The organism is Mesorhizobium sp., from assembly GCF_005063415.1.
In the GTDB taxonomy this organism is placed as follows: Bacteria; Pseudomonadota; Alphaproteobacteria; order Rhizobiales; family Rhizobiaceae; genus Mesorhizobium.
This window is the reverse complement of sequence record NZ_SUEG01000009.1, coordinates 22,551-76,154: the sequence shown is the minus strand read 5'-3', so window position 1 is coordinate 76,154 and position 53,604 is coordinate 22,551. Positions and strand designations below refer to the sequence as shown.

Here is a 53,604-nt window from a genome sequence, read left to right as displayed (position 1 = left end):
GATCGGCCCCGCCGTACTTATGTGCGGCGGGCTTTTTTTATCCACTCGCGGAACCTTCGTTGCTGAAGCCGCGCGGAATCACGTTCCGTTCACTCTGGCTAATATAAGCTTTGTACCTAGTGTTGACTGGGTGCGTAAAATTGTAAGTACCGGCGCCGGCCGCCTCGAGTTCATTCCGCCGATGGAGCCCAAGCTGGTCTCAAAGCCGCCCGAGGGTGAGCACTGGATTCACGAGATCAAGCTCGACGGCTACCGCACCCAGATCGTCATCAACAGCCCCGACGATATTCGCGCCTTCACCAAGTCCGGCGCGGACTGGACGAGCAAGTATACCGGCCTCATCGAAGCCGCGCGCGAACTCGAGGTCAAGAACGCGATTTTCGAGGGTGAGGCGGTGGTCACCAACGACGCCGGCCTGCCCGACTTCGACGCGCTGCAGAAGGCCGTCCACAGCGATCCCTACGCCATGATCCTCGGCGCCTTCGACATCATGTATCTCGACGGCCACGATCTGCGCGACGTCGGCTGCAAGGCGCCGCGAGATCCTGTTCGGGATCATCAAGCCGAACAGCAGGATCTATTTCAGCGAATCGCTTGCGATCTTCTATCTCGCCGGCCAGGCGGGGCTCGAGGGGATCGTTTCCAAGCGCGCCGACAGCCCGTATCGCAGCGGCCCGACGTCGAACTGGCTGAAGACAAAGAGCTCACAGTCGAGGAATACGGTCTGCTTGGCGTCGAACGGGAGCCTGGCAAGGCCGCATTCGCCTGCTGGCGGAGCCAGGCACCGGGAAATATGTCGGTTCGGACTTCATCAGTCTGGGTCGCGAGATGAAGGAACGGTTGTGGAAGCGGGTCCAAGACCATGCCGGCCCGCCTCCGCAGGGTATCAAGAAGCGACCGGCGACGCAGTGGGTCGAGCCGGGGGAGGCCAAGCTGCGCGTCAAGCACCTCCCCGGCGAGCACAAATATATACGCAGCGCTTCATTGCAGGGTTTCGGCGATGAGAAGTAAGCCTATCGGGTCAGCCGGTCGACCGTTGCTTTGGCAAGGGCCTCGGCCTCATGGATGGGCAATGGGCCGTAAAGTCCCAAGACGGCCTCCTCGCTCGGCAACACGCCGGGCGGGCACTTCTCCTCGATGACCATGCGAATGAGTTTGAGGCAATTGCGGGCGTCACAAAAGGGGTCGGTCATTCGTAGTAGGATGACGCCGGCTGCTCGCGGCCAAAGTTGTGTCTAAATAGCGTAAGTCAACTCCTCGGAGTTGCGTGCAAGCAAACCCAAAGGTGGGCATCTAGGAGAGCGCTTCAACCGACTTTTGGCGGATTGCTCACGACCAGGAATCCGCTTTTTAGTAATTCCAAGGCATCGAGTGCCTCTTCATCCGACAAATCTGTCAAAGCCACCCCATCGGTGAAAACAACCTTGTCATCGTCTGTGTCGTAGACCTCCCAAAGCCCATCCTTGACCCTTCGAATGGCGTACAGACGCTCCATTTTTGCATCCTCATCATAGTAGGAAATTCTTTCCAACCGTGCTGGTTATAATGCCTGCTGGCGGCTACTAGGTCTCCGTGATCCGCGCACCGGGGCATACGCATCTCTTCAAAGCCCGGGCCTCGTGAACCCTGGATCGCCCGCCGGTGCCGAAGGGTGCGGCGGTTTTTGCTTGGGACAGCTAGCCCTAAAGCGCGCTGTGCCCGGGTTTCATAGCCCGTTTCTAAGGATGAAATATTAACGAATCCGGCCTTTCACCGGTGGGCATGATACCCTCCAGGGCAATGGCTGGGGAATTCGACAATGACGAGGCGATGAGGCTCCCATTCGCCATCCAGCACTTTGGTGGCCCCTTGAGGGATGTACCTTCCCCGTAGCGCTTCGCTAACTGGCACGTCCCGGCGGTATACCCCGAAAACGGAAGCGTCGGGTATATCTACGCCCGCGATAAGATCACAGCCATTGACCTTACTCTCTAGAGAAAGGCATTGAAGCACGTCCGTTAACGCCTCCGCAACTAAGCCAGCTGTACTACCCTCAGGGAAAGGGCCCTGGTCATCGGGCTGGCCAGCAAAAGAGCTGATCATTATCGCGGCGTATCGGCTATCTTTCCAATCGGCTCCGCGATCGTCCGCGGGCCAGTTATTTGATCGCCGCCCAGAATTTCTGCCCAAACATTCCTGTCATTGCGCCCCAGTGCCGGACCCAATTCGACGCGGTTCACGCGTCGGTTGCACCCAGGCCTCAGACACGTTATCATTGCCTCTTGCGTTCCCGGGGGGGAAGGTGGTGGGTATCGTCCAAAGGGTTGGTCCAATTGTAGAACAGGCTATCGCCGCAGTGCTCAACAGGGCGGACCATAGTGATACCGTGTCGATCACAGCCGCATTAAACAAAGCACGAGCGGCCGCGCCTGATCTGGTGGCATCTGACGACGAACTATCCGACGCGATTGTCGAGGCAGCAACTGCCATGGGCTGTTCGTGAGTTTCGACCGTCGCAAGTAGTCCGCTGCTGTAATGGGCCTTTGCTTGTGAACCCTTCGAGTGATCATCACGCCGCTGGGATCATGCTTTGTCCGTGGTCAGCACGAGTGATCCCGAGCTTAACGCCTTGATCTGGCGACTTCGAAAGAGCTTGGCTTCATTCCGCTGCGGCCGAAGCATGTAAGCCTGCGAAGCAAGGGTCCGCCTGCCAAATCCAGCAATGGCCTGCGGACCCCAATCAGCGCATGAGGGCTTGTCCTGCGCCGATCTCTCCTCGCGGAGATGGCGCCAACAACCAAGTCAAGCCGTGGTTGTTCCCGACGTCGCCTGTACGCAGGACCAATGCTCTGGCGGGTCCCGCAATGCGCGGAGCTGTGAGCCCTTCTTAATTCGGGCTGGGGGTCGGCGGTTCGACAGTCTGGATGATCGCCTTGTCGAGAGCGTCGGGCTCATGGATGTGCAGGGTAGATCTCGGCCGTTCAGGCCGCCGGCCTCGCAGGACGAGTGCGACCCCACACACTACGTGCCGGAACTCTCGCGAGGGACGTGACTTCGCCACCTGGGCGATGATCAAGCATCTCGGCCGCGACGGCATAGCCGGACGGTCGAGCGCCATTAACAAGGTGGCGGGAGCAATGGCCGCGAGGTTGCGCGACGACCACCCATTGCCGTGCCCAATCACGTGGTGCTGAACCACTGGGGGCGGTTGGGCCGCTCGATGCTGGGACCGACGCCGACGCGCCCTTGCGCGGAAGTCAGGTGCTACTGAGCAGCAAATACGCGACATCGCCTCGCTGATCGGGCTCGATCATGCCTCGATCTTGAGAGAAGCGCGTCTGTTGAGCCGTGATCTAAGGCCAAAGCTTTGAGGCTTAGTCACTGGCTTGATCTGGAAACCGAGTCAGCCGTTCGACAGGTCGGTAAATGCCTTCGTGCACTGGCTCTCGACGTAAAGCAGCAATGCGGCTTCCTCGCTCGGCAACACGCCGGCAGGGCATGTTTGTTCAATCGCTATGCGAACCGGCGAAGGCCAGCCCATGCACTGTGAAGCACTCAGGCGCAAGTCAGGCGATCGTCAAGCTCAGCCCAGGCGCATCATGGCGCGTGCGATGGCGATCTGCGAGGGGCAGGGAGGAGTAATACCATGTGCGAATTGCTCAAGATCATCTCGGAGACATTCTGATCGAAATCGGCCGGCTATCAGATCATCGCATGAAGTCGACCCCCGAGAGGATGGCCGTGACGCGGCAACTGCCAATGATCTTCGTTGCCTGACATTGACACGGACAATGTGATCTCGATTCCCTTGGCGCGCGCGTCTTGAGACTTGCCCTCGAGCGCGAGATCTAGTGCTCCATGGGAAGCGGCAGGTGCTGCGGCTCGGCATGATGAAACACCTGGCCCAGATCGCGTGCATCGAATGTCTGTTCACAGACCGGGCAGTAGACGAAGTGTTTTGATTCGTCGTCGACGGGCCTGTCGCACGGCTTACCCTGTACCCTGTGGCGATGTTGTCGGTCCTGATCCGTTTCATCCCTGAGGCCGCCTCCATCAACAATCCTGGTGCCTGCCGAGCAATGGTCAAGGTCGCCTACGCGCATCGTCGGGCAAGCCAGGGCAATTCGTGCCTCGACTCTTGGCATTTCGTTCTGTGTCATGTTGTCGGCCGCCATCAGCTCCCGCGGGTCCATCGCGCTTCCAACATGCAGTGGACGATCGCCTAAATGAGGCCAGCCAACTCTGGTCGATCTTTTCGGGCTTGCTGGACGCTCAGTTCGGCGGAGCGACCGATGGCTTGATCGGCCGATCAAGCTCCTTGCCTTTGTAGCCGGCCTCGTTGTTGTTTTAATCCGCCTCCTCGGAGCACAGCCATCTTTCTGCGCGAATTCGGTGTCCAGGCCGTGATGGTGTCCGCATCGACGGTGATCAGCGTTCCCGCTTTCAAGGTCACTGTCCGATCCTCCTCGTCCACGCGCGCCACTTCGCCTGTTAGCTGTAACTCGTCACCCGGTTTGACCTTCCTCGGTGCTGGGATAGAATGCGGAAATCCGTAGGAGGGGATGCTGACGCTAGCTCTGCCGTCGTCGAGCAGCTTCAGGACCGTGACGGCAATTGCCACCTCGTCGCCGACATTGATGTCCTCAATTTTCCAAGCCATGTCCATGAGTCTGGGGCGGCTTTGGCGCTCGTCAAGAGATTGATAAGTTGGCGAGAATGCTGACACCGCCTGAACCGGCACCTTTGTTTCGGAACCGATTCGGACCAGCGATATTGAATCAAATTGTAGTGTCTGGAGTGCGGGTGCATGCTTACCGAGCTTGGCGCTGGCCGGCTGTCGTTTGTCGCGTTCCAAATGCCCACGCTGGTCGAGAAGCCGCCCAAGGGCAGCGGATGGATTCACGAGATCAAGTATGACGGCTACCGTACGGAGCTGATCATCCAGCAAGGTGCGGTGCAGGCGTTCACGCGCAACGGCTTCGACTGGACCGACAAATACAGCCCCATCGTCCGCGCTGCGGCTGAGCTAAAAGCGAAGCGGGCAATCATTGATGGCGAAGCGACAGTGTTCGGCACCACCGGGCGTCCGGATTTCCAGGCGCTACGCCGGGAACTTGGAAAGGCCGAGTCGACCAAGTTGGTCTTCCACGCGTTCGACCTCCTCCACCTTGACGGCCGAGACCTGCGTGATGCTCCGCTCCTCGAGCGCAAGCGGGCATTGCAACGTCTGTTGAAAGACGCGCCCGCGGCACTCGTCTATGCGGATCATCTGGAAGGCGATGGCCCAACCGTGTTCGAGCACGCGTGCGAAATGGGCCTCGAGGGTATTGTCTCGAAACACGCGGATTCCCCTTATCGCTCCGGCAGGCAGGAGAGCTGGCTCAAGCTCAAATGCATCAAGAGCGACAATTTTCCGATTGTTGCCTTCGTTGAAAAACTGGGCGCCAGGCCGCGCAGGATTGCCTCGCTCTATCTCGGCCGTCGCAAGGGCAATCGCATCCACTACGAGTGCGCGAACGGCTGGACCCATTGATCATCAGTAAATCTCCACTCGCCGAACCGATAGACAAGCCCAAGGCGACTTGGGTGCAGCCGGCAGTCGAGGCCGAAATCCAGTATAGCGGCATCACCGATGACGGGCTGCTGCGGGAAGCCGTGTTCAAAGGCCTGCGCGACGATCTGAGCCCAGCAGCCGGTGCGCCATTGGTCGGCAAGACGCGGCCGTCCAGTGAAAGTTTGGGCGTCCCTCGCGAGAACATTCTGCAACTGCTGCCCGACGCTCTGGTGCCGTCGAACGAGGAGCTGATGAGCTATTGGACGAAGGTGGCCAAAAAGGCGCTTGTCCACCTCGGCCGACGCCCGCTCAAGCTGGTTCGCCACTCGCACGGGGTCACCTTCTATCATAAGGGCAGATTGCCCGACATTCCGGATACCGTGCACCAACTGCGTGTTCAGAAGCGCGAGGGTGGAGAAGGCGTGAGGCTGTGGGTCGATGATCTTGATGGCCTGCTTGGCTTGGTGGAAATAGGCGCTGTCGAGTTGCATCCCTGGAACGCCACCATCGATGATATCGAGCATGCCGACCGGGTTGTCATCGATCTGGATCCTGGCGAAGGGGTCGAATGGGAGATGATCGTCGAGACGGCTCTGAAGGTCCGGGACATGCTGCGTTCGGAAGGACTCGATAGCTGGCCGAAGGTGACCGGCGGCAAGGGCCTGCATGTGATGGCGCCTCTGCAGGCCGTGATCACCCACGACGCCGCCCGGCAGTATGCCCGAAAGCTGGCGCAGCACTTGGTCAGCAAGCATCCCGATCGCTATCTTTTGTCGTCTGCGCCGTCGGCTCGTTGTGGGCGCATCTTTCTGGATTACCTCCGCAATGGCCGCGGCAACACAGCTGTCGGCGCTTACTCGCCTCGAGCCCGTTCAAGCTTTCCGATAGCCGCTCCAGTCACATGGGCGCAGGTCGAAAAGGGAATTTTGCCAGACGCGTTTACGTTGGAGAGCCCATTTCGGCCGGCGAAGGCCGCCTGGACCACGCGGAAAAACCAATAGCAATCGCGAAGTGTTAGTCCCATGCGCGAAGGCCTTAACCGCCGGCGTCACTGCGGCCGCGGCAAGTGGCCGGCGTCATTGGCGGCAGTTGGGATAGATGCCTAGTAGACGCCGGCCCAGCGGGTTGGGTCCGCCACCGGGAATAATAACGGAGCTGGAAATTCAGGTAACTCCGTGATCGCGGAACACGAGCCTTTGCGGTCCCGTCCGTTATGTGGGCGGGCTGTACGGGATAGAAATCCGTCGCGAAATGGCTGGCAGTAAGTCCCTGCATCATCACAGCCGCCGCGGTGCGGTCGTCGATTTCGTCGGGAAACGGTACCAGAGCATCGGCCGGTATGGCCGCCCGCTCTGTATAGCTCCCTTGGCGCGTAGACCCACGCAACACGGTCCCCAACTCGGACGTTCCCAACTTCGTCACCAACTCACACGACGCGCCCGGCACCTTCCACGCCTAGAATCTTCGGGTCGAGCCTCTCTGTCCACGCTAGGCCGTGTCGCACGCCGATATCCATGAAGTTCACGCCCGCTGCAGCGATCTCGACCAGCACCTGGCCGGGACCGGATACAGGTTCCGGTCGTTCGACAAATTCCATCACCTCTGGCCCGCCCTGCCGGGTCATTACGACTGCCTTATTTCAACATTTCCTATTGTTGACAAAACAAGCCAGAACTCGGCAAGATCGAAGGCGCCGCCTCACTGCAAGGCACGGCCAGCTAGTGCACGGCCGCCCTCTCGATCAGCCTCGCGACGGGTTCGGGATTTGAAACCATCACCACGTGTGAGGCCCCCTCGACTACGACGGTTTCTCGCGAGTGCGCTCGTGCAGCCATGAATGCGGAAGCCTGCGGAGGGATATTCCTGTCTTTGTTCCCATAGATGAACAACGCGGGTATCTTCTTCCAGGCCGGCGCGGTCTGGGGCTCGTTCAGCGCCGCTTCCGTGATGGGTCGCTGCGTCGCGGCCATCAGCTTCGCCTCGGCAACGGGAACGTCCGCTGCGAATTGATCGCGAAACTTGTCCTGCTGGATATAGAGATCCTTGCCGCCGCCTGAAAGCGGAACCGGCGGAGCAAGGGTGGGACCGAGCGTGCTGCCGGGAAAGTTGCCCGCCAGCCCTGCAGCCGTTTCGCCGGCATCCGGTGCAAACGCCGCCACATAGACCAGTGCCTTGACGTTGGCATTGTCCTTGGCGGCCTCGCTGATGACCGAGCCGCCATAGGAATGCCCCACCAAGACGATAGGCGACCCAATGCTTGAAAGGACATCGGAAATATACGCGGCGTCATTGGCAACACCCCGCAAGGGATTGGCGGCGGCCACTACGGAAAAGCCGTCCTTCTCGAGGATTTTGACGACGCCGTTCCAACTCGATGCGTCAGTAAACGCGCCATGAACCAGGACGACGGTGGGCTTAACGGGGGCGGGCTTTTCGGCCTGCGCGTAGGTGTTGCCCGATAAGGCCATGGCGAGCGTCAATCCTGCCAGCAATCTCTTCATCATCTATCCTTTCGATGGTTTTGGTCGGAGTGGTTATTTCATCGGGATGGACGCAAGTCCAAAAGCGGGGACGTTTCAGAGTGTCCCTCGGCCGAACCCGCGATGGAACGGACCTCTTGCGGAAAGTCCGTTGAGATGCTCAGCCCGCGCCACCTCTCGAGTTCTTCCAGCTTCGCGAGATCGGCCTGCTCGATGACCTTTACGGCGTCGCTACCGAGCGGTAGGCGCAGCGGCGGGCGGTTCATCGCGGCGATCTCGAGAATCACCTGCGCGGCCCGCGCCGGGTCGCCGGGCTGATGGTTGTTGTATGCGCGTTGCAGCCTGGCGGTTGCGCCGACGACCGAGTCATATTCGGGCCGGCCCTCCCGCAGCGAGGTCGAGGAGCCCGCGAAGTCGGTCCGGAAGCCTCCGGGTTCGATGACGGTGACCTTGACGCCGATCAGCGCCATTTCCAGGGAGAGCGCTTCGGAAAAACCCTCAACGCCCCACTTGGCGGCCGAATAGGATGCGCGACCTGGCGCGCCCACGCGTCCGCCGACCGACGAGAACTGGATGATGTGGCCAGCGCGCTGTTCGCGCATGACTGGGATGACCGTCTTGGTCACGATGATCGTCCCGAACAGGTTCGTTTCGATCTCCCTGCGGAAATCGTCCAGGTCCATATTCTCGACTGAGTTGACGTTGCCATAGCCGGCATGTTGACGAGGACGTCGAGGCCACCGAAGCTGTCCACGGCCACGCGGACGGCTGCCTGTGCCGCAGCCGGGTCCGTGACGTCTAGCGCAACCGTTCGGATGGCATCGCCGTAGCGCTCCGTGAGGTCAGCCAAATGCGCGGGCTCTCGTGCGGTCGCGACCATACGATGACCGGCGTCGAGCACCGCTTCCGAGAGGGCACGGCCGATGCCGCGCGAATTTCCGGTGACAAGCCATCTTTGCGGCATGGCACTTTCTCCTTCGATAAGGCACCTACCCTGCAGGGCGTTCAGACAAAGACTCCCAGTGAGCCCGTTAGGGCGCGTAGCGCGTGAACACGTAGTCATGGCCCTGGACCCGCGCCTCATGACAGGCAAAGCAGGTTTGATGCTGGGCCTCGTCAGCCGGCTTGTTATCGACAAATCTGCCGAAGCCCCATCCACCGGTGGTGGCATATTTCTTCGAGTCCTTGACCATGATCTGAACTGTCGTAGCCACGCCAGGAACGGAGGCAGATTCGAATTCGGACGATTGGACGTGTTTCCAGGCGAGCTTTGCCAGAACGGTCCCATCAGGGAATGGCAGCGTTCCCTCGCGGTATGCGTTGATCGCCACGGCGTTGCCGAGGACCGCCCTAAGCTCGTTGAGGGGCTCTGCTTCCTCAGCCGGCGCGACCAGTTCCCATTGCCGATATCCCTCGGAAATGGTGACGCCATAGATCGGAGATGCAGCCTGCGGATTTGCACCCACATTCGAACCGGCCAACACCACGAAGCCGCATGACGCAAGGATCGCACCCAAACACGGCAGGAGATAATGAGGTTTCATCGGAAAGCTCCGCTTCATGGATCGTCAGAACTTGCCGACATCGATGACCGCCTGTGCAAAGGCCTGCGGCGCCTCCTGCGGCAGGTTGTGGCCAATACCACCTGAGATCAGTCGGTGCTCGTACTTGCCGGAGAACTTCTTGGCGTAGGCCGCCGGATCGGGATGCGGGGCGCCATTTGCGTCGCCTTCCATCGTGATCGTCGGCACACCGATCGTCGGCAACGCTGCAAGCTTCTTTTCCAAAGCATCATATTCTGGCTCGCCCAGTGCCAGACCGAGTCGCCAACGATAGTTGTGGATCGAAATGGCGACGTGATCGGGATTGTCGAATGCGGCAGCGGACCGTTCGAAGGTGGCGTCGTCGAAGGCCCATTTCGGCGAGGCAAGCTCCCAGATCAGGCGGGCGAAATCCCGGGTGAACTTCTCATAACCCGCCCGTCCCCGTTCCGTGGCGAAGTAATATTGATACCACCATTGCAACTCGGCCTTCGGCGGCAGCGGCATCCGGTTCAACTCCTGACTGCCGATGAGATAGCCGCTGATGGAAACCATGGCCTTGCAGCGCTCAGGCCAGAGCGCGGCGATGATGTTGGTCGTTCTCGCGCCCCAATCATAGCCTGCGATCACCGCTTTTTGGATGTTCAGCGCATTCATCAAGGCAACGATGTCGGACGCAAGCGCCGCTTGCTGGCCGTTCCTGGGCGTTGCGTCCGACAGGAACCGGGTCGTGCCGTAGCCGCGCAGATATGGCACGATGACCCGGTACCCTGCGTCTGCAAGCAGTGGCGCGACGTCGACATAGCTGTAGATGTCATAGGGCCATCCGTGCAGAAGGATGACCGGGGGTCCATCCGCAGGACCGTCCTCGGCATATCCGACGTTCAGCGGGCCCGCGTCGATCTGCTTCAGCGGGGAGAACGAGGTCCGCGGCTTAACCGGGCGGGAAGCGGTCGTTTCCGTCCCGCTGCCCTGCGCTCCCGCAATACCGATCGCGCCGAGCTGCGCTGCGGCGACCGTCGCGGCAGCGATGCCGAAGAGATGACGACGATGATGGTCGATTTTTTCCGGGGTTCTGACTGCGTTCATTTGTGCACCGCCTTGTCGTAATGACATTTTGCTGAGAGTGGTCACGCTTGATCGATCAATGTGATCGATGGGCTAGACCAAGGTGATTGCGACTTCGATGTTGCCGCGCGTAGCTTTCGAGTAGGGGCAGGTCTGATGCGCCGCATCCACAACAGCCTGGGCAACGTCGCGGTCGAGCCCGGGCACGCTCACATTGAGCCGCGCACCGAGAAAGAAGGCGCCGTCGGCAACGTTCAGATCCACCTCCGCATCGATTGCGAGGCCAGCCGGCAGGATAATGTTCATCTTGCGGGCGGCGATTGCCATCGCTCCCTCGAAGCAGGCTGACCAGCCGGCCGCAAACAGCTGTTCCGGATTGGTGCCCCCGCCTGGGCCGCCGGGCGTGGAAAGCCTGATGTCCAGTCGACCGTCGGAACTGCGCGACGTGCCATCCCTGCCGCCAGTGGTGCGGATTTTGGCGGTATACAACAGCTTTTCAGACCGGCTCATGATGTCTGTGTTCCTTGCAAAAGGGCACTTGGAAAATCGATGGAAAATTGCGCGTGGCTTCGCTATCCACGAGAGCGCAAGCACACGGTAAGGGCTTGCGTCCGGAGGGAGTCGCGCGGCACGAGCGATAACGACAGTGCAGGCATCATCATTCTCCCTGGGCTGGTCAGCGGAAGTTCTTGCTGCTTCGACACATAGAGAAGGATCGCCTGGAGCACCCGTTATGCACTATGATGCGGTGTTAGCGCTCGCCAGTGACCGCACGTCTTGGAACTGGGGCTGGGCTGCTATCATGCCCTGCCTCAAATCGTCGCTCGACGAAATCGGAGTTTCTGCGACACAGGTCTTGGACCTGAACCCGAGATCTGCCTAGCCATCAGGAAACACGAAGAATGATGCCATGATATCGCCAGCCGCGCCGACGAGCGACAGGATATCGTTTGGTCACTTTACGCTTGCGGCGGGTGAGCGGCTCCTGCTGCGGCAAGGCGTGCCTGTCAATCTCGGCACGCGCTCTTTCGATATACTGGCAGCCTTGGCTGCGCGCCCCAACGAGATCGTCAGCAAGAAGGATCTGCTGGCCCAGGTCTGGCCCGACGTCACCGTCGAAGAAGGCAGTCTGCGGTTTCACATCGCCAACCTCAGAAAGGCGTTGGGCGACGGCAGGGACGGGGCACGCTACATCGCCACTCTGACGGGGCGAGGCTACTGCTTCGTGGCCCCCGTCTCGCGAGTGGATGGTCAAAACAGGGTGCAAAGCGAGGTCGCCGTCAGCTATCCGCAAGCCAACCTGCCAAGTCGCCTGATCCGAATGGTCGGCCGGACCGATGATACTATCGCACTTTCAACGCAACTGGCCCGCACGCGCTTCGTTACGGTCGTCGGCGCCGGTGGAGTCGGCAAGACCACTGTTGCCGTGGCGGTGGGCCATGACCTAATCGAAGCATTCGCGGGTGCCGTACATTTCGTCGATCTCGGGGCGCTGAGTGATCCCAGCCTGGTTGCTACGACCGTAGCCTCGATGGTAGGACTGCCTCTTCAGTCCGACGATCCGACATCCGGTCTGGTCGCCTATCTGGCGCATAAGCGAATCCTCCTAGTCCTCGACACTTGCGAGCACGTCATCGACGCGGCGGCAGATCTGGCGGCCCGCATCTTCGCCACTGCACCGCAGGCCCACCTGCTGGCAACGAGCCGAGAGCCTCTTCAAGTCGAAGGCGAGTACATCTACAAGCTGGAGCCGCTTCTATGCGCGCCGGGCGATCAGGACCTCGCCCCATCTGTGGCGCAGAGCTTCCCTGCAACCCAGCTGTTCCTGGAACGCGCCGCTGCGAGCGGGGCGCGCCTTGACCTCCAGGATGCGGACGCCGCCATCGTGGCCGCTATCTGCCGCAAGCTCGACGGCGTGCCGCTCGCGATCGAACTCGCAGCCGGACGGGTTGCGAGTTACGGCCTGCAGAAAACCGCTGAACTTCTCGACGAGCGGCTGACGCTGTTGTGGCCAGGACAACGTACCGCGCCACCCCGGCAGAAGACCCTCCAGGCCACGTTGGACTGGAGCTACGGGCTGCTATCCGAGCTCGAGCGCCATTTGCTTCGTCGGCTCGCCGTCTTCGTTGGTCATTTTTCGATTGATGCCGTCCTGGACGTCGTGACGAGCGCGACCATCGATGACGCTCTCGTGTTTGGCGCCATCGACAGCCTCGTTGCCAAGTCGATGATAGCGGCAAGGCCGGCCGGAGCGACGATGCGTTACCGGCTGCTCGATACGACGCGGGCTTACGCCCTTCAGCTGGACGTCGACGATGCGGAACTCGAGAGCCTCGCCGAACGTCATGCGGCCCACTACCTGCGCTGGCTGGAGGAGACGCGAGCCGAGTGGCCGACTTTGTCGAGCGCCGTGCAGCGGTCGCTTCACCTAGCGGGCTTGGCCAATGTGCGAGCGGCTCTGGACTGGTGCTTCGGGCCCGACGGAAATACTGAAGTCGGCGTCCGCCTGGCTGTCGCGGCGGCTCCGGTTTTTCTGTCGATGTCTTTGCTCGCCGAATGCCATCGCTGGACGGCGCAGGCGGTCCTTGCCCTCGGCGACACTACCGGCGGCGGCTTGGAGGAGATGCGTCTTCAGGCCGCCATGGGGGTGTCCCTGATGTTCACGCGTGGCGGGAAGGATGCGGCGCGCGTGGCTTTGAACAGAAGCCTTGCCATTGCCGACAGGCGTGGCGATGCGCTCGATCAGCTTCAAATTCTTGGGCCGCTGCAGATGTTCCACCTGCGTAGGGGAGAGTTCAAGTCTGCGCTGCACTATGCCGAGCGCTGTTCCGTCATCGCCGGAACCCTTGAGGACTCTGTCTCAACCACATTGGCGCATTCCCTGATGGGGATTTCATTACACCTCAACGGAGAGCTCGATCGTGCCCAGACGGCGGTTGAAGCGGCGTTACGACACGGGCCGCGCTCCGACCGGACCACGACGAACTATCTCGGTTTCGAGGGCAGGATTTTGGCCAGCGCGATTCTGGCAAGGACACTCTGGCTGCAAGGCCATCCGGAACGGGCTCGGGACCGCGCGCTCCTGACGATCAAGGATGCGGAAGTCCTGAACCATCCGCTGACGCTCTCCATTGCACTCGTCTGGGCAATTTCCGTGTTCCTCTGGGTCGGCGACCTGAACAACGCGGAGGAACACATCGATCGTCTTTTCTCGCGCGCCGAATTTCATTCCCTCGGGCCCTATCTTGCGCTTGGGCGCGGCTTCAAAGGGGAGCTGGCCATTCGTCGAGGCAACGCAAGCAGCGGTGTCGAAAGCCTTCGAAGCTGTCTTGCCGAGCTTCACGCAGCGCCATACGAATTGCTCACCATGCCGCTCAACATGGCGTTCATTCAGGGCCTCGCCTCAACAGGCCGATCCGCGGAAGCGCTGTCACTGATCGATGAGACGATCCGGCAGATCGAAGCAAACGGCGATCTTTGTTATATGCCGGAGCTGCTGCGGGTGAAAGGCAGCCATGTTCTCGCGGCTTCGCGAGCTGACGGCGACGAAGAAGCAGAATTGTGTTTTCGGCGATCGTTAGAACTCAGCAATCGTCAGGGCGCGCGTGCATGGGAGTTGCGGACCGCTGTCGACCTTGCTTCCCTGTTGGCCGCTCGCGGACAACGCGAGGGCGCCCGAGCACTTCTCCAGCCAATTTTCGCGCGATTTGGGAAGGGCTTGGAGACAGCAGACCTGCAGTCAGCCGCACTCCTGCTGGCGAGGCTGACCCAGTCGACTTGAGCTTTTCGCTAACCAACCCTGCCAGTCCGCCTCACGACAGCGGACATAAGGGCTGGCCAAGGGTCTCACCTGTCAGATCGATCTCAAGTCCGGGCCACGGCCAAGATGAACTTGAAAGTTCCGCCACCCTGGCGCAGTTGACCGGCGCTGGGGTCGTACTTGAAATTATCACCAAAGGCACGCTCGATCCCTTCAGCGAATTGGAGCCGATTGAGCGGCTGTGCATACATCGGCCTCGACCTTGAAGCTGTTTCATCTATCCTGGTGACTTCGCCTCGAAGCTCGATTTGCTGGCCTCGCTTGACCTTGGATTTGCTGTGCCTGATCGAATGCGGGAAATCGTAGCTCGGGATGGAGAGGCTGACGCGGTCATCTGTCACCCGCCTTCGGACTTAGCGGTAAGCGCCACTTCGTCTCCAATGCCCATTCCCCGCGCTGGGGGGCCAGCGGCTTGGTTGTGGGGAGATTGGCAGCTAGAGGCCGCCGGGCCTTGACGGCCAGCGAGCGTAAGAGGAGGCCCTGTGCTGGCTGACGAAAACTTGCGCTCAAGGGCACGGAAAAGCATCATTCGAACGAACACTTTCGTCGTGACGCGCAGTGAGGCGGTCGCCGGCGCTTTGAAGCTCTCCGGCAAGCCATGGCGGCGGCTGTGCGTCGACAGAGAACGCCGAGATCATTCCCGGCGGTCGAGGCATGTTGCCCCGCGGCTCCTCCAGAATCCCGCGGCGGATTTCAGCAACGGTCAGCGAGGCGATGAACAAATCCTGGTCGCGCTAGCTCGGCATCCATTCGAGACCGCATCGGGCAAGTCTTTTCACGTCCGGGTACGCTCTGCTGCTTCGACCGCTCCTTTTGTGTTGCGGATTTAGGAATTCGAGCTTTTCGGTTGTTTCCGATCATCCATTTGGGGAAACGACGATTGCCGGCAAGCAAGGTTTTATGGGGCCAGGTCCTCACCGCCTTTCTGATCGTCGTCGCGACAACATGGGGAGCGACACAGTGGACGGCAGGGCGGCTCGGCTTTCAAAGCCAACTCGGTCCACCGTGGTTCGAACTGGCTGGACAGCCCGTTTATCCGCCGCCAGCCTTTTTCTGGTGGTGGTTTTTCTACGACGCCTACGCGCCGAAGGTCTTCCTGGAGGGCGCGGCGATTGCGGCGAGCGGAAGCCTCATGGCGATCGCCGCAGCGATCGGGATGTCTCTGTGGCGTGCGCGCGAGGCAAAGGACACCATGACCTACGGCTCGGCACGCTGGGCGACGCGAGACGAAATCAAGGCCGCTGGGATGATCGGTCAGGATGGTTTGGTGCTAGGTATGTTGGACCGACACTATCTGCGTCATGACGGTCCGGAACACGTGCTATGTTTCGCACCCACCCGAAGCGGCAAAGGCGTCGGCCTGGTCGTGCCGTCACTACTGACCTGGCCGGGTTCGGCTATCGTCCACGACATCAAAGGCGAAAACTGGGAACTGACGGCCGGATGGCGGGCCCGTTTCGGCCAGGTGCTTCTGTTCGATCCGACCAATGCTGGATCCGCAGCCTACAATCCTCTGCTGGAGGTGCGACGGGGCGAGTGGGAAGTTCGAGATGTGCAGAACGTGGCGGATGTCCTGGTCGACCCAGAAGGCACATTGGAACGGCGCAACCACTGGGAGAAGACCAGCCATGCGCTGCTGGTCGGCGCAATACTGCACGTGCTGTATGCGGAGAAAGACAAGACCCTCGCCGGCGTGGCGAACTTCCTTTCCGATCCAGAGCGGCCAATCGAGGCAACGCTGCGCGCCATGATGCTCACGCGGCATTTGGGTGATGCAGGCCCGCATCCCGTGGTGGCGTCGGCTGCACGGGAACTGCTCAACAAGTCCGAGAACGAGCGTTCCGGCGTGCTCTCGACGGCCATGAGTTTTCTGGGCCTCTACCGCGATCCAGTTGTGGCCAAGGTGACGTCATGCTGTGACTGGCGGATCGCAGACCTCGTCGAGGAGACACGGCCGGCGACGCTCTTTCTGGTCGTGCCGCCATCAGACATCAGTCGCACAAAGCCGCTGATCCGACTTGTGCTTAACCAGATCGGCCGCAGGCTCACCGAAGATCTTCACGCGAAGGATCATCGACAGCGTCTCTTGATGATGCTGGACGAGTTTCCCGCGCTCGGCAGGCTCGATTTTTTCGAAAGCGCGCTGGCCTTCATGGCCGGCTATGGCATCAAGTCGTTCCTGATCGCACAATCACTCAATCAGATCGAGAAGGCCTACGGACCGAACAATTCCATCCTCGACAATTGTCATGTGCGAGTGAGCTTCGCCACCAATGACGAGAGGACAGCCAAGCGCGTCTCAGACTCTCTGGGAACCGCGACCGAGTTGCGCGCCATGAAAAACTATGCGGGGCACAGATTGTCGCCCTGGCTCGGGCATCTGATGGTGTCGCGGCAGGAAACGGCGCGTGCACTGATGACGCCGGGCGAGATCATGCAGCTGCCGCCGACCGATGCGATCATCATGATCTCGGGCCAGTTCCCAATCCGTGCGAAGAAGGCACGCTACTTTGCCGACCCGCGTCTTGCCGAGCGTGTCTTGCCGCCACCAAGGACCGGAGAGACAACGCAAAACGCTCGCTCTGACGACTGGACCGACACCACACTTCTTGCTGAGCCGGAAGGCAAATCTCGCAAGCTGAGGCCTGCCAGGGATCAGCAGGACGAGGATCCGGCCAATGGCGGCATTCGCCGCCAGCCCGAGCTTCCCGAACACGAAGATATCGCGCCGGAGCGAACGCCACGCTGCGACGATGAGTTCAACCTCGACAGGGACGATTTCGATGATGACGCCGTTCGTCGCCGCAGTGTCGATCAAGCCATGAGACGCGCAGCACGTCAGGCCGCCCTTGACCCCAATGATGGCATTGAGCTTTGAGCGCATGAAGAACGCCAAGAAAAGACGTTTGTCTGCCTATCTTGACCCTGACGTGATGAACGCGCTCGCCGATTACGCTGGGCGGCGCGAGGTCTCGCTGTCACTGGTGGCCGAGGCTGCGCTCGCCTCGTTCCTGTCGCCGGACGCCGAAGAACGAAAGCAAGCGGCGATAACTCGCCGCCTCGACCAGATCGATCGACGCGTGCAGCGGGTCGAGCGTGACGTCGGAATTGCTATTGAGACGCTAGCACTGTTCGTCCGGTTTTGGCTCAACTCGACTCCAGCCTTGCCGGAATCGGCGCAAGCGGAGGCGCGCGCCAAGGGCTTGCAGCGCTACGACAATTTCGTCGATGCGCTCGGTCGCCGGCTCAGCAAAGGACCAAGGCTCAGGCAGGAGATAGCTGACGATGTCCCGCCAGCGCCGCCAGCGACTGGATGAGCTGCCGGCAAGACAGGCGCTTCGACAGCCCAACCCCCGGTGCCCGATTGCGGAGCCATTTTGCGCAGCTGATGCCCATCAGATCACCTTTCATCGGAGTGGCGGGCCTCGGCATTCGTCTCCATAGTCGATCTCGGCCTAGCAGTGTGCGTTGCCGGATTGGAGTTCTTTCGACCGCGCATGCTTGGTTGAATTCGAGCCTTGCCGCCCGCGGGAACAGGTTCTTGGCCGTGCCGTAACCAAAGATTGCATATGAAAATCACTTTGAACTGCCTGGTGGCACGGCATCGCTGTCGAAACCGGACATCGGGCCACAATCGATGCCCAGGGCTTTTTCTTAGGCGCAGTAACTTTGAAACAAATCCTGCCGGCAGGCGTTCCAGCATGGCGGGCGGCGTTCCCGGAGGACCCAATGCCCGACGAATACAATGACATCCCCATCCCCCAAGACCACGATGCATCGCCACTTCGGGAGGAGGAGTATTTCGTCGTCTGCCCTGCGTGCGGCCAGGCGTTCGACATCAGGTGTATGTCAGAGGCGCTTCATCACAACGAGCTGGGCCACGAGCCCTACGACCTCGACTCGTAGTCGGCAGTTACCGACGACCGTTGACACGTCGAGCCTGGTCGAGACCAACACCGAGGGTAAGTTCTCGCTCATCTGGCCGGCGTTGCCGTCCGATCGGCTTACAACGAATCCCCGTCGCGAGGGCGGAGCTTCGCCGGCACGCTATTTCGTGACAGATACCTTGCGGGCTTTCAGCGACGACTTGATTGCCGTTGCGGTTGTTGTCGATGCGGTCGCGGCCGTCACCGACCGGGTTGTTAACCCAGGGGAGGGCGCTTACTCCACCGCAACCATGTCGCCCAGTTCCGTGGCGACACTCCGAAGCAGACCTATTGCCGGCATCGGGGGCCAGGACGAACATGTGATCTCCATAATGGGTACGAGCCGGAGCCATCGCGATTGAAACTGCCGACCGGCGACCAAGCGCTCATTGCAGAGAAAGGTTGCGGTCGAGCGGGACGCCCGCGTTGCCTTCACACGAAATGTGCTGGGCGTCTCCTCCCACAGCGCACACATGCGACGCGCCCTGGGCGGGCGCGCCGCCTGTTGCCGAGAGCGACGATCGCGAATGCGAACGCTGGACGGCAGGTGAAGCGCGGTTGCGATAGGCCCAGATCTGACTTGATCCATATCCATCAGTAATCCGAAGACGCCAAGTACGCACTACGCTGGACGCGTGCCCTAGCCATCGAGCTCCCATTGATCCGTTCGTCCGCTCTATAGCCGGCTGGACCGCGCCGCACCCTTGGGCTGTTCAAAGGCGCTTGTATCTTGCCTACGCCGACACCGGCCGTTGTATCGCCGGAGCGTCAACCCGCTGAAGTCCGGCGGTGCTTTCTCAGCCGAGTGATTGCCGACTTGTCGACCGTGATCACCCCGCCGCAGTCAATCCGCACAGAGAGTTTGTTCGCCCCGCGATCGATGCGGGTAACGTCCCCAACAAGAACCACTCCGTCGCCGGCCCGGACTTTGGGTGGCGGATCAATCGTATAAGGATGGTCATACGAAGGAATGCTCACCCTGGCGCGCCCGCTGGGGAGAATCGTGATGACGGTACCTGCTAGCGCAACCTCATCGCCTACCTGAAATTCGCGAGGCATGTTAACGTGCAGCATGGTCTTCCTCCCGATGCTTTCCTAATTCACGCTTTGCTAAATTAATGCCCGGCCAACCAGGTTGGTTGCTTGCAATCGACTTCGTACGGTTACGCACAATTCCATGCTGGGGTATGCACTCCCAGTTGGCCTCGGATCGGCCTGTGTGCGTCAAATTCTGGAGAAATGGTTTGACATGCAGCGATGACTTTGGCGCGCCCGCCCAGCCACGTGTTAGCGGAGCGGCGGCGATCGGGGTGACATTTCAATACCAGGGGCAACCGGACAGACGCTGGAAGCGGCGAGCCTGAAAGGCTAGAACGATGACACAAGCCTTGCCCTTCTTCGCACCAGGCTTCGAGCTTTTTGGCGAGCGATCCTGAGCTCGGGCAGCGTTGGTTGCCACCAGCCTCGCTGCCGTTCCGTTAACCCGGCAGTAGGCCGAGCGGGCCATGTTCTAATCAATTCAGCCAACGTCGCCGGACGCCATCTGCCCCAGACATGGTCGACGTTCGCCTCGATCAAATGCGGATAAAACGCTGCTAACTCCGAGGCGTCGACGAGTTCACCCGAAATCTCGGTGAAGACCACGATGCCGTATTGCTCCGTTGCCACGGCACGGCCAAGCCGGGGTAAATGGTCAGGGGGCAGTGGATAGCGACGTCGCGTGCGTTCGGCATACCGCAATCTGGCGGTTTTATATTCCTCCGAGTCTTTGGACGCTTCCCGTCGCCGTTTCCTCTCCTCCGGTTCTGCGCGGCGTGCGGCCCTTTCGATGCTCGGCCAGTGGCGCCTCAACTCCTCGTAGGAGCGGAAAGGCACCCTCCAGGCCCGCAGTTCGTCGTCCCAGCTCGCCCATGGAACGGCTCGCAGTTCTTCGAGAACCGTCCGCGAATATGGCGTGCGGATGCGCAGGTCGTCCGCGACTTCCAGATACCGGCTCGACAGGGGATCGAAGGCGAAGGCGTCTCGTCCCTTGCTGTCATCATGGGCTACTCGTAGATCCGCCTCTTGCGCAAGCCAGCGCTGGATGCGCCGCGCGGCAGTCTTTCCCGGCACGAACCAGCTTCTGCGCTCGTCACTCCACCTGGCGCGCGGGAATGCCTGTCGAAACCGCTCAACCGCCGCTCGATCGTACGGAAAGCGCGCTTCGGCACCAGGAGCTGTCTGCGGTACAGCAGGGGCGTCGGATTTTTCCATCAGATTGCGAAGCACAGCACTGCTAGCAAACAACGCGGTGCAGCTCATTTGGGTCCAAGAACACCAGAACGCATGGTCAGAGCCGCAAGGGGAAGCCAATGAGGCGATCGGTGAAACTGCTCAACGAGCTAGCGTGGAAACCTTCGCCGCGCCAGACCGTTTATTCTGCCCCAGGAGAGGTCCATTCATGCCCAGACGAGATGCAAAAAACCCAGCGGCCAGACGGCCAACGAGCCCTCGTTCGCGTCCCCTGAAAGGCGAGGAGACGGAAGTGAACCACATCGTCGAAACGCAAAGTGTATCGCCAGCCCAGGCGCGAGAGCTTGTGCGGCGGCACGGAAACGATTGGCGTAAGATCGATGAAGCCGCCAAGTCTTATAAGGACGACAGCTAAGCACTTCCAAGCCGAGGAAAGGGAGCTTTGTCACGGCATCCGCGGAGTTGCAATTCGAGCGGATCGGCTTGAGGTGACGAATGACCACCATCGCAGCCTTCAACGCAAACGGCGTCAAGGGACGATTCCCGGCCCTGTTCTGCCGGGGCTCACCTCACACGCAGGCCAAGCGCAAGTTCGGCCCGGTGGTCGGCGATGCTGACAACGAGACGGCGAAGATCGACAAGAAAGAACCAAAAGAAATTGAGACGCAACGACAGCAAAACAGCAATGAGAATGAGCCCAGCCATGGGCACCCACTATATTCCCGGCCGGATGCCGCTATGTCCAGAACTCTGATTGTCGTTGGTTTGATCATAGTTGCCATAGGCCTATTGTGGCCCTGGCTGTCGCTGGTCGGTCTAGGCAGATTGCCCGGTGACATCGTGATCCAACGTGAGAACTTCACGTTTTATGCTCCGATCGGCACCGGGATTCTGATCAGCATCGTGCTTTCGTTTGTTCTGTGGCTACTCAACCGACAGCGAGGACGGCGAGCCCGCGTCGCCGGAGGAAAAGAACGACGCGGGCCGATCGGAGCTATCCGATCTGGCAGCAAAAATATGAGGGAAAGAGTTTGCTGCCGGGGCAGAACTTTCCGTGCGCGCCGGTGTTCCATCGCGTGAGTAAAAAAGCCCGCCGCACAGTTTGGCGCGGCGGGGCCGATCAAGCGCTGTTGCACCGGGCGGGGGCTCGGGGTCGGGCACGCCCTGTGCGCGCGGATCACAGGGACTTTAGATGTATCAGCTGCAATGCGTCCACCAACCGACGGTTGGACAACACCAAGCTTGAGTCCGAGAGCTTTCTCTCATTGCCGAAGGGGCAAGACAGTTGCGGGAACTCAGCCTTGGCGCGGCACGTTGCTAAGTCGTTGACCTTCGCAAAGATGCATGCAATGGCGAAAGACGTATCTCGCGAGGAAGAGCAACGCGGCACCGAAAAAGTTCTCTTCTGGGGCACTGCAATCGCCCTTATCCTTTTTGTGTCTCTGCTGACCATCGCCCTCATCGGGACGTCCTGATCTGTTTCGACAGCAGGATTGGACCGGCGGGCGCGAGTCTTGGCGAGCTTAGGCGGATGCCGGGCTGCTGCCCGTATGAGCCACTCCCCTCCGCCGTTTGTCGTCTCGATCGCGAGTCGAGCAGCAACGTGCTGAATTCAGAAAGTGTCCCAATCCGACCCGATCGGCTGTCCTTCGCTGGAGACGAAAACCCACGAGCGGACGCTACAGGCCTAACTTCTCCCGCAGTGCATCAATGCGTTTAGAAGCTTCCGCCTTGCCAAGGCCCTCAGCATAGGCGTCAGGGTCGTCGGCCTGTTCGGCCAGAGTTTTCAAATAGGAGGCTTGTGCGGGAGTCATTGGGTCATCTCCGCTGACCCAATCTTCCGGGTCCTTTTCGACATTTGCCGATGCCTCGATTTTTGGGTTGTGCCGGTCGCCCATGCTCAATCTCCCTTGATGATCACCACAATGAGAAATGATCATGATTTGTTCCGCCGCATTGGTAGCTTTCTCAGACCGTTTGCACCGGCCCCGGTCTGCGGATCGAATAGAACCAGCGAAGGCCGCGGCGGCGCTTTTGCTTCGACTGCGCTGCCGTAGAAAAGCTGCTTCGCGTCATATTTTTTAATTAATACAGCTACTTCAACAGTCGCAATGGAATCACGTGAGAGCTGTTGCAACCGGCCGATCGGCCGACTATTGTGTCTTGCAACAGCTCGGAGCTAAACGTAGGATAACTGTTGAATTGGTTGATTTTGTTGAATTAAATAACGATCAGCGTCGGGAAAAAGTCAATTCCGACCAACGCTTCATTGCGCTCAAGGAGGCCCAAAGGAAGGCCAAGAGCTTTCGGGGATCCCTCGTCTGGCACACCGTGAACAGCATCGACCACCTGATGCGAAGCTACTACGACGCCGCGGGCGTACGACACCAAAAGGCAGAGGGTCGGCGCTCGCCGACGAGCGAAGCTCTCAAGGCGGATTGGGAAGCAGCTCGCGCGTCGGCCCAAGAAACGCTCTCTGCGCGACAGGAGCAGATGGAGCGCCAATCTGCTGTCAATCGCGCGCTCCGGCTTGGACGTGTTCCCCTGATCGCCGCAAGAATTATCAGGGCAATCGATAACGCCGGTCTTCTCGGGGAAGGCATTCGTATTGCAGGCACGAATGCGATCTACGCCTATGAGGCGGCGGCCGGAGTGTTCGTGGATCCCGGAATCACATCGACGCAAGATATCGATCTCCTCATGGACTCGCGCCAGTCCCTCAGGATCATGTCTGGCGCCAACGTCGAAGATGGAGCGCTCATCAACCTTTTGCGCAAGGTCGATCGGTCTTTCGAGCGTTCATCCGCCACGTTCCGCGCGGTGAACCGCGACGGATACCTCGTGGATCTGAGCAAACCGCTTGCAAACCCGGCGTGGAAGCCGAGCCGGGAAACTGTCGGGAAGGCCGACGACGAATTGGTGGCCGCCGAGATCGCCGGCCTGGCATGGTTGGAAAATGCCCCTGCTTTCGAAGCAATCGCCATCGATGAAAAAGGCGGACCGTTGCGGCTCGTGGTTCCCGATCCGCGCATTTTTGCCGCTCACAAATTCTGGGTCTCAAAACGAGCTGATCGCGAGCCAATCAAGCGTCGTCGCGACCTCGCCCAAGCGCAAGTGGTTGCCCGGCTGACGATGCAGTATCTCGAGCATCTCCCCTACGAAGCAAGCGAGCTTCGGGTCCTACCAAGGGCCGTTTTCGACGAGGCTCATCATTTATTCGCGCGACCAGCGTCGCGGCCGTGAATGACTGAGCTACATGTTGGCCGGCTGGATTGGCCCTCAACTTCCAACCGATCGAAGACGCGGCCCAGCAGCGCGAGATTCGGAGGGACGAAAGACGCCAGCTTTCTCTGCTTTGGGACGAATTGGCATGACACCCCTTGACGCAGGCCCCAGCCGACAGAAACGAATTGGGCGCTATTACAGGGTTCAAGCTGGAGGCAGCCGATGATCTTAGAGTCTCGTGCTCATGCCGGTTCGATATCCGTTTGGGAGAAGTCTTTGCCGATGAAAAGCAGCGGTTCGTCGGCACGCTTTGCCAAAGCATAGGAGAGGCAATCGGCAAAATTCAGCGCCGCCGGGTGGTGGCCCTTGCCGTAGGTCAGCCAACCTTGGGTCGCCAGATCAACCAATTCGGAGTCGACAGGAATGACGTCGGCCCCGATTTTGCGCAGCCAAAGATCGATTTCGGCCAACGCGTGTTCGCCGCGCCTGCTGACCAGCACCATGCGTGCCTCGAGCACGCAGGTCGCCGGGACCAGTCGGACTGGGTCGGAGACCAGCGCTCGTTCCAGCCTTGCTGCCTCAGGCTCGCTCCGAAGGATCGCTACAACAGCTGAGGTATCGATCACCATCAGTTAGGGATTCCATGCTCGTCATACCCGATGATCTCCTCGTCGCTGCGACTATCCAGTTCAGGCAATCGTGCCACTCTTTCTCGGATGGTGCGCAATTCTGCCAGCAGACGCTCTTGAGCGGTCTCTCCAAAGCCCAAGCGATGCAAGCGCTCGCTAAGGGCCTGATGGATGGCTGCTGTCTTACTGATACCCTGGCGGCGTGCGAGTTCATCGGCGAGAGCAACGGTGGCCGGATTTTTGATGTTCAGGGACACGAGAAACTCCAAAAAATCTACCTTTCTGGCAATTTCTACCATAGTTCTCTAGGCTCTTCAACATACCTGCTAGCCTCGCCTACACCCGCGCCGGATGGCGACAATTGCCAGGGCCGGCGCCTGCCAAGGCGGGGCCGCCAGTCTCTCGAAGCTGCCTGTCGACTCCAATCCGACAATGGCCGGCGAAAGGGTTGCCAGCCGCCGAACCAGATCCTCCACCCTGGCGTGGTCGTTCTCCACCGAGAACGTCTCGCCACACGGCAAGACATGCACGTCGAGCCGATCCTTGGAAACGTCGATGCCAACAACGATTTCCTAATCTGACTTCGCTAGCGCCCCTAGATATAGCCGGCTGTTCTGCTGGAGCGGTGATGGCCAGTCGGGCACCGGGTTGTTGAGCTATCGCGGTCGCGGCACCGCATTTCGCAAGTCTCTGCACGTCATGCCACGATCGCCGGTTTTGCTTGTTGCAAGGCCGGCGCTCCTGCCTTTTCTAATGATCCCCGAGCGCGCCACGAACCAGTTCGTGGCGAGAAACGGGGACCCGCATGGCGACCAACCATCATGCCAGCAAGGGAGTGGTGTCGCGCGGCGCGCGCATGCTGCGCACCGCTCTCGGCCCGGCCATTGCAGGCTTCCTTGACGATCCGGCCATTGCCGAGGTGATGCTTAATCCCGATGGTCGCCTCTGGATTGATCGTCTCAGCGAAGGACTCGTTGCAAGCAATGAAATCCTGATCGCGGCCGACGGCGAACGGATCGTCAGGCTGGTCGCGCACCATGTCGGTGCGGAGGTGCATTCGGGCTCGCCGCGCGTTTCGGCTGAACTGCCCGGGACGGGCGAACGGTTCGAGGGTCTGTTGCCGCCTGTCGTCACGGCACCAACATTCGCCATCCGCAAGCCGGCAGTCGCGGTGTTCACGCTTCAAGATTATGTCGCTGCCGGCATCATGACCGAAGGCCAGGCTGACGTACTGCAGCTTGCCGTCGAGACACGGAAGAACGTGCTGGTGGCCGGCGGCACATCGACTGGCAAGACCACGCTCGTGAATGCGTTGCTGGCGGAGGTCGCTAAAACCGCCGACCGCATCGTGCTGATCGAGGATACGCGCGAGCTGCAGTGTGCTGCGCCCAATCTTGTAGCGCTGCGCACCAAGGACGGTGTCGCCTCGCTTTCCGATCTGGTGAAGTCGTCGTTACGCCTTCGGCCCGACCGCATCCCGATCGGCGAGGTGCGGGGCGCCGAAGCACTCGATTTGCTGAAGGCCTGGGGCACCGGCCACCCCGGCGGCATCGGCACCATCCACGCCAATTCTGCCATTGGCGCATTGCGGCGTCTGGAGCAGCTCGTGCAGGAGGCGGTCGTTACGGTTCCGCGCGCACTGATTGGCGAAACCATAGATCTCATCGCAGTTCTCGCTGGCCGCGGCTCAGCGCGCCGGCTCGTCGAGATCGCTTTGGTCGACGGGCTTGATCCGGCCTCCGGCGACTACCGCACCCTGGAAGTAAATTTCGAGACCACAACGACCGTGAATCATCCCTCGCCCTGTGGAGCTTCAGAATGACCCGGATCCGCTTCAATTCATCGACTTTCCGTAAGCTTGCCATGGAGCTGTCGTATGCGGCGACCGCCGTGATCATGATGATTGCGCCCGCCCATGCTGCCGGTTCCTCCATGCCCTGGGAGGAGCCCCTTCAGCAAATTCTCGAATCGATCGAGGGACCAGTCGCCAAGATCGTGGCGGTGATCATCATCATTGTCACCGGCTTGTCGCTCGCTTTCGGCGACACGTCGGGCGGATTTCGCCGGCTGATCCAGATCGTCTTCGGGCTGTCGATCGCTTTCGCGGCCAGTTCGTTCTTCCTGTCCTTTTTCTCCTTCGGCGGCGGAGCGCTGATCTGATGGAGGAGGAGATCCGTGGCTTTTTCGCGCCGGTTCATCGCGCACTCACCGAACCGATCCTGCTCGGCGGCGCGCCGCGTGCAGTCGCGATTGCCAACGGCACGCTGGCCGGCGCGGTCGGATTGGGACTTCGCTTGTGGATCGCCGGGCTCGTCATCTGGGCGGTCGGACATCTCGTGGCCGTCTGGGCGGCAAAGCGCGATGCGCAATTCGTCGATGTGGTTCGCCGGCACCTGCGCTATCCCACGCATTTCGGATGTTGAGGTTTTCGCCATGATGAACCTCGCGGAATACCGAAAGAAGAGCGCCAGCCTCGTCGATTATCTGCCTTGGGCCGCCCTGGTGGCGCCGGGCGTGGTGCTCAACAAGGATGGCAGTTTTCAAAGAACGGCGCGTTTTCGCGGGCCGGATCTGGACTCCGCGACGCCGGCCGAGCTGGTCGGCACGACCGCGCGGCTCAACGGCGCGCTGCGCCGGCTCGGCTCCGGCTGGGCAATTTTTGTCGAAGCGCAGCGCAATCCTGCCAGCGGCTACCCCGAAAGCCAGCTCCCGGATTGCGCATCCGCACTTCTCGACATCGAGCGTCGCGAACAGTTCGAAGACTCCGGTGTGCTGTTTGAAAGCAGCTACTTCCTCACCTTCGTGTGGCTGCCTCCGGCCGAGGAAGCGTCGCGAATGGAGAGCTGGCTCTACGAAGGCCGGGAAAAGACCGGTGTCGATCCGTGGGAGCTCCTGAAAAGTTTTGTCGATCGCACCGACCGCGTGCTCAACCTCGTCGAGGGCTTCGTTCCTGAAGCTGACTGGCTCGACGATGGAGAGACGCTGAGTTACCTGCACTCAACCATTTCGACCAGGCGGCATCGCGTGCGCGTGCCAGAAACGCCGATGCATCTCGATAGCCTGCTTGTCGATCAGCCGTTGGCCGGCGGGTTAGAGCCGAGGCTTGGCGATGCGCATTTGCGCACACTCACCATCACCGGGTTTCCGACGATGACCTTCCCGGGGATTCTCGACGACCTTAATCGCCTTGCCTTCCCCTACCGCTGGTCGACGCGGGCGATCATGCTCGACAAGACCGACGCGACCAAGTTGGTGACGAAGATACGCCGTCAGTGGTTCGCGAAACGGAAGTCGGTCGCCGCGATCCTCAAGGAAGTGATGACCAACGAGGCGTCCGTCCTCTTCGATACGGATGCCGCCAACAAGGCGGCTGACGCCGACGCGGCGCTCCAGGATCTGGGCTCTGATCAGATCGGCGAAGCCTATGTCACCGCCACCGTGACTGTCTGGGATGCCGATCCCTCGATTGCCGACGAAAAGCTGCGTCTGGTTGAAAAGGTCGTTCAGGGCAGGGACTTCACCTGCATCGCCGAAGGCGTCAACGCTGTCGAAGCTTGGTTGGGCGGCATCCCTGGCCACGTCTATGCCAATATTCGCCAGCCCCCGCTTTCGACGCTCAACCTCGCGCACATGATTCCACTGTCCGCGGTCTGGGCAGGTCCGATCGAGGACGAGCACTTTGGCGCTGCGCCCCTGTTCTTCGCCAGAACGGAAGGTGCCACGCCGTTCCGGTTCAGCCTGCATGTTGGAGACGTCGGCCACACCCTCGTCGTCGGCCCAACGGGCGCCGGCAAGTCGGTCCTGTTGGCGATGATCGCGCTTCAGTTCCGGCGTTACAAAAATAGCCAGGTCTTTGCCTTCGATTTCGGCGGCTCAATCCGCGCGGCCATGCTCGCCATGAATGGTGACTGGCACAATCTCGGAAGTAATACCGCAAGCAGGCAGGGGTCTGACGATCCATTGCCCTTGCTCACCTTGACCGATCTGTCGAACGACGTTGACACAGTGTCGCTACAGCCGCTTGCCCGCATCCATCATACGCCAGAGCGGGCCTGGGCGGCCGACTGGCTTATCGACATTCTGCTGCGCGAGGGCGTGGCCATCACGCCGCAGGTCAAGGAACATCTGTGGTCGGCACTGACATCGCTGGCTTCTGCGCCAGTCCAGGAGAGGACGCTGACTGGCCTGTCCGTGCTGCTGCAGTCCTCGCCGCTGAAACAGGCGCTTGGTCCCTATTGTATCGGCGGTGCTTATGGCCGGCTGCTTGATGCCGAGCATGAGCGTCTCGGCGAGGCCTCCGTCCAGGCGTTCGAAACCGAGGGCCTGATCGGCACAGGTGCTGCTCCCGCGGTGCTTGCCTATCTGTTCCACCGCATCGAGCAGAGGATGAATGGCCGGCCAACACTGCTGCTCATCGATGAGGGCTGGCTGGCGCTCGACGATGGCGGTTTCGCCGACCAGCTGCGCGAATGGTTGAAGACATTGAGAAAGAAGAACGCCAGCGTGGTCTTCGCCACGCAGTCGCTTTCCGACATCGATGGATCGCAGATCGCGCCGGCAATAGTCGAAAGCTGCCCGACGCGGCTGTTCTTGCCAAACGAGCGCGCCGTAGAGCCGCAGATCACCGAGATCTACCGACGGTTTGGTCTCAACGATCGCCAGATCGAGATCATCGCCCGGGCCATACCGAAGCGCGACTACTACTGTCAAAGCCGCCGCGGCAATCGCCTGTTCGAACTGGGCCTCGGTCCGGTCGCGCTGGCGCTCTGCGCCACATCGTCCAAATCGGACCAGGCCGCGATCGATCGGATAATCGCCGAGGCCGGCCGAGACCATTTCCTCGAGGCCTGGCTAGCGGAGCGCGGTCTCTCCTGGGCGGCCGACCTCATCCCAGGTCTCACCAACATGATCGACCAGTCCACCAAGGAGATTTCGTCATGAATTCCATTCTTGCAGAAAGCCGTATCCGTCGCACGGCGGCAGCCGGCGCCATCGCGGTCGCCACGGCGCTGTCATCGGCACCAGCATCGGCGCTGATCGTGTTCGATCCCAGGAACTACGCCGAGAACCTGCTTTCGGCATCGCGCGCCCTGGAGCAGATACATAACCAGATCACCTCCCTGCAAAACGAAGCGCAGATGCTGATCAACCAGGCGAAGAATCTCACTTCGCTGCCGACCTCGCTACTTGGCCAGATCGAGGGTAATTTTTCCCAGATGAAGAGCTTACTCGGCGAGGCCGAGAAGCTGGCCTATAGCGTCCAGGATATCGAGGGCCAGTTTGCCTCCACTTACACGAATTTCGGTTCGGATCTCTCCAGCCAGCAGCTTGTCGAGGGTGCGCATCAACGCTGGCAGACCTCGGTGTCTGCCTTCGAGCATTCGCTGAAAACCGGCGCCGTCGCGATCGACAACATCGCAGGGACACAAGAGCAGACGGGTGCGCTGGTCAGCGCCAGCCAGTCGGCTGTCGGCGTGCTGCAGGCGACGCAGGCCGGCAACCAGCTCCTCGCCGTGCAGGCCAAGCAAGTTGCCGATCTCACCGCGTTGCTGGCGGCACAAGGAAGGGCCGAGGCCCTTGAGCAGGCGAGGAGGGCGGCCGCGCAGGAGCAGGCGCGGGAACAGTTCAGCCGTTTCATGACGGGCAGCAGCTACAGCCCGTCATCCGTAAGAATGTTCCACGACTGAGGCGAAGACCGCATTGGATCTCAAGATCGCCGCCCGGATGACAGCTGTTCTTGCCCTTGGCGCCGCCATGACCGCCGCCTTCATGGCGCTGCGCGGCGACGGCTCGCAGGACGCGTCCTCCCCGCGCTCCGCACATCCGGGCGGCGAGCCGGCAAGCGTCGAACTTGCCCGATGCCGGGACATCGGCATGGCGGCGATTGATGACGACGCCTGCAGGAAAACCTGGGCTGAAGGCCGCCGACGCTTTCTGCGGCCATCTCGTCCCGTAGCGCCAAACGCGGCTCCGACGATCGAAAAGGAGCCGAGTCGGCTGCTGCCGCTCCAGCCGCCAACATCGCCTGTCGACCGGCATCATCCCGAAACGGTGGTGCCATGAACGACACCGGCGTCATCGACCGCTTCCTCGAGACTTTCACTCGCTACATCGATTCCGGGTTTGGTCTGCTCGGCGGCGAGGTGGCATTCCTGACCTCCACGCTGATCGTCATCGACATCACGATTGCCGGCCTCTTCTGGGCTTGGGGTGCAGACGAGGACGTGCTGCATCGCCTGGTGAAGAAGACGCTCTACATCGGGTTCTTCGCCTTCATCATCGGCAACTTCAATCGTCTGGCCGGCATCGTCTTCGAGAGCTTTTCCGGGCTCGGCCTGAAGGCTGGAGGTTCGGCACTTTCAGGCTCGGCATTGCTGCAGCCGGGCCGCGTCGCGCAAGTCGGCATCGATGCCGGCAATCCGATCCTCGAGGCTGCCAGCCAACTGATGGGCTACGTCTCGTTCTTCGAGAATTTCGTCCAGATCGTAGTGCTGATGATCGCCTGGGCCATCGTGCTGATTGCGTTCTTTCTTCTGGCCGTCCAGATCTTCGTAACGCTGGTCGAATTCAAGCTGACGACGCTTGCCGGGTTTGTGCTGCTCCCCTTTGCGCTGTTCAACCGGACCGCCTTCCTTGCCGAAAAAGTGCTCGGCAACATCGTTGCCTCCGGCGTGAAGATCCTGGTCCTTGCCGTCATCGTCGGCATCGGCTCGGGCCTGTTCGACGAGTTCACCCAAGGCTTCGGCGCCGAGCAGCCCACAATCACAGATGCGCTGTCGCTTGTCCTGGGCGCTCTGTCGCTGATGGGCCTGTCGATTTTCGGTCCCGGCATTGCGACGGGGCTGGTCTCTGGTGCCCCGCAACTGGGCGCAGGTGCCGCTGTTGGCACGAGCCTCGTCGCTGGCGGCCTTGGCGTGGCCGGTGCTATGGGTGCCCACGCTGCAATAGGCGGTGCTGCAGGCGCGCTCAATGCCGGTGGGCGTGTATCGGCAGCAGCCGCACGCGGCGGCGCACACCTGGCCGGCAGCACTTCGGCCGCCTGGGAGCTTGGCGCAACGACATCTGGAAGAGGTGGTGCAGGCTCGGTCGCCGCCGGCATGGCGGGTGTCGCCAGGGCCAGTGCCAGCGCTGCCGTTCGACCGGTGAGGCAGGCCATGTCGCGCGCTGCGTCGGCGCTGTCCGACAGCTATGAGGCCGGCCGCTTTGCGGCTTGGACTGCGACGAGTGGAGAGCACTCGTCGGGCACGGCTTCCTCAGGCAAGTGGCCGACCACCGAAGCCAGTGCCGACTCTCCGCCCGCATGGGCAAAACGCATGAAGCGCAGCCAAGGCATGAGCCATGGCGCCAGCATCGCCGCCCATTCGGTCCATTCGAGTGATGATGGCGGCGGCTCGATGAATGTTTCCCTCGATCAGGACGACCGCCGATGACTCCCTTTAGACGCCCCTTCGTTCGTTACGCAAGAACGCCTCACCCCGAGACGCCATATCAGCGTGCAGCCCAGATTTGGGACGAGCGCATCGGCTCGGCTCGCGTCCAGGCGAAGAACTGGCGGCTGATGGCCTTCGGCTCGCTCGTCCTGGCCGGCGGTTTTGCATCCGCATTGGTCTGGCAATCGATACGCGGCTCGGTGGTTCCTTGGGTGGTTCAGGTCGACAAGTTTGGCGAGGCGCAGCTTGTCGCCCCGGCCGTTGCCGACTATCGGCCGACCGATCCCCAGATCGCCTGGCATCTGGCCCGCTTCATCGAACAGGTCAGAAGTATTCCGGCCGACCCGGTCATCGTCCGCCAAAATTGGCTGGGCGCCTACGATTACACCACGGACAGAGGCGCCATTTCCCTCAATGATTACGCTCGCTTGAATGACCCTTTTGCCAAAGTGGGCAAACTCCAGATCGCGATCGAGGTTTCCAGCGTCATCCGTGCTTCGCCCGATTCCTTCCGCGTCGCCTGGCACGAGCGCCGCTATGAGAACGGCAACCTGGCCGGCACCGAGCGCTGGACCGCAATCCTCACCATCGTGATTCAACAACCCCGCGACGCCGACCGGCTCAAAGCCAATCCGCTCGGCGTCTATGTCAACGCCATCAGCTGGTCGAAGGAACTTTCATGATGCGTGCAGCACCAACAAGAAGATCGGCGAGACCAGCCGCGCGCAATGCGCCCAAGGCACGTAGGCTTGCCCTAGCACTGCTGTCGGCAACGGCGCTCGCCGGCTGTGCTTCGAAAAGATACATTCCGCCGCAGATCGCCTATGACGATGCGGTGCCTGCCGTGCGCAAGCTCGACCCACCTGCTCCGGTCAAGGTGGTGGAAGTGCCGAAACCGCTTCCGCTGCCTGGTCAGTTGAAGCCGGTCGACGTCACGAAGGTGAAGCCGGAGCCGACCGATCCGAAGCAGCGGATCAGCCAGGCGAACGAGGCAGCGAGGATGCAGCCGGTTCGCGACGGTTTCGTCAATGCCATCCAGCTCTATCCCTGGAGCGAGGGCGCGCTCTACCAGATCTATGCCGCGCCCGGCCAGGTCACCGATATCGCCTTGCAGCCCGGCGAGCAGCTTGTCGGCTCCGGGCCTGTGGCCGCCGGCGACACGGTGCGCTGGATCATCGGCGATACGCAAAGCGGGGCAGGGGAGCGCCAGCAGGTCCATATTCTTGTGAAGCCAACACGGCCAGATCTGCAGACCAATCTCGTCATCAACAGCGACCGCCGCACCTATCATCTCGAGCTGCGCTCGACCGAAAAGACCTACATGGCCTCGGTGTCCTGGCAGTATCCGAAGGACCAGCTGATTGCGCTGCGGCGCCAGAACGCGCAGGCTTCCGCCGCACAGCCGGTCGCCTCCGGCGTCGACATCCAGAAGCTGAATTTTCACTATCGCATCGAAGGCGACACAGCACCGTGGCGGCCGCTTCGCGCCTTCGACGACGGTGCAAAAGTCTACATCGAGTTCCCGTCAGGCATAGGGCAGGGCGAAATGCCGCCGCTCTTTGTCATCGGCCCATCGGGCGGCTCGGAACTGGTCAACTACCGTGCTCGCCAGAACTATTACGTGGTTGATCGGCTGTTTGCCGCCGCTGAATTGAGGCTCGGCGACAAGACAAGCGAAAAGCGCGTCCGCATCGTGCGCACGGACGGCAAACGAACCTCGCCCAGCACGAGGCTATTCCGATGAGCGACCCTGCAAATGCACCCAACCAGGACATTCGAGCGGACCTGCGCCTGCGGCCCGAACCGGCCAGGGTCACGCGATTGTCGCGCAAGGTGCTGATAGGCGTTGGTGGAGTTGCCAGCGCTGCGATACTCGGCACGTTGATTTGGGCACTCGACACGAGACGGCGCGGAATTGGACAGCCGCCCGAGCTCTTCACCACAGAAAACCGCTCAACGGCCGACGGGCTACAGAAGCTGCCGAAGGACTATGCCGGTGTTCCGCAACTCGGCCCCGCGCTGCCTGGCGATTTGGGCCGGCCGATCTTGCGTGCCCAGGAACGCGGCCAGCCGATTGCGGCGTCCAACGTCAGTGGACCGCGCGCCGATCCGGAGGAGCAGCGTCGACTGGCCGAGATCGAGGCCGCACGCGTGGCGAAGCTCTTCACCGACACGATCACGAGAGCTGGACCCGCACGACAGGGTGCTGGCAGCAGTGTCATTGAACCGGACACCCAGTCTGGTCTGACTCTGCCCCCCGGGCCGCCACCGATCGATCCTGGTGCCGCGCAAAACATGCAGGATCGCAAGCTGGCCTTCGTCAATGCCGAGCCAGACCTTCGCACCGTCAGTCCCAATCGGCTCGCCGAGAAGGCCTCGCCCTATGTGGTGCAAGCCGGCACCGTCATTCCAGCTGCCCTTATCACCGGCATCCGCTCCGACCTGCCTGGCGAGATCACCGCTCAGGTCACCGAAAATGTCTACGACAGCCCGACAGGATCCCATCTCCTGATTCCGCAGGGTGCGAGGCTGATCGGCCAGTACGACAGCCACGTCGCCTTCGGCCAGTCGCGCGTGCTGCTGGTCTGGAACCGGCTGATCATGCCTGACGGCACCTCGATCGTGCTGGAGCGACAGCAGGGCGCAGACGCTGAAGGATTTTCCGGGCTGGAGGACGAGGTCGATCGTCATTGGGGCCAGATGTTCCGGGCTGCGGCACTCTCGACATTGCTGGGCATTGGAACATCACTTGGGTCCAGCGACGACGAAAGCGAAATCGCCAAGGCCATCCGCGAAAGCGCGCAGGATTCGGCCTCCGATATTGGCCAGCAGCTCGTGCGCAATCAGCTCAATGTCCAGCCGACGCTCACCGTGCGGCCCGGTTTCCCGGTTCGCGTGATTGTCAATCGCGACCTTGTTCTTTTGCCTTACGGCACGCCAAAGGATCCATCATGACCAAGCTGAGACTCTCCGCCATTCCCGATGACCGTCCGGTCAAGATCACGGTCGAACTGCCTGCCGCCGTTCATCGCGACCTTGTCGCTTATGCCGATGTGCTGGGCCGTGAAAGCGGCCAGACAATCGCAGATCCGACAAAGCTGATCGCGCCGATGCTGGCACGATTCATGGCAACGGACAGGGCATTCGGCCGAATGCGTTCCCACACGAACTCAGGTAATCAAAGGCAGCGATCTGCCTGATACTTGTCTGCTCGGCCTGACGGTTGTCCGCACTGAGAGCCACCCCGCATCTGCTCAAGATCAGCATTGCTGTCGGCTGGCGATCAAGGTCGCGTCAGATTCCTATGAAACCGGCCAGACTGAGACCAAGACAGCAGGGCTGACAGACGTGTAGGTGGCCTCATCGTGAGGCTAAACAAACGAACCGTCGAGCTTCACCACCGCCTCGAGCCTAGGACGAGAGGGGCCTTTTGAGCCTCCGCCCTGACGGGATGAATACCAAAGCTAATCATGTTTGGCCAAGCAGCGCCCGGCCTAAGTCTTGCAGGGGCATCGCTTCAACGCCGTGCTGGAGCGGAAAACGCTCCGATCCGGGAAAGACGACGATGCGCCGCACCGGAGCAAGATCCTCGCAGGCCTGATGAAAACCCTTTTCCACCTTCGGCGTCAGGCTACGCTTGACCTCGATGGCCCAGACGCGTTGGCCCGGCAACGTGAGCAGCAGGTCGATCTCCGCGCCCGCAGCTGTTCGGTAGAAATTGCTCAGCGTGCCGGCGGGGGCGGCCGCGGTGAGGGTCTCGATAACAAAGCCTTCCCAGGACGCGCCGGCCACTGGGTGCCCAAGCACGTCTTCCTGCGTGGCGAGACCAAGCAGCGCATGGGTGATGCCGCTGTCGCGAACGTAGACGCGCGGGGATTTTATCAAGCGCTTGCCAACATTGGCATGCCAGGGTTCCAGCCGGCGAACCAGCAGGAGATCGACGAGTAGGTCGAGATAGGACGCGACTGTCTTGGCGTCGACGCCGAGCGCGCGGGCGAACTCGGCAGCGTTAAGCAGGCCGGCTTGGCGGTGCGCCAGCATAGTCCAGAAGCGGCGCAGCGTCTCGGCCGGGATGCGCGGACCGAGGAGGGGGATATCGCGTTCAAGATAGGTGCGGATGAAATCCAGCCGCCATCGCTGGCTGGCGCGGTCACTCGCGGCCAGAAAGCTGTCGGGGAAGCCGCCGCGTACCCATAGCGGCCCAAGTTCGGCAGCGCCGACCTCGAGACCGTCGATCGGATGCATTTCGAGATAGGCAATGCGGCCGGCAAGGGTCTCGCCTGACTGCCTCATAAGATCGATCGACGCCGAACCTAAGAGCAGGAAGCGGCCGACTTTGCGACCGCCACGCCGACCGCGGTCGATCAACCCGCGCAGGTTCTGGAACAGGTTCGGTAGCCGGTGGACCTCGTCCAGGATAACCAGCTTGTCCTGATGCTCTGCCAGATAAAGCTCCGGCTCGGCAAGCCGGGCGCGGTCGGCGTCCGATTCGAGGTCGAGATAGATCGAAGGACGCCGTTCAGCTATTTCGAGCGCCAGGGTTGTCTTGCCGACCTGACGCGGCCCGAGCAGCGCCACAGCGGGCATGCTGTCCAGCATCTCAGTGAGTTCTGTGCTGATGCGGCGTTTAATCATCCTTGCAATTATGGAGTACAGTTCCAGTTTTGCAAGGAAGAACCGCGACCGGCAGTGCGAGGCGAGCTGAGGGAAGGGGCCTTAAAGCGCGGACGCCTTGTTGAGATTGGCGCCGAACCGACTGCACCGATGCTGACACGTTTCATGACGACAGACAGAGCGTTCGTTCACCAGACCCCAACGCACTCTGAAACCGGGTGACTGTTCGGGTCATGCCGGCCGGACGACTGTCAGCACGAATACCGATCGCGCAGGAAAGAGATGAAGGTCGGCAGGGCAGGATTGGCGTTGTCGGGGCGCCAACGGGCTAAACTGGAGATCTGGATCGGTTTGCCCCCGATCCGCAGCTTACGACAGACCGCATCCTGAGGAACACTGTCGGCATCTCGGTCGTGAATCAGAGCGACTCCAAGCGCGTTTCCGACAAGGCGCAAAAGGATGCCCGCACTGACGTGATGTTCGACGATTGGAGGAAGCTGCACACCGCGTCCAACAGCGTCGGCGAGCTGAAATGCTTCGCCCCTGCGCACCAGCAACGTTTCGTGGTGCAATTCGTGCCACTCGATCACGGAACGGCTTGCGAGAGAATGATTTGAGGCAAGAACGACAGCCAGAGTGTCTTTCCACAGCGTCAATTCGAACGCGCTGCCGGTAAACCGGGAGGAGGAGGTCACGACCACGTCGACCTGGGTGGCACCCAGAGCAGCCTCAGGCGAAGGGTAAGGACTCTCTGTCAAGCTGACGGTCACATTGGGATGAGATTGCCCGAACTCGATGATCGCATCCAAGGCTCGTCCGGCGAGGATGATCCCGTTGGAGCCGATGGAAAGCTTTTGTTGGTCATCTTTGGTGCCGCACCTGGCCAGAGTGAGCGTGTTGTCGAGCTCGAGCAGCACGGAGCGCAGACGCTCCAGGAAGCGCTCGCCGGCCGGGGTTGGGCCGACGCCGCGAGCATGGCGATGGAATATCCTCGTACCCATCGCGTATTCCAGATCGCGTATGCGCCGGCTGAGCGCGGAGTGATCGATCCCTGTACGTTGCGAGGCGCGAAGAAAGCTGCCCTCCTCCGCGATCACAAGTGCATAATTGAGGGTCGCGAGTTGGATGGAGCTCCGCATCTCAGCCCAAAGTCAAGTTGACGACAAAACGCGTTTGAGCGCTTTTGGCCGCTGCGGGCTATCGCCAAATCTCAGTATTGACGCACGGTGAGCAGTCCAACTCTCCTTACAAGAACAATAATGAAGACACGGTGCCACGGCGCACTGGGTTCGGAACGGTTGTCCGCATGGCCAACCGCGCTCTGCGAGTGCTGCTGTGTCTAGTCAAGTATTGGATGCCCCGATTTGTGGGGCCGATCTTGTCCGTATCTTTGCATGATGCGCATGCCAGTGAAACTACCAAGATCTGGCGAGTGACAGCATGGATCAGTCATACGCATCATCTGTCAATTCCAGGTGAGGAGATGACGTGATGACAAAGACGGGGATGCCGAGGTCCGGCCATCGGCCAAATTCGAGCAAGATCAACAACGAGACTCTCAGGCTGCCTCTGGCGGTAGGAGTGGGACGAGCCCACGCCCATCATGGGGAATTCCTCCAAGGCGTCTTTGAAGGGGAAAACGGAAGGCTTTGCCGCGGACTCGTAACCCTGCCGCTCACGTCGCAAGAGTCGCTAGCGTCTTTCTGGCCGCATGAACAAAATGGGATTCGACCGCGGCCTGCAAACCGGACCAAAGCGGCTCGCGCGGCAGCCCTCACGCTCGAGCATATCGGAGTAGTTGAAGGAGGTGGAGAGCTTACGATCGAAAGTCCTATCACGATAGGGCATGGCTATGGTTCTTCGACCGCAGACGTCATTGCTGCGATTCGTGCGGTGGCAGCTGCTGCGGGCCTCACACTGCGCCAGTCAACGATTGCGCGACTGGCGGTGGCCGCAGAAGGCGCAAGCGACGCCATTGCCTACGGCGACCAACCCCTCCTCTTCGCCCACCGGGAAGGCCGTACGATCGAACATTTCGGTGGCGAATTCCCGCCCCTTCTCTTGGTGGGTTTCAGGGACGGCAGTGCCCGGCCGATCGATACGCTAAGCATGCCACGGGCACGTTACGATGGTGAGGAAATCGGGCTGTTCCGTGTTCTGCGGGGACTGGCGAGCCGATCGATTCGGCAACAAGATCCCCGCCTGCTTGGACGTGTCGCAACCATCAGCGCCAGTATCAGTCAGAGGCACCTGCCGAAGGCATCCTTCAATACCGTTTTGGATATAGCGCGGGCGCATGACGCGTGCGGTGTGCAGGTGGCCCACAGCGGCACGTTGATCGGCATCCTTCTGGATGCGGCTGCGCCCAGGGCGGCCATGCGCGCTGCTGAGCTCGCAAGGCAGGTGAGCGGCGCAGGCCTCCAAGGCGTCCATACGTTTGCCCTTAATGCCGAAACGGGGCTGATCCAGTGAGCGCGGCGCAAGACTATTTACGCGCCTATGAGACGCCGCGATTTGCCCAACTCGCACCCAACCTCAACGCCGCCTGCTTTTCCCTCATGAAGCTGATCCCCGCCCGGTTCATGGTCGATCAGGCGGAAGCGTCAGGGCGCCTCAGGCAGGAGGGTCACATCATCGAAACGACGTCGGGCACATTCGGCCTCGCCATCGCCATGCTGGCTGCGGTTCGTGGCTATGCGCTTACACTTGTCACGGCCTCCAGCCTCATCGACCTGAAACTCAGACGGCGACTGGAACAACTTGGTGCCAAAGTCATGGCCATCGACGATCCTCAAGGAGACGGCAATCAGCGCGGTCGGCTCCAGTATCTTCAGCAGACCCTGCAAGATAGCCCGGCCACGTATTGGCCTCGACAATACGACAGTCCGGAAAACCGCCTTGCCTACGCGCGTCTGGCCGATCTCGTTGTTCGATCATTCGGCCGTATCGATTGCCTCGTCGGCTGCGTGGGCACCGGGGGGTCGCTCTGTGGAACCGGAGGCTTCCTTCGTGAGCTCTTTCCTGATCTCAGGATAATTGCTGTCGATACCCACAGGAGCATGCTCTTTGGCCAGCCTGTCGGACGTCGCATGCTGCGCGGGCTCGGCAACAGCGTTTTGCCGGACAATGTTCGTCATGAGATGATCGACGACATTCATTGGGTGGGCGCATTGCCGGCTTACGCTATGGCGCATGGGCTGTTTCGCGATCACGGGCTGTTCATGGGGCCAACCAGCGGCGCCGCAGCCTTGGTAGGCACCTGGTTCGCCAGGCAAAATCCGGAAGCCTCCACCGTCGTGATAATGCCAGATGAAGGGCATCGTCATTCCGATACAGTCTACAACCCCGACTGGCTCGCCGGTTTGAAGGATTGGCCAATCTCAATTCCTCTTGAACCAACAGTTCTCACGCAAATTCGTGCGGCCGAAGAGACGGCATGGACGAGATTCCCTTGGAACCGCAGAACTTTAAGCGCTGTCCTCGCAGGGCTGGGCGGCCTGTCCCCTACGCAGTGACAGGCTCGAATCCAGGCTAGGCGACAAACCAACATCAGGAGTCAGACAGGGTGCATGACCCGGTGAAGAAAATCTCTAGTGCGTTCGTGTTTGGGATGTCGAAGGAGCTCCTTGGCCGGGCCCTGCTCAACGATCCGGCCGCCATCGAGAAAGAGGACGCTATCGGAAACCTCTCGCGCGAACTGAATTTCGTGCGTAACCACGAGCATGGTCATGTTCTCGTCTGCCAGCGCGCGCATGACCTGCAGGACCTCGCCGACCGTTTCGGGGTCAAGTGCGGAGGTGGGCTCGTCGAAAAGAATGGCCTGTGGGCGCATCGCCAGGGCGCGGGCGATGGCCACGCGCTGCTGCTGGCCGCCCGACAATGATGCGGGATAGGCATTCGTCTTGTCGGCCAGGCCGACGCGATTGAGCAATGCCATGGCCCGGTCGCGGACCTGGTTCCTATTTTCCTTCAGCACGTAGAGCGGCCCTTCCATGACGTTTTCCAGGGCGGTGCGGTGCGGAAACAGGTTGAAGCGTTGGAAAACCATGGAAACACGGGTGCAGATGGCGTGAACCTGGGGCGAGGCGGCATCCACCACGGTGCCGTCGATGCTGATGCGACCGCGCTGATAGGTCTCAAGCCCGTTTACGCATCGTAGAAGCGTCGATTTGCCGGAACCCGAGGGCCCGATCAGACATACGACCTGTCCCTTGGCGATCTCGGCGTTGATTCCCTTGAGGACTTCATGGGCGCCGAAGGACTTGTGCACGTCGTCGAAGGTGATCATCCCGCCGCCCCAAGATAGCTCTCGACTCTGCGCATAAACAGGTTCAGCGGAACGGTCAGGCACAGGTAAAGCAGTGCCACCAAAGTAAAAACTGTCATGTTGTCGAAAGTGGACGACGCGAGCATCTTACCTTGCATGGTCAACTCCTGAACCGAAATCACCGACACAAGCGAGGAGTCCTTCAGCAGCATGATCATGTTGTTGGCGTAAGGCGGCAGGATAATCTTGACCGCCTGCGGCAGCACGACGCGACGCATCATCAACGCACGCTTCATCCCGATCGATTTTGCCGCTTCCACCTGACCTTTGTCGACCGCCTCGATGCCCGCGCGGAAGGTTTCCCCGAGATAGCAGGAGTGAGCCAGGCCGAGCCCGATCGTACCGGCCTGGAGCGCAGTCAGGTTGATGCCGATCTCGGGCGCGACAAAGTAGATATAAAAGAGAACCACCAGCAGTGGTATGCCGCGCACGAAGTCGACAAGAAGCCGCGTCGGCACGGCGAGACTGCGTATCTCGGATGTCCTCAATAGCGCCCAGACAAGGCCGAGCGCCGTCGCAAGACAGAGCGCAAGAAGGGTTATCATGACGGTCAGCCAAACGCCGTGAAGAAGAAGCGGTAGATATTCCGTTGCGTGCGCGATGAAATTGGTCATGGCCGGCTTCCTCTTGGCACGTTCCCGGCCGTCAAGGCCGGTCATTCCGATGCAATCCTATGGTCCTTCCAGCCGACGCTTGTTTCGAGGTCAATGCGGGATGGCTTCACAGGCCATATTTGGCGAATATTCGACTTAGTTCGCCGCTTTCCTTCAGCTTGGCGATGGAGGCATTCACCTTTTCGAGAAGCAGTGGATTTTCCTTGGCAACCGCTAACGCGACTTCGCCTTTTTTCATCGGCAGATAGCCGTCGACGAGGCGGACACCCAACTCGGGGTTCTTTGAAAGCTGATATGCGACGATCGGGGCGTCACCAAAGCCGGCCCTGATGCGGCCCAGGACCACATCACGCATCATGTCAGCGATTGAATCGTAGAGCTTGACTTGACCGAAGACGCCAAGCGCTTCCAGAGCCTCAGCGTAGGTCGAGCCGATCTGCGCCCCGACGGTCTCATCTCTCAGCCCTTCGATCGTGTAGTTCTTGCTGTCGCCGGCAGCAACAAACATCGCCTCGCCATAGGCGTAAACCGGCGTGCTGAAATCGATCACCTGCTTGCGCTTGTCGGTTATAAACATGCTGGCGGAAATCAGATTGATCTTGTCGGTCGTCAATGCCGGGATCAGGGCTGGAAAAGCGTTTACCTGGAAGTCGGCGGTCGTACCAAGGTTCGCGGCAATCGCACTTGCCAGATCGACCATCGCGCCAGTCGGCTTTCGGGTTGCGGTGTCGACAAACGTGAACGGCACTCCGGTTGGCGTGACGCCGACTCTGAGCGTTTCCTCAGCCATCGTCTGAGTTGCCATTACGATACCGAGGGCTGCGAGCCAGCCGATGAGTGTTTTGCGAAGCATGAAAATTCCCCTTTCATCATGTTTGAATCGAGGTTCCGCTCGCTAAGCGAGTTGAATTTGCCTCTCGTGGATAGCTTTTGGAAGTCGCAATACCGTCCAGTGATGGACGAGATCATCAGTCGATCAGAAGTCGCATCTGTTCATGATCGCCTCTATCTTCTCTTCAGGACATCTTGGCCGCGCGTTGTTCATGAGAGGGCGCGAAATAGTCGTAAGCCCCGGTAAGGTGTTTCCACGCGTCGGCAACTGACCGAAACGATTGTTGTGCGTGGTCCGGGCTGGTCGAACGATCCAGATCCTTGAGGCCGCTCGCTGTCACGATGGCAACGACGCTGTCCGACCGCGCGATCGTGCCCTCCCGTCTCAAGCATTCAATAGCTGCAAATGGGGTCACCGAGGCAAGCTCGGCAAATACTCCCTCGGTGGCCGCAAGCTGCTGCTGCATGTCTATCAGGCCGAAGTTGCCGACCGGCATCGCCATGCCGCCAGATTCACGCAGCGCGCTGAGCGCCTGAAATGTGCTTCGTGTGGTGCCGATCGAGATGGCAAGCGTGTCGAAACCCGCGGGAACCTCGGCGACCAGATCGGCCTTGCCGGCAAGCGCTTTGGCCAAGGATCCGTGCACTTCCGCCGCCAAGAGTCTCGGCAGCCGATCGATCCTGCCTTGGCTGAGAAGATCCTTGAATCCCGCCCAGAGCCCGGCAAGCGCGTCGCCATAGCAAACAGGCAAGGCGCACCAGTCCGGCACGGCTCCGTGCATCTGTTCGACGATCTCGTAAGCCAAGGTCTTGTAGCCCTCGATCCCGACAGGATGACTGCCAACCACGGGGCTGTGAAACGGCGACGTCGCAAACCATCCGAGGCGCTCGGTACCGGCGGCAAGCAATGGCCAGCGATGGGATTTGTCGGCCAGGGATACGACGCTGGCGCCGTATTTGCGGATCTGCGCCAACATTGCGCCGGCGGTGCCTGAGAATGTGACAACGACGCATTTCAGGCCCGCCCGTGCAGCATAGGCGGCAAGTGAGGCCCCGGCGTTGCCCGACGAAGCAGTCGCCACGACGTGTGCGCCACTCAAACGTGCCATGGACACCGCCACGGTGGAGAAGCGATCCTTGTGGGACCACGTAGGGTTTGCGCCCTCGTCCTTGATAAGAAGCTTAGGGACGCCGAGCTGCTTTCCCAGCCTCTCGGCGCTCAGCAGCGGCGTCAGGCCCTCGCCCAGGGAGATTGCATCGCTGAGCCCACAAGGAAGCATGTCGGCATAGCGCCAGAGCGAGGGCAGCGCGGCACCCGCTGCGGATGCGGCCGATGTAGCTCCGGATCGATCGTAGACGACCTTAAGATTGGCTGGCGCTTCGCCGCAGCATATCGGGCAGCCGCGTGAGTCGATTCTGGTTTCGATCCGGAACAAGGCGCCGCATCGAATACATGAAAAACCTGCCGCGCGGCTCATGACGGCACCCGGGTGATTGCATCGTGCGTCTGCGTCAGCCGCTCCACTCCGCCCTGGCGAACAACCACCATGTCCTCCACCTGGAGTCCCCAGCGGCCGATTTCGTAGTAGGGGGTCTCCACGCACAGCACCATTCCTTCTTCAAGGACGTCTGTACTGCGCGCCGAGAGCGTCGGCGCATCATAACCATCAAGCCCGATGCCATGGCCGACGTGATCGCGCTCGTAGTGGGCGATTCCTTCGCGCTGGACCACACGCACCACCGTCTCGAAGAGCTGTGCTGCTGGCAGGCCGGGTCGGATAATGTCGCAGGCATGCTGAACGCCGCGCAGCAGTGCCTGCTGAAGCCGATGCGCCTGCGGCGGCGGCTCGCCCAGCGTGGCGATGCGGGCAATGTCGGCGCGGTAGTGCCGAAACCGGCCGCCGACGTCGAAGCGGATGATTTCTCCAGCGCGCAACCTGCGGTCAGACGGCTGGACGTTCATAAGCGCGCTGCGCTCGCCAAAGCCGATGCATCCCAGTACGGGCAGGGCGCCTTCCTCAACCGTCCTGACGTGAAAAGCGCGCGCCAGATCTGCTTCGGTGGCGCCTTCCTGAGCAACGGCGAGTGCTGCTTGAATGGAGCGTTCGGCAATCTGGGCAACTTGGCCGAGCCGTTCGATTTCGTCTGCCGTCTTTACGGCACGAACCTCGCGAAGCAACGCGGTGGCTGGTAGGAACGACGCATTGGGAAAATGGGCTCTGAGGGTTTCCTGGTATCCTGGCGGGAGTCCCGCCTCGTCTATGCCTATCCGCCCACGTCCGAGGCGGGCTTCTTCCAATGCCGCGATCAAAGCCTCAATTGCATCGCCATGCCTCGGCAGGTCGCGAAGCTGGAGGTGTCGTTCATTGGCGCGGTCCACGGTGGTCGAGGAACCGACATTGGCGTGAAATTCGCCATAGCGCCGCACCTTGCTCACCCAGACTTCCTGATCGGCAACGAGGTCGAGGGTGCTGGTGCTGGCGATGATTTCAGGCGTGCCTTTGTCAGGAGCCGGCCACACAACATAGGCCTGCGGGCCACGACGAATCCATTGCGGCAAAGCCCAGAAGCCGCTCATATAGGTCACGTTTTCCGGCGTCGTGGCTATAACGGTATCAAGCCGAGCTGCCGAGATGCATTGTTTCAGGCGGACCTCGTTAAGCAGCATGATGGGAATCCCGAGCCTGTTTTGCTTCCGCAAAGCCGAGGCCAGCTGAGATGCGCGCCGCAGCCGCCATTACTGCCTCTCCAACCTCCGCGATCTCCACATGCGGCCCCACAGACCGGGGGTAGGCCGCGCTTATCGCCGCGATGATCATGCCCGATGCATCGCGAAGCGGTGCGCCGACCGCGATCAGCCCGGTAAAGTTCTCATCCAGGGAGGTTGTGTAACCGATAGATTCCGACGCCCTGATCTGAGCCACGAGCTTGTGCGGGTCCGTGACGGTGCGTACGGCAACCTGCTCCAGCGGACCGCGTCCAAGGATCCCAATGACTGCTTCGCCGCTCAGCTCCATCAGGAGTGCCTTGCCCAAGGCGGTGGAGTGCAAGGGGAACGTCTCGCCGGGTGACGAGCGAATGACGACAGGACTCTTGCTTTGCACGGTCAGGAGATAAATACCGCAATTGCCCCGCCTGATGCCGAGGAATGCGTTGAAGCAACCTTCGGCGGCCAGCGCCTGCAGTTCGATTTCAGCCAAACCAACCAGGCGATCTCTGCCCAGGACCTTCCGCGCCAGTGCCAGAACGGAGTGACCGAGCCGGTAGCGCCGCGAGTCTGGCGACTGCTCGACATAGCCCTGCTCTGCCAGGGTATTCAGAATTCGCTGCACGGCGGGAGCACTCTGCTCAAGCCGGCGGGCGAGTTCGCGCACCCCGACCGCTTCGTCCGCTTCCTTGAGGACATTGAGAACCGCAAGGCCACGTTCCAACGAAAGATTTCCTGTCACTGTCGTTCCTTATTTCGGAATGGCGTTCCGTAATATGATGAGAAAAGCAGCAATGGCGACGCCTGTCAATGACGAATGTTCACTATAGTGTGTCGTCCTAAAGTGTACGCAGCGACGACCATGCCCTCATGGACCTACGGGTGGTTGTCGGCCTGAACGTACAGAGGATTCGGCGCGCACAAGCCCTCTCTCAAGAGGAACTGTCGTTCCGTTCAGGGTTCACGCGCGCCTATCTGAGTGGTCTCGAGGCCGGCCGGCGCAATCCTACGCTTCTGTCGCTTGCAAAGCTTGCCACTGCATTAAGCGTCGACATCGAGGTATTGACCAAACGGCCAGGCAAAGACGCCCTAGCCGTAACGCCGCGTCGGCGACGCAGCAGAAAATCCTGATCCTCCCGCCGCCTCCTGGCCGGTGGATCACGGCGCGTTGCGACGGATGAGCTGCTCCACATCAACCTGCAATGCCAATGCCAGTACCTCCAAGGTATCGACGGTCGGTGAGTTCTCCTCCCGCTCCAGCTTGCCGACATAGTTGCGATCAAGGCCGGCAAGGTCCGCGAGCTGTTCCTGAGACAAGCCGGTACCTTGGCGAAGCAACCTCAGATTGCGAGCAAAAACCGACCTCAGCCTCATGCAGCGAGGCAGTCAGAACGCGCCCTTTAGTGCCACCTACTATAGTAGTCAAACGTCATGCCGCAGGTTGCGGTCGGGCCTAACTTATTTATTCTTTCTTTGTCTCAGTACATTGAAGGGGCGTGAAATGTCGGCGGTTCATGGGAGCGTTTTACAGCACCAGCTAACGCAAATCTTTGAAGCAACCTCGCTGATCGATCGTGCAAGCAGCGTCGCCGAAATCATTCGGCAACTGCGCAAGAGCATCGAACGTCACGGCTATGCAGCCTGTCTCGTCACCGAATTGCCACGCCAGGACACCGGATCGCTAGATGGACACATCCTTGTCAACGGTTGGCCGCGGGAATGGTACGACCACTACATGGCTGCCGGACACTATCGCCATGACCCTTGCGTTGCATTGTGCCGTGGTGCGATCGGGCCGTTCCTTTGGAGGGACGTCCATCACGGCTTGACGAACAGCAATGCCAGGAAGGTGATGGATGAGGCAAAAGAGTTTGGGCTTTGGGACGGGATCTGCATCCCAATCCAGGCTTCATTTGGCGATCCGGCCTGTGTAACGGTTGCCGGACGCGAAATTGATTTGGCGCCGACGGTGCGCTGCACCGTTCATGCCCTTGCGCGCCATGCGTACTCAGCTGCCGAACGACTCGTCGGCAGCTCGCTCAGACGGCCGAGACAAAAGCTTTCCCAGCGGGAACGTGAAATCCTGCAGTGGGTTGCTGGCGGAAAGACCGCATGGGAGGTTTCCCGAATACTTGGTATTTCGGAAAACACCGTGACGACCCACCTGCGCAACATCAAGCAGAAGCTCAGCACCGCCAATGTCGTGCACGCCATCGTCGAGGCTTATCGCAGGCGCGAAATCGAACTTTGATCCATCCTCAGATCTGGGTATTTTATGGGCAATCGTCGCGTGGTCGGATGGGTTCCATCTCGAGGAACCGCAATGATTCAGGTCCACGTCGTCGACGCGTCAAACAGCTTTGCCTATCGAGGCGATCTCGACAGTTACTTCCGCCTGCGACATGAAATCTATGTCGATGAACGTGGCTGGCATGAGCTGAGGCGCCCCGACAGTCGCGAGATCGACCCGTTTGATACACCAGAGGCAATTCATCTGCTCGGCATCCAGCCGGGAAGAGGTGTCGTTGCCGGATCCCGCCTGGTGCCGAGCCTCAGACCGCATCTGATGAGCGAAATCTTTCCGCAACTTGCCGATGGTGGCGTTCCGCGCCGAGCCGATATCTATGAGTGGACGAGATTTTTCGTGGCCCGGGATTTTCGCGAGCCCGGCCGACCCTGCCAGGCCGCCGGCGTGATCTACTGCGGAATTCTGGAATTCTGCATTCAGCGAGGCATAAGCAATCTGACGATTGTCTGTGAGGATTACTGGTTCGACCGCTTGGCATCGATCGGCTGGTGCCCAAGGCAGCTTGGGTCTTCATTCAAGTGCGATTACATGACCATCATCGGCGTGATGGTCGACGTCGGCCCGTCCGCCTTGGCCGCGACGCGACGATTCTATCGCATAACCGAGCCAGTACTTTGGGTCGAAACGCCATTCAAGCGGCTGGCCTGACCCCGGGCCGTCCGCTTTTGGGCGTCACGCCTCGAACGAACATGCTGCCTGGCGCACATCGCCGACTCCTTACGCCGGCGTCGCCCGCAACGAACCTCCTCGTCCCGGCTACAGCAAGTTCAATTCATCAGTCTGGTAGCAGAATTCGTCGTCAACAAGTCACTTGCGCCAGCAAGATAAATTGAGCCATTGCCGTTCATCTCGATCCGGTTGACGACAAAGATGCGAGGCTTACTGTCGGTCGACAATGCACCGCCACCTATAAGAAAAAGCTTTTGTGACGGCAGATAGATTATGCCGCCTAGATCTGTATCGCCTCCGCCAATGAGCGTCGAGGTTCTCTCCACGCTTTGGGGTTTTTGAGCTAGTGCGATCCCCATCCACGGGCCGCTGGTCGGCGCCGTAAGGCGTAGCTTGGCGCCGGCCTGCATTGTGGTGGTTGCCTGATCATCGAGTAGAACGATGGTGGTACCTTCAGCTGCATCGAGAACCGCTCCGGAGGAGAGCGAAAGCCCTCCCGTCCTGATAACATATGTTCCCGCGGCAAGATTGACCACCGCTCCAACCGATAGAGTGAGCCCTCCACAAAAAGTGCCGGGAGTGAGATTTGCGGTGCCGTTTTTGATCACCAGATTATTGTAGGTGCAGACATTGTCTGTTGGCCAGACCAGTCGGGAGATAATGGGATCTGCCAGCTCTTTCTGATTGAAAAGCGGTTGAGGGTTGAAGCCGGGAGACGGCCCGGAGGGGCCGACGACTGACGTCACCAATGTCCTGACCGACGATGAGCCATTCGTGGCCAGCGCAGACCCCGATCTTGAATTCACCTGCGCAACGCACTTCTGGCCATTTATCGATGAAGTCCCCGAATTCGACCATGCTTTCGAGGCGGACTGATCTAACACGAGAAGACAGACAGGGTATCGAGGATAGGCAATCGCGGTTGCGCTTCGGCTGATATCAAGTTTATCGAGGCCAAGGATTGCCGAGAAGGCCAATTCCTGCGGTTGGTGCAATACAACCGTCACGATTGTGGGATTGGTTGATTTGACCGTCTGGTGGGCGTCACCACTATAGGGACTTTGCGTGGCCACAAAGGTGGAGCTGGCGAAAGTATCAACGTTCGCCTGACGCTCCTCCGACGCCATGTCGCTGCTGTTTGCGTTTGCCACGGCCAACTGAAGGGCCGTGGCGTCAGCTCCCTCCTGCAACTGTTGAGCAGTTCGGCTCACGCGCGCAAAGTCTATCGCCACTCCGACGCCCAAAAGCATGACTGGCAAGACCAATGCAAACACCACGGCGAGGTTGCCGCATTCTGCACGCCAAAATCGTTCGGTCAGTTCGGTTACACGCATAACACCCCCCTTTTAGCTTAACCTAATGTAGAGACTGCCTGTTGAGGGTTCGTTTCTTGAGCCGGTAAAGTTGTCTCAATCACGACCAGCTTTTATGGAGGCAGCACCGGATGCGGGCTTCCAGCCTGTCCGGCAAGCGATCAGGAATCTCGGGAGCAGGGTATGCGGCGCTAGACGTCATGTTCCAGGGACACGTGGCTAGGTACGGTGAGGTGGCTGAGTATCCGGGCCGCCGCCGCCAGACGAAGCATCGAGGCCGCACACAACGCCATCGCCGAAATCCTCGATGCTGTCACACCTACCGCGTGCTACAACTACATCGAAAACTCTGGGTACAGCTCAACCTAAATGCGAACTGCTCAAGCCGGACCATCAGCCTGGCAGCCGTTCTCGCACTGGGCTCCGACGAATGATGCGGAACACACGAGTCATCTCTTGATGGCTGCACGCGGCATTGTTGATGACAAGGCCAAAGATGTCATCGAACTACAGACTGGGTCGGAGGATTTCGCGGAAATGCTGCGCATTGTGCCTCGGCCACGGCGGCAACGCCCCGCTCCACAATGCTGGCTTCGTGCTGGATGATGAAATTTTGCCGATTTGCGCAAGCCTCTTCGCGCGGCTCGTAGAAGAACGGAACGGCAATATGTATGCTATGGCGCCGTCCTCCGAATTGACACGTGCCACCATCGAAGTCGGCGCCCTCGACCCAATTCAAGAGCAGCACTACGAGACAGCAGCTCTGAGACGAAGCCAAACTTGCTCGAATGTGAGCCGCAGTGCTCAGTGCAGCAGTGAATATCAAGTCCTATCATGCCGGGAAAGCGCCTTCGCTGCGCGCCCTGCTGCCGAGCCAAGCGTCTCGTAAAAGGAGAGAGTTTTTCTAATGAGAAATGGACTTCATGCTGATGTCATTCTGAGGAATGGGCCGATCTATACCGCTTATGGCCAGCCCTATGCTGAAGCACTTGCCGTAAGAAAAGGGCGCGTTGTGGCGGTCGGATCTGCGGATAGCCTGGATGGTTTGCGCGGTGCTGAGACCGCGATGATCGATCTCGCGGGTCGCATGGCGCTGCCGGCGTTTAATGATTGTCATCTGCACATGATCATGCTCGGTCGCTCACTTGTGGAGATCAAACTCGGACCCACGCATGTGCGCTCGATACCTGAGGCGGTGGAAAAGATCCGCCAGCAGGCTGCAGCAACAAAACCGGGAGAGTGGATCTATGGCGGGCGCTACGACCACTTCGAATTGGCCGAAAAGCGGCATCCGACCATGGCGGAGCTCGACGCGGCGGCGCCAAATAACCCAGTTTACATCGCCAGATGTTGCGGCCATGTCGGGGTTGGCAATTCGCGAGCCTTCGCCGCCGCGGGCATTTCCGGCACCACTCCCGATCCCGAAGGCGGCCACATCGAGAGACGCGATGGCAAGTTGACAGGTCAGTTGCAGGAAAATGCGCAGAAGCTTGTCCTGAAAGCTATGCCAGCGCTTACTTTGGAAGAGGCGGTTGCCGCCATCGAAGGTGCGTCATCTCACCTTCTGAGTTTTGGCGTTGCGTCGGTTATGGACGCGGGCGTAGGTTTGAATGGACGGCTGTTGGACATGGCGGCGTTTCAGGCCGCCCGCCGAAGTGGACGATTGCCGTTGCGCGTATACTTAGCGCTCTTGGCCGGACCGGACGGGATTCTCGATGAGTGCTATGCAGCCGGCCTCGTCACGGGGGCCGGCGATGAGTTCTTGAAGATCGGACCAGCGAAGCTTTTTGCGGACGGTTCAATTGGCGGTCACACTGCAGCGATGTCGCTGCCCTATTTCAATGACCGGAACAACCGCGGTATATTTATCTATTCCGACAAAGAGATGCAGGATTTGGTCGCAGATTGCATGGCGCGCGGCTATCAGGTCGCGACGCATGCCATTGGCGACGCAGCCATCGAGCAGGTGCTCTTGGCTTATGAAAGGGCGATGGCAGGAGGCCATTCTGAACTTAGGCACCGGATCGAACATTGCGGCTTCGGCACAAATGAGCAGATGCGACGATTGCGGGATGCGGGCATCCTTCCCATCCCGCAACCCTGCTTCATCTCTCACTACGGGGATGTCTATGCGGATGCGGTTGGTGCTGAACGGACTGGAGCTTCATATCCAATGAGAAGCTGGATCGAGAACCACATGCAGCCCGCGGCAAGCTCCGATTCCCCGATCTGTCCGCCTGATACGTTGGCAAACCTAGCGTCTATGCTCACGCGAAAGGGACCCAGCGGCATCATCTATGGTCAAGACCAGACGATCGATATTGAGCGCGCGATCGAAACGATGACTTATAACGGTGCGTACGCCAGTCATTCTGAAAAGTACAAAGGCCGCCTCTTACCTGGTCAGGCTGCCGATATCGCGATCCTGGATCGTGACATAAGCGCGCTATTGCCGGACGAGGTGTCTGCGACAAAGGTCGATGCAACGATCGTGGCGGGACATATTGCATTTGATCGGCTCGGCGCCTGCAGCGGGTGAAAGTTCGCGTGACGCCCTGCTTCTCGATCTCGTGCGAATTCAAGCAGCCTCGCGACCGTCCCGGGAAGACGTCCTTTTACCAACCTCGTCTATAGCGCGTTTCTGGAGCAGTTGTGGTAGGCTGAATTCACCATGACTTGGGCGATTGACTTGCCAATGTTTGGAAAAAATCATGTCTCGACCGGCAGCCGGTTCGACCGCTTGATCTGCGCAAGCGCGAAGCTGGACTCGATCGAGGAGACGCCATCGAGCCGCGTCAGCTTTTCCTTCAGGAAGCGCTCATAGGCGTGCAAGTCGCGCACCACCACACGCAGCAGATAATCGCGCTGGCCAGTCATCAGATAGCAATCGACCACCTCCGGCCAGCGTGCGATCGCCGCGTTGAACCGCTTCAGCTCGTTCTCGCGCTGGCGCTCCAGCTTGATCGAGGCAAACACCGAGATCGGCAGATCAACCATGTCCTGGTCGATCAGGGCGGCATAGCCGGTGATCACCCCCATATCCTCCATCAGGCGGACCCGCCGGGCGCACGGCGAGGCGGAAAGGCCGACCCGCTCGGCAAGCTGCTGCGCCGTCATCCTGCCGTCGACCTGCAGCGCGGCAATGATCTTTCGGTCGATATCGTCCAGTCGACGTTTTGGCACAGAACGTCACTCCATTGGTCTATATTGCCGAAACCAGCTAACGCAGCTGCCAATCTCATGCAAGTTTAGCGACAATCGGTTTCTGCTCAGCCCTATGATTGCGACGATCGCAACGGGGAGTCTTGCAGCATGGACAAACAAAAACTGGAGGCACTTTCGGCGCTGGAGAAGAAGGTGCTCTGGCTGTCGACATGGATGATCCATAACGCCAATCACCTGCGCGAAAACACGGACGGCTTGAAGGTTGGCGGACACCAGGCGTCCTCGGCCTCGCTGGTGACGATCATGACCGCGCTTTATTTCTTAGTGCTGAGGCCGGACGACCGCATCGCAGTGAAGCCGCATGCCTCGCCCGTGTTTCACGCCATCCAGTATCTTCTGGGCAATCAGACGAGGGAGAAGCTCGAAGGGTTTCGCGCCTTCGGCGGCGCGCAAAGCTATCCGTCGCGGACCAAGGATGTCGACGACGTCGACTTCTCTACCGGTTCGGTAGGCCTCGGCGTCGCGCAGACGCTGTTTGCCTCGCTTGTGCAGGATTATCTCAGCGCCCGCGACCAAAACATGCCCGAGGGCCGCATGGTGGCGCTGCTCGGCGATGCCGAGATGGACGAAGGCAACATCTTCGAGGCGCTGCTGGAAGGCTGGAAACATGGCCTGCGCAACTGCTGGTGGATCCTTGACTACAATCGCCAGAGCCTCGATGCCGTTGTGCGCGAAGGCCTTTGGGAACGCTTCGAAAGCATCTTCAGGAATTTCGGCTGGGATGTGGTCATCCTGAAATACGGCAAGCTGCTCGAGGCCGCCTTCGCCGAACCGGGCGGCAAGGCGCTGAAGGCCTGGATCGACGCCTGCCCGAACCAGCTTTATTCGGCGCTGACCTTTCAAGGCGGCGGCGCCTGGCGCAAGCGGCTGCTTGCCGACATCGGCGAAAATCCGGGCCTGAAATCACTTCTCGACCGGCGCTCCGATGCCGAACTCGCCGCACTGATGACAAATCTCGGCGGCCACGACCTGCAGTGCCTGATCGAAGCTTTCGAGACGTCGCGCGGCAACGACCGGCCGACCTGCTTCATCGCCTATACGATAAAAGGTTTCTGCCTGCCGCTGGCCGGCCACAAAGACAATCATGCCGGGCTGATGACCAAGGATCAGAT

53 protein-coding genes and 5 pseudogenes are annotated in these 53,604 nt (G+C 60.3%); 30 read left to right on the top strand and 28 right to left on the bottom strand.

Annotated elements, in window-relative coordinates; genetic code table 11:
- Together E5W70_RS04965 and E5W70_RS04960 are read left to right on the top strand one after the other, a co-directional pair.
- On the top strand, positions 1–832 hold an 832-nt coding region (locus E5W70_RS04965), incomplete at its 5' end, for a hypothetical protein (protein WP_292654649.1).
- Positions 829–1,011 (top strand): hypothetical protein, encoded by a 183-nt coding sequence (locus E5W70_RS04960; protein WP_292654647.1) that lies wholly within the window; start codon positions 829–831, stop codon positions 1,009–1,011. The genes E5W70_RS04965 and E5W70_RS04960, both read left to right, overlap by 4 nt.
- A gap of 295 nt (positions 1,012–1,306) precedes the next feature.
- On the opposite strand, the gene E5W70_RS04955 is transcribed toward E5W70_RS04960, so the two are convergent.
- From E5W70_RS04955 to E5W70_RS04940, 4 genes are all read right to left on the bottom strand, one after another.
- Positions 1,307–1,495 (bottom strand): hypothetical protein, encoded by a 189-nt coding sequence (locus tag E5W70_RS04955; RefSeq protein ID WP_292654645.1) that lies wholly within the window; start codon positions 1,493–1,495, stop codon positions 1,307–1,309.
- Between the two features lie 254 nt (positions 1,496–1,749).
- Positions 1,750–2,082, bottom strand: coding sequence for a DUF1330 domain-containing protein (locus tag E5W70_RS04950; protein ID WP_292654642.1), 333 nt, complete (start codon positions 2,080–2,082; stop codon positions 1,750–1,752).
- Positions 2,083–3,827: 1,745 nt separating this feature from the next.
- Complete coding sequence (locus E5W70_RS04945; protein ID WP_292654640.1) at positions 3,828–4,172, bottom strand: hypothetical protein; 345 nt, start codon at positions 4,170–4,172, stop codon at positions 3,828–3,830.
- 116 nt (positions 4,173–4,288) lie between these two features.
- Positions 4,289–4,834 carry a hypothetical protein gene (locus E5W70_RS04940; RefSeq protein WP_292654668.1) on the bottom strand — a complete coding sequence of 182 codons (546 nt, stop codon included), beginning with the start codon at positions 4,832–4,834 and terminating at the stop codon, positions 4,289–4,291.
- Here E5W70_RS04940 and ligD point away from each other — a divergent pair.
- A pseudogene (gene ligD / locus E5W70_RS04935) lies at positions 4,787–6,534 on the top strand (DNA ligase D). The gene E5W70_RS04940 and the pseudogene ligD overlap by 48 nt on opposite strands.
- A 220-nt stretch (positions 6,535–6,754) precedes the next feature.
- On the opposite strand, the pseudogene E5W70_RS04930 reads toward ligD, so the two are convergent.
- The 6 genes and pseudogenes from E5W70_RS04930 to E5W70_RS04905 form a co-directional block, all read right to left on the bottom strand.
- Positions 6,755–7,157, bottom strand: a pseudogene (locus E5W70_RS04930) (alcohol dehydrogenase catalytic domain-containing protein); the annotation flags it as partial.
- Between the two features lie 94 nt (positions 7,158–7,251).
- Positions 7,252–8,001: an alpha/beta hydrolase gene (locus E5W70_RS04925; protein WP_292654665.1), complete on the bottom strand. Its 750-nt coding sequence runs from the start codon at positions 7,999–8,001 to the stop codon at positions 7,252–7,254.
- A gap of 71 nt (positions 8,002–8,072) precedes the next feature.
- Positions 8,073–8,977 (bottom strand): annotated as a pseudogene (locus E5W70_RS04920) (SDR family NAD(P)-dependent oxidoreductase).
- A gap of 67 nt (positions 8,978–9,044) precedes the next feature.
- Entirely contained in the window at positions 9,045–9,557 is a 513-nt protein-coding gene (locus E5W70_RS04915; RefSeq protein ID WP_292654638.1) for a cytochrome P460 family protein, read from the bottom strand.
- Between the two features lie 24 nt (positions 9,558–9,581).
- Complete coding sequence (locus E5W70_RS04910; protein WP_292654662.1) at positions 9,582–10,643, bottom strand: alpha/beta hydrolase; 1,062 nt, start codon at positions 10,641–10,643, stop codon at positions 9,582–9,584.
- A 72-nt stretch (positions 10,644–10,715) separates the two neighbouring features.
- Entirely contained in the window at positions 10,716–11,132 is a 417-nt protein-coding gene (locus tag E5W70_RS04905; RefSeq protein ID WP_292654636.1) for an organic hydroperoxide resistance protein, read from the bottom strand.
- A gap of 400 nt (positions 11,133–11,532) precedes the next feature.
- Here E5W70_RS04905 and E5W70_RS04900 point away from each other — a divergent pair, with 400 nt between their 5' ends.
- Positions 11,533–14,403, top strand: a complete 2,871-nt coding sequence (locus E5W70_RS04900; protein WP_292654633.1) for a winged helix-turn-helix domain-containing protein — start codon at positions 11,533–11,535, stop codon at positions 14,401–14,403.
- A gap of 83 nt (positions 14,404–14,486) precedes the next feature.
- Here E5W70_RS04900 and E5W70_RS04895 read toward each other — a convergent pair whose 3' ends face one another.
- Both E5W70_RS04895 and E5W70_RS04890 read right to left on the bottom strand, forming a co-directional pair.
- Positions 14,487–14,783 (bottom strand): hypothetical protein, encoded by a 297-nt coding sequence (locus E5W70_RS04895; RefSeq protein ID WP_292654630.1) that lies wholly within the window; start codon positions 14,781–14,783, stop codon positions 14,487–14,489.
- Between the two features lie 318 nt (positions 14,784–15,101).
- Positions 15,102–15,197 (bottom strand): annotated as a pseudogene (locus E5W70_RS04890) (VapC toxin family PIN domain ribonuclease); the annotation flags it as partial.
- Positions 15,198–15,322: 125 nt separating this feature from the next.
- On the opposite strand from E5W70_RS04890, the gene E5W70_RS04885 reads away from it, so the two are divergent.
- The 3 genes from E5W70_RS04885 to E5W70_RS04875 all read left to right on the top strand — a co-directional run bounded on the left by E5W70_RS04885 (position 15,323) and on the right by E5W70_RS04875 (position 18,348).
- Positions 15,323–17,320 (top strand): conjugal transfer protein TraG, encoded by a 1,998-nt coding sequence (locus E5W70_RS04885; protein WP_292654627.1) that lies wholly within the window; start codon positions 15,323–15,325, stop codon positions 17,318–17,320.
- A gap of 4 nt (positions 17,321–17,324) precedes the next feature.
- On the top strand, positions 17,325–17,759 hold the full coding sequence (locus tag E5W70_RS04880; protein ID WP_292654624.1) for a CopG family transcriptional regulator: 435 nt from the start codon (positions 17,325–17,327) through the stop codon (positions 17,757–17,759).
- Positions 17,760–18,171: 412 nt separating this feature from the next.
- Positions 18,172–18,348, top strand: coding sequence for a hypothetical protein (locus E5W70_RS04875; protein ID WP_292654622.1), 177 nt, complete (start codon positions 18,172–18,174; stop codon positions 18,346–18,348).
- 788 nt (positions 18,349–19,136) lie between these two features.
- On the opposite strand, the gene E5W70_RS04870 is transcribed toward E5W70_RS04875, so the two are convergent.
- Both E5W70_RS04870 and E5W70_RS04865 read right to left on the bottom strand, forming a co-directional pair.
- A complete protein-coding gene (locus E5W70_RS04870) occupies positions 19,137–19,442 on the bottom strand; it encodes a hypothetical protein (protein WP_292654620.1) in 306 nt (101 codons plus the stop codon).
- A gap of 294 nt (positions 19,443–19,736) precedes the next feature.
- The gene (locus tag E5W70_RS04865; RefSeq protein WP_292654617.1) at positions 19,737–20,621 is read right to left on the bottom strand and encodes a hypothetical protein; all 885 of its coding nucleotides are present in this window, start codon (positions 20,619–20,621) and stop codon (positions 19,737–19,739) included.
- 271 nt (positions 20,622–20,892) lie between these two features.
- Between E5W70_RS04865 and E5W70_RS04860 the strand changes: the two genes are divergently transcribed.
- The 3 genes from E5W70_RS04860 to E5W70_RS04850 all read left to right on the top strand — a co-directional run bounded on the left by E5W70_RS04860 (position 20,893) and on the right by E5W70_RS04850 (position 22,075).
- A complete protein-coding gene (locus tag E5W70_RS04860; RefSeq protein WP_292654615.1) occupies positions 20,893–21,015 on the top strand; it encodes a hypothetical protein in 123 nt (40 codons plus the stop codon).
- Positions 21,016–21,095: 80 nt separating this feature from the next.
- Entirely contained in the window at positions 21,096–21,680 is a 585-nt protein-coding gene (locus E5W70_RS04855; protein WP_292654613.1) for a DUF2905 domain-containing protein, read from the top strand.
- Positions 21,681–21,901: 221 nt separating this feature from the next.
- Complete coding sequence (locus tag E5W70_RS04850) at positions 21,902–22,075, top strand: hypothetical protein (RefSeq protein ID WP_292654611.1); 174 nt, start codon at positions 21,902–21,904, stop codon at positions 22,073–22,075.
- 204 nt (positions 22,076–22,279) lie between these two features.
- Here E5W70_RS04850 and E5W70_RS04845 read toward each other — a convergent pair whose 3' ends face one another.
- Positions 22,280–22,498, bottom strand: a complete 219-nt coding sequence (locus E5W70_RS04845) for a DUF3072 domain-containing protein (protein ID WP_292654660.1) — start codon at positions 22,496–22,498, stop codon at positions 22,280–22,282.
- A 304-nt stretch (positions 22,499–22,802) separates the two neighbouring features.
- On the opposite strand from E5W70_RS04845, the gene E5W70_RS04840 reads away from it, so the two are divergent.
- Positions 22,803–23,843, top strand: a complete 1,041-nt coding sequence (locus E5W70_RS04840) for a nucleotidyltransferase domain-containing protein (RefSeq protein WP_292654608.1) — start codon at positions 22,803–22,805, stop codon at positions 23,841–23,843.
- 224 nt (positions 23,844–24,067) lie between these two features.
- On the opposite strand, the gene E5W70_RS04835 is transcribed toward E5W70_RS04840, so the two are convergent.
- Positions 24,068–24,454, bottom strand: a complete 387-nt coding sequence (locus E5W70_RS04835; RefSeq protein WP_292654606.1) for a type II toxin-antitoxin system VapC family toxin — start codon at positions 24,452–24,454, stop codon at positions 24,068–24,070.
- Positions 24,454–24,711, bottom strand: a complete 258-nt coding sequence (locus E5W70_RS04830; RefSeq protein ID WP_366509663.1) for a type II toxin-antitoxin system VapB family antitoxin — start codon at positions 24,709–24,711, stop codon at positions 24,454–24,456. Before E5W70_RS04830 ends, E5W70_RS04835 begins: the two co-directional genes overlap by 1 nt.
- Positions 24,712–25,259: 548 nt before the next feature.
- Between E5W70_RS04830 and trbB the strand changes: the two genes are divergently transcribed.
- Genes trbB through E5W70_RS04775 form a run of 11 tightly spaced genes read left to right on the top strand, consistent with a single transcriptional unit; the run spans position 25,260 to position 35,084 of the window.
- Entirely contained in the window at positions 25,260–26,276 is a 1,017-nt protein-coding gene (trbB, locus tag E5W70_RS04825) for a P-type conjugative transfer ATPase TrbB (RefSeq protein ID WP_292654600.1), read from the top strand.
- 41 nt (positions 26,277–26,317) lie between these two features.
- Positions 26,318–26,614: a TrbC/VirB2 family protein gene (locus tag E5W70_RS04820; RefSeq protein ID WP_292654658.1), complete on the top strand. Its 297-nt coding sequence runs from the start codon at positions 26,318–26,320 to the stop codon at positions 26,612–26,614.
- Positions 26,614–26,877 carry a VirB3 family type IV secretion system protein gene (locus E5W70_RS04815; protein WP_292654597.1) on the top strand — a complete coding sequence of 88 codons (264 nt, stop codon included), beginning with the start codon at positions 26,614–26,616 and terminating at the stop codon, positions 26,875–26,877. Before E5W70_RS04820 ends, E5W70_RS04815 begins: the two co-directional genes overlap by 1 nt.
- Positions 26,878–26,887: 10 nt before the next feature.
- Positions 26,888–29,395: a conjugal transfer protein TrbE gene (gene trbE, locus E5W70_RS04810; RefSeq protein ID WP_292654594.1), complete on the top strand. Its 2,508-nt coding sequence runs from the start codon at positions 26,888–26,890 to the stop codon at positions 29,393–29,395.
- On the top strand, positions 29,392–30,141 hold the full coding sequence (trbJ, locus tag E5W70_RS04805; RefSeq protein WP_292654591.1) for a P-type conjugative transfer protein TrbJ: 750 nt from the start codon (positions 29,392–29,394) through the stop codon (positions 30,139–30,141). Before trbE ends, trbJ begins: the two co-directional genes overlap by 4 nt.
- Before the next feature lie 13 nt (positions 30,142–30,154).
- Entirely contained in the window at positions 30,155–30,517 is a 363-nt protein-coding gene (gene trbK-alt / locus E5W70_RS04800; protein WP_292654588.1) for a putative entry exclusion protein TrbK-alt, read from the top strand.
- Entirely contained in the window at positions 30,514–31,884 is a 1,371-nt protein-coding gene (trbL, locus tag E5W70_RS04795; protein ID WP_292654586.1) for a P-type conjugative transfer protein TrbL, read from the top strand. The genes trbK-alt and trbL overlap by 4 nt, the downstream gene beginning before the upstream one ends.
- Positions 31,881–32,567, top strand: a complete 687-nt coding sequence (gene trbF / locus E5W70_RS04790; protein ID WP_292654584.1) for a conjugal transfer protein TrbF — start codon at positions 31,881–31,883, stop codon at positions 32,565–32,567. Before trbL ends, trbF begins: the two co-directional genes overlap by 4 nt.
- Positions 32,567–33,628, top strand: a complete 1,062-nt coding sequence (gene trbG / locus E5W70_RS04785; protein ID WP_292654655.1) for a P-type conjugative transfer protein TrbG — start codon at positions 32,567–32,569, stop codon at positions 33,626–33,628. Before trbF ends, trbG begins: the two co-directional genes overlap by 1 nt.
- A complete protein-coding gene (locus tag E5W70_RS04780) occupies positions 33,625–34,839 on the top strand; it encodes a TrbI/VirB10 family protein (RefSeq protein ID WP_292654581.1) in 1,215 nt (404 codons plus the stop codon). Before trbG ends, E5W70_RS04780 begins: the two co-directional genes overlap by 4 nt.
- The gene (locus tag E5W70_RS04775; RefSeq protein ID WP_292654579.1) at positions 34,836–35,084 is read left to right on the top strand and encodes a DUF2274 domain-containing protein; all 249 of its coding nucleotides are present in this window, start codon (positions 34,836–34,838) and stop codon (positions 35,082–35,084) included. Before E5W70_RS04780 ends, E5W70_RS04775 begins: the two co-directional genes overlap by 4 nt.
- Positions 35,085–35,352: 268 nt before the next feature.
- Here the strand turns inward: E5W70_RS04775 and E5W70_RS04770 are convergent, their stop codons facing one another.
- Both E5W70_RS04770 and E5W70_RS04765 read right to left on the bottom strand, forming a co-directional pair.
- Positions 35,353–36,519, bottom strand: a complete 1,167-nt coding sequence (locus E5W70_RS04770) for an ATP-binding protein (RefSeq protein WP_292654575.1) — start codon at positions 36,517–36,519, stop codon at positions 35,353–35,355.
- A gap of 230 nt (positions 36,520–36,749) precedes the next feature.
- The gene (locus E5W70_RS04765) at positions 36,750–37,637 is read right to left on the bottom strand and encodes a LysR family transcriptional regulator (protein WP_292654573.1); all 888 of its coding nucleotides are present in this window, start codon (positions 37,635–37,637) and stop codon (positions 36,750–36,752) included.
- Positions 37,638–37,989: 352 nt separating this feature from the next.
- Between E5W70_RS04765 and E5W70_RS04760 the strand changes: the two genes are divergently transcribed.
- Both E5W70_RS04760 and E5W70_RS04755 read left to right on the top strand, forming a co-directional pair.
- On the top strand, positions 37,990–38,970 hold the full coding sequence (locus E5W70_RS04760) for a kinase (RefSeq protein WP_292654570.1): 981 nt from the start codon (positions 37,990–37,992) through the stop codon (positions 38,968–38,970).
- On the top strand, positions 38,967–40,013 hold the full coding sequence (locus tag E5W70_RS04755; RefSeq protein WP_292654567.1) for a PLP-dependent cysteine synthase family protein: 1,047 nt from the start codon (positions 38,967–38,969) through the stop codon (positions 40,011–40,013). Before E5W70_RS04760 ends, E5W70_RS04755 begins: the two co-directional genes overlap by 4 nt.
- Positions 40,014–40,054: 41 nt before the next feature.
- On the opposite strand, the gene E5W70_RS04750 is transcribed toward E5W70_RS04755, so the two are convergent.
- The 6 genes from E5W70_RS04750 to E5W70_RS04725 form a co-directional block, all read right to left on the bottom strand.
- Positions 40,055–40,786: an amino acid ABC transporter ATP-binding protein gene (locus tag E5W70_RS04750; RefSeq protein ID WP_292654564.1), complete on the bottom strand. Its 732-nt coding sequence runs from the start codon at positions 40,784–40,786 to the stop codon at positions 40,055–40,057.
- On the bottom strand, positions 40,783–41,439 hold the full coding sequence (locus E5W70_RS04745) for an amino acid ABC transporter permease (protein ID WP_292654561.1): 657 nt from the start codon (positions 41,437–41,439) through the stop codon (positions 40,783–40,785). The genes E5W70_RS04750 and E5W70_RS04745 overlap by 4 nt, the downstream gene beginning before the upstream one ends.
- A 106-nt stretch (positions 41,440–41,545) precedes the next feature.
- Positions 41,546–42,229 carry an ABC transporter substrate-binding protein gene (locus E5W70_RS04740; RefSeq protein WP_292654559.1) on the bottom strand — a complete coding sequence of 228 codons (684 nt, stop codon included), beginning with the start codon at positions 42,227–42,229 and terminating at the stop codon, positions 41,546–41,548.
- 226 nt (positions 42,230–42,455) lie between these two features.
- On the bottom strand, positions 42,456–43,748 hold the full coding sequence (locus tag E5W70_RS04735; RefSeq protein ID WP_292654556.1) for a threonine synthase: 1,293 nt from the start codon (positions 43,746–43,748) through the stop codon (positions 42,456–42,458).
- Complete coding sequence (locus E5W70_RS04730; RefSeq protein WP_292654553.1) at positions 43,745–44,938, bottom strand: Xaa-Pro peptidase family protein; 1,194 nt, start codon at positions 44,936–44,938, stop codon at positions 43,745–43,747. Before E5W70_RS04730 ends, E5W70_RS04735 begins: the two co-directional genes overlap by 4 nt.
- On the bottom strand, positions 44,928–45,701 hold the full coding sequence (locus E5W70_RS04725; RefSeq protein ID WP_292654550.1) for an IclR family transcriptional regulator: 774 nt from the start codon (positions 45,699–45,701) through the stop codon (positions 44,928–44,930). The genes E5W70_RS04730 and E5W70_RS04725 overlap by 11 nt, the downstream gene beginning before the upstream one ends.
- A gap of 146 nt (positions 45,702–45,847) precedes the next feature.
- Here E5W70_RS04725 and E5W70_RS04720 point away from each other — a divergent pair, with 146 nt between their 5' ends.
- The gene (locus E5W70_RS04720; RefSeq protein ID WP_292654547.1) at positions 45,848–46,108 is read left to right on the top strand and encodes a helix-turn-helix transcriptional regulator; all 261 of its coding nucleotides are present in this window, start codon (positions 45,848–45,850) and stop codon (positions 46,106–46,108) included.
- 27 nt (positions 46,109–46,135) lie between these two features.
- On the opposite strand, the gene E5W70_RS04715 is transcribed toward E5W70_RS04720, so the two are convergent.
- Positions 46,136–46,351 (bottom strand): helix-turn-helix transcriptional regulator, encoded by a 216-nt coding sequence (locus E5W70_RS04715; RefSeq protein WP_292654544.1) that lies wholly within the window; start codon positions 46,349–46,351, stop codon positions 46,136–46,138.
- A 127-nt stretch (positions 46,352–46,478) separates the two neighbouring features.
- Here E5W70_RS04715 and E5W70_RS04710 point away from each other — a divergent pair, with 127 nt between their 5' ends.
- On the top strand, positions 46,479–47,228 hold the full coding sequence (locus E5W70_RS04710; RefSeq protein WP_292654541.1) for an autoinducer binding domain-containing protein: 750 nt from the start codon (positions 46,479–46,481) through the stop codon (positions 47,226–47,228).
- Positions 47,229–47,252: 24 nt separating this feature from the next.
- Positions 47,253–47,933 carry an acyl-homoserine-lactone synthase gene (locus E5W70_RS04705; RefSeq protein WP_292654538.1) on the top strand — a complete coding sequence of 227 codons (681 nt, stop codon included), beginning with the start codon at positions 47,253–47,255 and terminating at the stop codon, positions 47,931–47,933.
- A 119-nt stretch (positions 47,934–48,052) separates the two neighbouring features.
- On the opposite strand, the gene E5W70_RS04700 is transcribed toward E5W70_RS04705, so the two are convergent.
- Complete coding sequence (locus E5W70_RS04700; protein ID WP_292654535.1) at positions 48,053–49,288, bottom strand: TadE/TadG family type IV pilus assembly protein; 1,236 nt, start codon at positions 49,286–49,288, stop codon at positions 48,053–48,055.
- A 495-nt stretch (positions 49,289–49,783) separates the two neighbouring features.
- Here E5W70_RS04700 and E5W70_RS04695 point away from each other — a divergent pair.
- Together E5W70_RS04695 and E5W70_RS04690 are read left to right on the top strand one after the other, a co-directional pair.
- A pseudogene (locus tag E5W70_RS04695) lies at positions 49,784–49,925 on the top strand (amidohydrolase); the annotation flags it as partial.
- 249 nt (positions 49,926–50,174) lie between these two features.
- Positions 50,175–51,806, top strand: coding sequence for an amidohydrolase (locus tag E5W70_RS04690; protein WP_292654531.1), 1,632 nt, complete (start codon positions 50,175–50,177; stop codon positions 51,804–51,806).
- A gap of 170 nt (positions 51,807–51,976) precedes the next feature.
- Here the strand turns inward: E5W70_RS04690 and E5W70_RS04685 are convergent, their stop codons facing one another.
- Positions 51,977–52,450, bottom strand: coding sequence for an Lrp/AsnC family transcriptional regulator (locus E5W70_RS04685; protein WP_254818629.1), 474 nt, complete (start codon positions 52,448–52,450; stop codon positions 51,977–51,979).
- Positions 52,451–52,579: 129 nt separating this feature from the next.
- Here E5W70_RS04685 and E5W70_RS04680 point away from each other — a divergent pair.
- Positions 52,580–53,604 (top strand): 1-deoxy-D-xylulose-5-phosphate synthase N-terminal domain-containing protein (locus E5W70_RS04680; protein ID WP_292654526.1); only part of this gene is annotated, 1,025 nt, incomplete at its 3' end.

Bases quoted from the DNA above. Each gene is read 5' to 3' on its own strand.
- E5W70_RS04960 (WP_292654647.1), top strand. From the start codon at position 829: ATGAAGGAACGGTTGTGGAAGCGGGTCCAAGACCATGCCGGCCCGCCT.
- E5W70_RS04955 (WP_292654645.1), bottom strand. From the start codon at position 1,495: ATGGAGCGTCTGTACGCCATTCGAAGGGTCAAGGATGGGCTTTGGGAG.
- E5W70_RS04950 (WP_292654642.1), bottom strand. From the start codon at position 2,082: ATGATCAGCTCTTTTGCTGGCCAGCCCGATGACCAGGGCCCTTTCCCT.
- E5W70_RS04945 (WP_292654640.1), bottom strand. From the start codon at position 4,172: ATGGACCCGCGGGAGCTGATGGCGGCCGACAACATGACACAGAACGAA.
- E5W70_RS04925 (WP_292654665.1), bottom strand. From the start codon at position 8,001: ATGGCCTTATCGGGCAACACCTACGCGCAGGCCGAAAAGCCCGCCCCC.
- E5W70_RS04915 (WP_292654638.1), bottom strand. From the start codon at position 9,557: ATGAAACCTCATTATCTCCTGCCGTGTTTGGGTGCGATCCTTGCGTCA.
- E5W70_RS04910 (WP_292654662.1), bottom strand. From the start codon at position 10,643: ATGAACGCAGTCAGAACCCCGGAAAAAATCGACCATCATCGTCGTCAT.
- E5W70_RS04905 (WP_292654636.1), bottom strand. From the start codon at position 11,132: ATGAGCCGGTCTGAAAAGCTGTTGTATACCGCCAAAATCCGCACCACT.
- E5W70_RS04900 (WP_292654633.1), top strand. From the start codon at position 11,533: ATGATATCGCCAGCCGCGCCGACGAGCGACAGGATATCGTTTGGTCAC.
- E5W70_RS04880 (WP_292654624.1), top strand. From the start codon at position 17,325: ATGAAGAACGCCAAGAAAAGACGTTTGTCTGCCTATCTTGACCCTGAC.
- E5W70_RS04875 (WP_292654622.1), top strand. From the start codon at position 18,172: ATGCCCGACGAATACAATGACATCCCCATCCCCCAAGACCACGATGCA.
- E5W70_RS04870 (WP_292654620.1), bottom strand. From the start codon at position 19,442: ATGCTGCACGTTAACATGCCTCGCGAATTTCAGGTAGGCGATGAGGTT.
- E5W70_RS04865 (WP_292654617.1), bottom strand. From the start codon at position 20,621: ATGGAAAAATCCGACGCCCCTGCTGTACCGCAGACAGCTCCTGGTGCC.
- E5W70_RS04855 (WP_292654613.1), top strand. From the start codon at position 21,096: ATGACCACCATCGCAGCCTTCAACGCAAACGGCGTCAAGGGACGATTC.
- E5W70_RS04845 (WP_292654660.1), bottom strand. From the start codon at position 22,498: ATGGGCGACCGGCACAACCCAAAAATCGAGGCATCGGCAAATGTCGAA.
- E5W70_RS04835 (WP_292654606.1), bottom strand. From the start codon at position 24,454: ATGGTGATCGATACCTCAGCTGTTGTAGCGATCCTTCGGAGCGAGCCT.
- trbB (WP_292654600.1), top strand. From the start codon at position 25,260: ATGGCGACCAACCATCATGCCAGCAAGGGAGTGGTGTCGCGCGGCGCG.
- E5W70_RS04820 (WP_292654658.1), top strand. From the start codon at position 26,318: ATGGAGCTGTCGTATGCGGCGACCGCCGTGATCATGATGATTGCGCCC.
- E5W70_RS04815 (WP_292654597.1), top strand. From the start codon at position 26,614: ATGGAGGAGGAGATCCGTGGCTTTTTCGCGCCGGTTCATCGCGCACTC.
- trbE (WP_292654594.1), top strand. From the start codon at position 26,888: ATGATGAACCTCGCGGAATACCGAAAGAAGAGCGCCAGCCTCGTCGAT.
- trbJ (WP_292654591.1), top strand. From the start codon at position 29,392: ATGAATTCCATTCTTGCAGAAAGCCGTATCCGTCGCACGGCGGCAGCC.
- trbL (WP_292654586.1), top strand. From the start codon at position 30,514: ATGAACGACACCGGCGTCATCGACCGCTTCCTCGAGACTTTCACTCGC.
- trbF (WP_292654584.1), top strand. From the start codon at position 31,881: ATGACTCCCTTTAGACGCCCCTTCGTTCGTTACGCAAGAACGCCTCAC.
- trbG (WP_292654655.1), top strand. From the start codon at position 32,567: ATGCGTGCAGCACCAACAAGAAGATCGGCGAGACCAGCCGCGCGCAAT.
- E5W70_RS04780 (WP_292654581.1), top strand. From the start codon at position 33,625: ATGAGCGACCCTGCAAATGCACCCAACCAGGACATTCGAGCGGACCTG.
- E5W70_RS04775 (WP_292654579.1), top strand. From the start codon at position 34,836: ATGACCAAGCTGAGACTCTCCGCCATTCCCGATGACCGTCCGGTCAAG.
- E5W70_RS04770 (WP_292654575.1), bottom strand. From the start codon at position 36,519: ATGATTAAACGCCGCATCAGCACAGAACTCACTGAGATGCTGGACAGC.
- E5W70_RS04765 (WP_292654573.1), bottom strand. From the start codon at position 37,637: ATGCGGAGCTCCATCCAACTCGCGACCCTCAATTATGCACTTGTGATC.
- E5W70_RS04760 (WP_292654570.1), top strand. From the start codon at position 37,990: ATGACAAAGACGGGGATGCCGAGGTCCGGCCATCGGCCAAATTCGAGC.
- E5W70_RS04750 (WP_292654564.1), bottom strand. From the start codon at position 40,786: ATGATCACCTTCGACGACGTGCACAAGTCCTTCGGCGCCCATGAAGTC.
- E5W70_RS04745 (WP_292654561.1), bottom strand. From the start codon at position 41,439: ATGACCAATTTCATCGCGCACGCAACGGAATATCTACCGCTTCTTCTT.
- E5W70_RS04740 (WP_292654559.1), bottom strand. From the start codon at position 42,229: ATGGCTGAGGAAACGCTCAGAGTCGGCGTCACGCCAACCGGAGTGCCG.
- E5W70_RS04735 (WP_292654556.1), bottom strand. From the start codon at position 43,748: ATGAGCCGCGCGGCAGGTTTTTCATGTATTCGATGCGGCGCCTTGTTC.
- E5W70_RS04730 (WP_292654553.1), bottom strand. From the start codon at position 44,938: ATGCTGCTTAACGAGGTCCGCCTGAAACAATGCATCTCGGCAGCTCGG.
- E5W70_RS04720 (WP_292654547.1), top strand. From the start codon at position 45,848: ATGGACCTACGGGTGGTTGTCGGCCTGAACGTACAGAGGATTCGGCGC.
- E5W70_RS04715 (WP_292654544.1), bottom strand. From the start codon at position 46,351: ATGAGGCTGAGGTCGGTTTTTGCTCGCAATCTGAGGTTGCTTCGCCAA.
- E5W70_RS04710 (WP_292654541.1), top strand. From the start codon at position 46,479: ATGTCGGCGGTTCATGGGAGCGTTTTACAGCACCAGCTAACGCAAATC.
- E5W70_RS04705 (WP_292654538.1), top strand. From the start codon at position 47,253: ATGGGCAATCGTCGCGTGGTCGGATGGGTTCCATCTCGAGGAACCGCA.
- E5W70_RS04700 (WP_292654535.1), bottom strand. From the start codon at position 49,288: ATGCGTGTAACCGAACTGACCGAACGATTTTGGCGTGCAGAATGCGGC.
- E5W70_RS04690 (WP_292654531.1), top strand. From the start codon at position 50,175: ATGAGAAATGGACTTCATGCTGATGTCATTCTGAGGAATGGGCCGATC.